The organism is Ruegeria sp. HKCCD7559 (assembly GCF_013110575.1).
In the GTDB taxonomy this organism is placed as follows: Bacteria; Pseudomonadota; Alphaproteobacteria; order Rhodobacterales; family Rhodobacteraceae; genus Ruegeria.
Map to the genome: position 1 here is coordinate 1 of NZ_WVQU01000011.1, position 57671 is coordinate 57671.

Here is a 57671-nt window from a genome sequence, read left to right on the forward strand (position 1 = left end):
ATTCAGTGTGACTTTGTACGATCAGGATAGATTATGAACTACGAAACCTCGCACCATCAATCCCTCAAGCAGCTTATCGCGGCGCGCGATGCGCGGGTTGCCGTGGTCGGGCTGGGCTATGTTGGCCTGCCGCTGGCGCTGACGGCTTATGATGAAGGGTTTGATACCACCGGCGTTGATCTCAACCCCGACCGGGTGGCGCGGATCAATCAGGGGGGTCAGGTCATCTCGTATCTGGCACCGGATCGGATCGCACACGCGGTGGAGAGTGGGCGCTTTCGCGCAACGCAGGACGCCGCAGCACTGGCCGAGGCCGATATCATCCTGATCTGTGTGCCGACCCCGCTGACCGACGCACAAGATCCCGACATGCGTTTTGTCGCCGCCGCCGCGCAGACCATCGCACAGCATCTGCGCCCCGGTCAGATGGTGGTGCTGGAAAGCAGCGTCTGGCCCGGCGCCACGACCACGCTGGTTCAGCCGATCCTCGAAGCGGGCGGTTTGCGGGCAGGTTCCGATTTCTTTTTGGCCTTCTCGCCCGAGCGCGAAGACCCCGGCAATGACAAGTTCGACACGCACAGTATCCCCAAGGTGGTCGGCGCCGACGATCCGCTGTCGCGGCAACTGGTCGAGGATTTCTATCGCGCCATCGTCACCAGCGCCGTACCGGTCAGTTCGGCCGCCACGGCCGAAGCGGTGAAGCTGGTCGAAAACAGCTTTCGCACCGTCAATATCGCGCTGGTCAATGAATTGAAGACCGCGCTTGAAGCAATGGACGTGGATGTCTGGGAAGTGATCGAGGCTGCGGCGACCAAGCCGTTCGGCTTTATGCCCTTCTATCCCGGTCCTGGAATTGGTGGGGCCTGCATCCCGGTGTCTCCGGCCTATCTGGCCTGGCGCGCCGCGGATGCAGGATCTGATACGCCGCTGATCAATCTGGCCCGCTCCAGCAATGACGCCGTTCCGTCGATGCTGGCGGCACGGATGGCGGCGGAACTGGCCGCGCGCAACGGGTCTGCATTGGCGGAAACCGGGCACCCCCTGACCGGACAGCGCATTCTGCTGATGGGCATCGCCTATAAGCGCGATGTCGAGGATACCCGCCGCAGCCCGGCGCTGGTGCTGCTGGACGAGCTGGAAAAGCTTGGGGCCGAGGTCGAGTATCACGACCCGTATTTCCCCCGCCTGCCCGAAGGCGGCGAATACCCGCAGCTTGCGGGCCGGACATCCCAGCCACTGACGGCGGACAACCTGAAACGCTATGCGGCGGTGGCCGTAATCACCGATCACAGCGCCCCGGATTATGGTCTGGTCGCGCGCGAGGCCGCGCTGGTCTTTGACACGCGCAACGTCTTTGAAAAGCAGGGGATCAGGGTGGCAGACGGGCGCTTGGTCAAGATGTGACCCCCAAAAATCTCTGATCATTCCATGGCCGAAGCGCACGCGAGTCTGCCATTCCATCCAAATGATCGCGGATTGACAGAACTGTGTCATAGGCGGACCTTTGCACATTTTCTGGGATCGTCGGCGTTCTATATTGCTGTCACAAAAGTTTTAAGGAACTATCTGTTCAGACATATTCATGTCTCAATAAATTATAAGCAGTGTTGCGCGAGTAGTGGAGCAAAGCTCCTTCCGGTAAAAATAACCAAATTTTAACCTCTGGTGGTTCAAAGTTTTGCCATGATTTCATCGCGGAATCATTTTGGGCATCTGCTCAATGGCATGACGGCGCCCACCTGGGTTTGACCAGACCAAGACCATAGCCGGAGGACTTGGAGAAGATGATTGGAATTATCGGGATAGCCATTCTAGTTGGCCTGTGCGCCGGCGGGTTTGCTTTGATTTCCGGTGCGTCCATCCTGATGGCTCTGGGCAGCTACATCCTCTTTGGCTGGCTGTTCATCATTGCAGCCCTCATTGTTATCGGCGCTGTCAAAATCGTGAAGACACGCGTGCAGAAACAAAACCCCGCCTATTCCAGCTAAGCGCCTAGTCCCGTCCGGCGACCCTTTTGGCCACATAGCCCAGAAACGCCCGCTGCGGATTTCTGATCTGTGGGCGGCCTGACGCGGCCCAATAAGCCAGCCAATCCGCTTCCAGCGCATAGACATCGTGGCCAGGCGCCATCGCCCTGGCCTCCTCCAGCGCCTGCGGCGGCAGGATCGGCTTGTCCGGCCCCTCGACCACCTGACCCCGGCGCGAGAACCGGATCAGGTCGCCCGGCTCTTCGGTCATCTCATAATCGGGCAGGTGATCGGCTGCGATCATGTCACGGATCATCTTGCGGAACACCCGCCGGGGTGAGGCCGAGCCGGACTTTTTCAACAGCACCTCGACCGAGATCCGCCACTCGGGCTGACGCCCGCAATGTTTGCGTGCCAGCTCATAAATCCGCCGCTCCAGCGGTTTGCGCAGGCGGAAGTAATCGCGGCTGAGGGTTAGCACCGATTTCGCCAGCACCGCGCGGAACAGCCAGTCCGACAGTTTCACGCTGACGCTGGCCATCCGCCCCGCCCTTGTGTGACGCACGATTTCCCAGCTTTCGATCAGGCCGAACCCCGTGGTGGTTTCCGTTTCACCGGTCACAATGTTCGTGGTGATCCTTGTGCCGGCCAGCCGCTCGAACGCTTCGCGCAGACGCTTGTAACCGTCACCGCTGGTTTCGCGGTTGGTGGCCACCAGCAGATCATGCGCCTTCAGATGCAACACCCGGCTGACAGTCCGGCCCGCATTGATCGCCGCCATCAGCTGGCTGATGCAAAAGATCAGGATGTCCTTGTCGTGGATCGTCGCCAGACCGCGCACCGAAGGCGTCACCGTGATCTCGACCCCATTATGTTCGTAATTGAGGATGCGCCGGTCCGGCCGGGTCGAGAGCGAAAACATAGGATGCTCCATCGAACCCATATCTGTCTTGGGCAGCGCATCGAAGATATCGCATACAAAAAAATCGCCCGTTGGGTGCCGGTCAGGCAACAACGCCCCTGACCCGCTCATACTGCCCTGCCCATATGTCCTGCCCGAATCTTTGTTCGTGGTTTTATTGACGCTCACCGTAGAGTTATCCACAGGATGCGTAAAGCCGCCGGAACGTGGGTTCAGAGTCACTGCAACGTGGGATCAGAGTCACCCTATCGTGGGATCAGATTCAGTATGATCTACAAGAAATACAAAAACCGCTTTTTTTTCTTACACTTAATAGAATTCAGATTCAGCCGTAACTAATAAGATAACAGGATTCTAACTGAACATTTTTTTGCTATAGGCCCAAAAGCAGCGTCTCGAAGGCTTTCTACCCCTTAATTTTGCTTAGAAAATCCGGTTTTGTACTCATAATGCTTTCACATGCTTTCTTTTGTGGTATATTGGCTAAAACATAGCACATGGGCAGTATTTCAATGCGAGCAGCAACGTCCGAGGGGCTTCCCCCGTATTTCAATATCGACCCGGATCTGGCCTATGCTGAACTGGGCGACCCAACCGGAACACATGAGTTCTCGCAAATCGCGGATGCCTGTGCGCGGGGGCGTAGCGACCTGGCGAACCGGGGGCTGGAAGAAAACGGTCAGAAAAAGCTGCGCCTGTTTTCAACCTGGGAAATCACCAAATATCTGATCCCTGTCGCGCCTGCTCATTTTCGCCGGGTCCTGAAGGGCAACCCGGATCTGCCGCAGGGACAGTCCGAAACCGAAGGCGGTGCCAAGTGGTTTACGCTGGATGAGGTTCTGCGGCTGCGGGCGCATTTCGCCTCGGAAGGATCCAAAGCGAAAGAATACCGCCCCTACCGCCCCGAGGGTCTGCCCGCCAAGATCGTGTCCGTGGCCAATTTCAAGGGCGGTGTTGGCAAAACCTCGACCTGCGCGCATCTGGCCATGTCGGCAGCTCTGGACGGTTACAAGGTGCTGGTCATCGACCTGGACAGCCAGGGTTCGATGACGTCGATCTTTGGCGGCAAGGTCAGCGATGAATGGCAGACGGTGTTCCCCTTGCTTGCCCGCCACTACGCCACCCATCTGCGCCGGGACAATCAGGGACGTCTTGACCGGGGTGAGGCCCCGCATCCGATCGACGATACCCTGTCCGAGGCGCTGAAGACCCGCAGCAGCGATCTGATCCAAACCACCCACTGGCCGAATATCGATCTGATCGGAGCGCAGCTGAACCTCTATTGGGCGGAATTCCAGATCCCCGTCTGGCGAATGCAGGGCCGCAGCTGGAAGCTGTGGGATGCGCTGACGGATACGCTGGACGAAGATGGGGTGCTGGACGATTACGATATCATTTTCATCGATACCCCTCCCGCCCTTGGCTATCTGACGATCAACGGGCTGGCCGCCTCGGATATCCTTCTGGTGCCCATGGGGGCCTCGTTCCTGGAGTTCGACTCCACGGGTCGCTTCTTTGACATGCTGCATTCCACCTTCCAGTCCATCGAGGATGGCGAGAACATGGCCGCCCGCGCCCTGGGGCGGCCCGAGATGGCGTTTCAGTGGGATGCGGTGCGCACGATCATCACCCGCTATGACGGCAGCCAGCAGGCGGAACTGGCCGGGCTGATGCAGGCCTATCTGGGCCGGACCCTGTCGCCGCACTGGCAGGGCTACACGGCGCTGATCGGTCAGGCGGGGGAACAGGTCAACGGTATCTACGAGGCCGATTACCGCGATTTCAACCGCGAGACCTATGTGCGCGGGCGGGAAACCTTTGATGCCACCTATGCCTCGTTCAAGAAGCTGCTGATCGGCGTCTGGCGGGGCGAAGAACGGGCCCGGCAGGCCGAAGAGGCGGGAACACCGGAATTGTCGCTCTGAGCGCGATGTTTCGCGCGCGAAACACGCCTGCCACGTCCCGAAACAGAGTCTGATCCGCGCAGGAAAAGGAGAAACCAATGGCAAAACGTAAACGACTGACCCCTGCCCGACCGGATTATCTGGAAGACAACCGCCCTGCCCCCGGGCTGAATCCCATGTTCCCCACAGACGCCCCCCGGACCACGCCGCCGGTTGCGCAGGTGGCCGGGGCCACGGCGGCTCAGGCGGCGCTGGAAGAGCTGTCCGGAGAATTGCGTGCCGCGCGGGCCGAAGGGCGCTTGGTGCAGGATCTGCCATTGGACGCCATCGAGGAAGCCTATCTGGTCCGTGACCGTATGGCGGCCGATGACGCGGATATGGAGGCGCTGAAGGAAAGCCTGAAGGCCCGTGGCCAGCAAACCCCGATCGAGGTCGTGGAACTGGAGGGCGGGCGGTACGGGTTGATCTCGGGCTGGCGGCGTCTGACAGCGCTGCGAGCTTTGGCGCAGCAAACGGGCGAGGCCCGCTTTGAGACCGTGCGTGCGTTCCTGAGGCAGCCGCAGAGCGCATCTGATGCCTATGTGGCCATGGTCGAGGAAAATGAAATCCGCGTCGGGCTGAGCTATTATGAGCGCGCCCGGATCGTGGCGCGCGCGGCAGAGCAGGGCGTTTACCCGGATGAGACTGCGGCCCTGCGCGGGTTATTCGCCTCGGCCAGCCGGGCGAAGCGATCCAAGATCGGGTCTTTCATCGCGATCTATCACGCGCTGGATGACCATCTGCGCTTTGCGTCAGCTATTCCTGAACGGTTGGGGTTGTCGATTGCGAAAGTTCTGAAAGAGGAGGCAAAAGCAGCTTCCTTGATCACCACCGCTCTGCGGAAGGCCGCGCCTCAGAGCGTGGAAGCCGAGATTTCAGCTCTGACCCGTGCAGTGAACGGCCTGGGGTCGAATGGGGAAAACCCACCTGCTGCCAAGCCCCCCCTGAAAGAGACATTCGGCGGCATTCAGTTGAAACAGAGTCGAAACGGTGCACAGGTCACCCTGTCCGGCGAGGGAATGTCCGAGACATTTCTTGCGGAGCTGAAAGCCTGGCTGCACGCGCGCGGCACATGATGTTTCGCGCGCGAAACAGATCCTCTCATCACCCCAACAGATCCGTCGCCGGGTTTTCGGCGATATCGACGTCGTCATAGTATTTCTGCGCCTGCGCCACAGAGCGGTGCAGCGACAGCCGCATGGCGGCCTGGATCGGCGCACCGTCCAACGCGGCTTGGGTCAGAAAGCCAGACCGCAATCCATGCGGCGAGGCGAAATCCTCGGGCAATCCGGCCAGCCTGAGACGATGTTTGACAATCTGATAGATCGCATCCGGGGTCAGGCGGCGGTTCAGCACCCGGTCCGCCTTGGAGATCGGGCGAAAGAGCGGTCCGTCGGCAATCTCACCGACCTCGATCCAATGCACCAGCGCCTGCGCGGCGCGGCCTTTCAGGATCAGGCGCGGCGTCTCTCCCTTGGCCGTGGTCTTGGTTTCCAGCAGCGACAGCCAGGCGACGCCGGATGTGTCGAACTCCTTCAGCGAGACATCTTCGCGCATCAACCCGGTGATCTCGGACCGGCGGCGCCCGCCGCTGGCCCAGCCCAGCATCAGGATCGCCCGGTCGCGGCAATCGCGCCGCGAGCCGCGGCAGGTGGCCAGCAACTGTTCCAGCACTCCGCGGGTGATCGGATGCTGCGACTTTGGGGCAGGGGGGCGGGCGGCCGCCCGGCGCGCCTTGGCCCGGGCCTGTTTCACCTGCGGCGCATCAAACGGGCTGGTCAGGTTCTTCATCCGGTGAAAGGCCAGCCAGGAGGCAATGCGCCGGTCCAGCGTCGACGGCGCCGGGCAGGCCAGCGATTTGCGCAGCCCCCGCGCAATCAGCACCTCCGCGGTTTGACGCGCAATATCTTCATCGGGCGCATCACCCAGATCGCGCGCATGATCAAGGATGAAGGCCAGCGCCGTGGCCTCACTTTCGGGCCAGTCCAGCGCCACCCCGAAGCGCGCCATTTTCCACGCCGTCACATAGATCAGATCGCGTTCATAAGCCCGCAGCGTATTGGCGGGGGTGCCGCGGATATAAAGATCACTCAGCGCGTCCTGATCTGCCTGCGACAGGGCAGGGGCGGCGGCGGGGAGATATGGGGCAGGGGGCTTCATGGCGGCCACTCTGCGCGCAAATCGGCGGGAAATCAATCACATCTGATAAGGGGTACTTATCAGGCACAATTGAGACCTACGAACCCATTTAAAGTAATGAGCGAAACGTCCTACTTTTGCGCATAAGGGTGAAATTTTGTTATAAACCTAAACCCTTGGTTACGCTCTCTTAACGAGGGTCTCTGAGATGACCGTTGGCTGGGCCGGTTGTATAAGTTTCAAGTTTTTACCCCTACACCCGTTTTAAAGTGATTAGTGGCTGCGATAAATGTGGGGTGCGCTATATGCGGTAATCCTCCAAGTGGGACTTTGAAGCGCGGCTGTTCAAGTGATCGCGCTTTATAGAGTGTGGTGTAAGATTATTAGCTTGACGATGTCCCCCGCAAACTTCTCATGAGGATAGCTTGGCGAATGCCCATCGGCGAGATGCCAGATATGTAGTTGCCGGAACCGTTAAGATAATCACGTTGAGAGCTATAAAATAGTTCAACCCCCATAAATTGACTATCAGATAGACAATCACCTGGTTGAGAAGCAGCCCAAAACCCGCAACCGCTAGGAATCGTGGCATAGCCCGCCTGTGACCAGCCTCGGATTGAAAGCTGAATCGGTGATGACCAAAGTAAGACACTATGAACCCTGTTCCAAATCCAAATGCGTTGGCTGAGAATGGATGCAGGTCGGAGATTTCAATCAATGTAACCGCAAGAAGAGCATGAGTGACTGTAGCGAGGATACCAACAACCCCGAAGGACAGAATACTTTTAAGATCAAAGGGCCTCATGAGTGCTCGTCCGGACTTGAAACGATGCGCTCCACCACAAAGTGGGGGCGTCGTTTGCTTTGCAGATAGAGTCTCCCAATATACTCACCAAGAATACCAATTGTCAGAAGCTGAACCGAGCTTACCAACAGCACCACCACCATCACCGAGGACCAGCCCGAAACGACATCCCCGGTAAACCATTGGAATAGGACCCAGACAATTAATGCCAGCCCTAGTACGGTGGTCAAAAGTGCCAGCAGTGTTGCTAAGCGCAGTGGAACAATGGAAAACCCGGTGATAGCATCAACGGCCAAGCGTAGCATCTTTTTAAACGGGTACTTAGTTTCCCCAGCAAAGCGTTCTGCCCGGTCATATGGCAAGGGTACTTGCCGAAACCCCAGCCAGCTGACCATTCCGCGAATAAAACGGTCTTCTTCTGGCATAGTGTTCAGGTAATCGACTACAGTGCGGGACATCAGGCGGAAATCTCCGGTATCAAGCGGAATTTCGACATCGGTCAGTTGATCTAACAGGCGATAAAACGCGGCTGCGGTTGTGCGCTTGGCTACTGTTTCACCCGCCCGCTGCTGACGTTGCCCATAAACGACATCAGCTCCGTTCTGCATCAACTCAAGCATCTCGGGCAAAAGCTCGGGGGGGTCTTGCAGGTCTGCATCCAACACAAGAATATTTGCACCGCGTACATATGCCAGCCCAGCTGAAAGCGCTTTCTGATGCCCGTGGTTTCGAGACAGGATAATTGCACGGATATTGGGCTTGGTTTCCGCAAGCTCTATGATCATGTCCCGTGTGCGGTCGCTGGATCCATCGTCGACCAAGATGAGTTCCCAGGATGATCCAACGCATGTTTCGGCCACGGCGCTGACCCGGCGAACGAGTTCCGGTAGGACCGCTTCTTCGTTGAAACAAGGAACTACGATTGACAAGCTGACGATGGCCTGTTCCATCTGTTCTTCCGTATCCGATTTTTGTACTTTGTTCATCGTTACAATAACTCTTTCCGGTCTGCGCGCGGATTAGACTTTTAGACCCCAATTGTTTTATAAAACAGAAATTTCGAAGTAATAACGCGAATTTCGGAAACAGTTCTTTCCCTTCTTGCTCGTCCTCAGAGCGTCGGATGACAAAAGGTGGGAGATTTACTAATAACAGAGGCGGATTTCGAAGAAAGGTCTTGTCGGGTGGTATTGGTTTGTGTGGTTCATAATTGGACTTTGCCATGACCGATGCAAGGATACCAGCACGGCTTCTGTTTGTATCAGCTGTCATTGCTGCCGTTTTGTTTCTGCCTACTGCCGGGATCGGTATCGCACGATCTGGATACAATCCGGATGAATGGCGGTTTGCGGCTGGCCTTGAACGAGGGTTTGCTGAAGTTCACGGTCGCTGGGCGACGCATTGGGCTCACGAGGTTCTTTTTGAACAGGGTGCGTCGATTGCAATCCTAGTCTCCATCATTTTTGCGGCTTTATTTGGGGTTGCTGCTCTGATTGCACGTGAGGCTATTGCGACGACGGGGCCAGCCATGGTCGTAGCTTCCATCCTAACAGTTTTTCTGGCCGGGTCTTCGCATGTTTATCTGACCGAGCTTTTGCACTATCAGACGCTGGCACCGTGGTTTTGTCTTGGTCTTCTTGCGTCTGTCGGGGCCATGGTACTGATTGAGCCCACGGGCATGCGGTCGCGTTCTGGGCTGATCCTGCGAATGGCCGTCGCCGCAGAATTGATGGCCATATCCATTGGCTTTTATCAAAGTTATGTTTTGCTGGGGTTTATTATTCCGGCTCTGGTTCTGATCCGGGTTGATCGGTTTAACCACAGGCAATGCCTGTTCTGTCTGTTGAGGGTCCTAATCGTCTCAGGTGCAGCTCTGGTCCTGTATCAACTGCAGCGTGACATTACGATTTACGCCCTGAACCTCGATGCAAATTTTCGTTTCTCGGGTGGCATAGATGCTGCGGTATTTGCCGATAAGCTGTCGGCTTTCTACCGGATTGAGAAGCTCATACATAGCGGTGGGCTTCTGGGGGTGCCGTCCTTTTATCGCCGCCTGTTCCTGTTGACTTCAGCCATAGCCTGCATCTTGGTTTTTATAGCGGCGGCGGTAGCTGTCTTTGCTGCGCGCAGGCTTGTCGGAGGAGGGTGGATGGGCGGATTGCGCGTGCTCGTCGGGGGATTGGGCGCGTTTTTCATCTTGCCGGTTCTGATCTGGTTTCTTTATCCGGAACCCTATCTGATCGGGCGTAGCATAGGGTTTGTTGGGTTTATCTTTGCGGGCATTGTTTTGGCTTCGGGCACGGTTATCGTGCAGGCGGCCGATGGGGTGTCTGTATCACGCCTGGTACGGGCCGGAGTGATGAGTTTGTGCTTGGTTTATGGCGTCGGTCAGGCAGTTGCCTCATCACATATCTGGCCCCTGTTTAACCAAATGGCGGAGCGGGACATTGAATTGGCGGACGCTATTGTAGAACGAGCCCGGACACTGGATGCATTCGATGTCAGATTTACACCGATCCGATCAGTCGGTGAGCCTTGGTCTCCGTCTCTGAAATTCGGCGATTTTCAAACCCAAAGCACGTTTCATCGCGGTGTGGATATGAACTCCATTTTTCAGGTTCGCTATGGTGCGGCAGACTACGCTGGGTCGGTGTTGACCCCGCCGCAGGCATGCACGGGGTTTCCGGCAGATGGATCGGTTTTTATGGTCGACGATACACTGTTTGTCTGTTTCGAAAATCTGAACCCCTTGTCAGTTCAATTCACCTGCTTCCCACTGGGCGGTAATGCGCGCGGTGCGATTTGTTATTCTGATGGGATGGCGGTTTTGATCGGTCAGACCTGCGCCGATATTGATCCCGGTACTGGTCAGATTGTTGCAACACAGCTGGATGAAGCCGGGCGATGGATCAGGTCGAATCAGTTTTACTGGCAAGCTAAAGATACCGAGATGAACGGCCTTTGTTATCGGTTTGTCGAGACGGCTAACCTCCCGTTCTCGACTTTGCGGATTGAGCATAAGTTGGCAGCGTCCGAAACGGCGTGGATGATCGAATATGACGTGAAGGATGCACGCCCTCTGAAGGAAATATTCGATACAGTTAATTAATGGGAGTATGTCGCAATGGGGAGCAGGAATGCATTTGGGCTTGTTATTTTTCTGGCAAGCGGCGCGCTACTCGCTTTTCTTGCGGGCGTTTCGGCTGCGGTGCTGAACCTGCCGCCGACGGCCTTAATCCGCGAGGCAAAGGATACAGCAGAGGAACTGATCAGGGGTCCGTGGTACCGTGATCCCCGGTGGATGCCGCGCCGGTATGAAGGCGTTGGTTTGGTAAAGCATGACACTGAACGCAGTTGGTCCGGGCTTACGGTTATTCAGGGCATGTTCGACGAAGGCATACAGGCACGGGTCTACGATGCAGATGGTACGCTTCTGCGTGAGTGGCCGCTGGATTTTCACGCCATCTGGCCTGATCCGACCCATATCGTGCCTGCCAGCGCAATCCCCCAAGGATCAGGGGGATATCACACGCAAGGAATTGCTCTGCAGGAAGACGGGTCTGTCTTAATCAATTTCGCAGAACGTGGCACGGTACGTCTTGGCCCTTGTGGTGATGTCGTCTGGACCGTTGATCAGATGACCCACCACTCGATCACGGAAAACCCGGACGGGAGCTACTGGATTCCAAATAAGCGTGATCCTTCAACGGTGGCTCCGGAATACATGCTTCCGGGCGCCTCAGTCGAGGCTATCCTGAATTCCGACAATTATTATGCCGATTCAGCCCTACGGATTGACCCGGAGGGGCGTGTTGTCGAAGATATCCCGATCCTTGAGCCGACAATCGACTGGTTGGCCGAGCACCAAGAGTTTGAAATCATCCACGGGCTCAATCCGGAAGATCTAGATCCCGTACATCTCAATGATATCGAAGTTGTCACTCCTGAATTGAGTGCGCGCATTCCTGGTGCGGAAGCCGGTGACTTACTGCTGTCCATGCGCAATCTCAACGCGCTGGCTGTGCTTAACAAAGCCAGTGGCAAGATCGTCTGGATGCAGCACGGGCCATGGGTACAGCAGCATGATCCGGACATAGCGCCGGACGGGACCATCACGGTTTTTGATAATGGCGGTGGTGCTATGGTGCCCGGGCGCGATTTCGCCGGGGCACGTATTCTTCGCTTTGATCCTGCCACCAGTCTGACCGAGACGATTTATCCGTCAACAGAGGATCATTTGTTTTTCAGCTTCATAATGGGCACGCACCAGACTTTGCCTAATGGGAATATCCTTGTGACCGAAAGCATGTCTGGCCGTGTTTTCGAAATCACCCCAGACGGAGAGCTTGTCTGGTCTATGGTGTTTGTGGCCGGAACCAGCTCGGCTGCGCTCGTAGAAGAGGCGCGGCGCTATCCCTTGGATTATGTTGATCGGTCCGTCTGGGTCTGTTCCTGATCAGCATGCGCGTGCGGGTAGCCGGAGCGCGTGGAAAGTGTGGCATAGATCGCCTCCGCCTCTGCGACCAGCGCCGGTGAAAACTGCCCGGGATCGGTTTTGCGTGTCAGTGGGCGGATCAGATCGGTCGCTCCGGATAATTCACCCGGATCCAGATCCAGCGTCAGACACAATTGTTGCAGGACCGGTCCGGGATCAGAACAAAGCGCCTCATAGGGCAATATCTGTACGTGTTCGTACCGTTCTTCGACATGTTGGAAAGCAGCGATCCAATAGGCCAACCAATAATCATGCGCGTCTGGTGTTGCGCGTTCTGACAGCCCGGGAAATCCGAATGGGCGGTGCAGTTCTCCAAACTCGAAATGGCCGATATCTGCCATATACCGTGTGACGAACGAATCTGCGGCCTGTTGCATCGCAAAATTTCTATGTTGACGCAAAAGCGAGGCCGCGTGTTCCAGCGGATGACGCAAGACAACCAGAATATGAGCATCGGGCAACATTTCCTTCAAAAGGTCGATACGTGCGATGTTAGCGTTATTCTTTGAGACATAGCGCGCCACAGCGCTGTTCTCGGGCCGCCTGAGGGACACGATCTTTTGCATGTGTTTGCGAAAAAATGCCGTCGCTTCTGTATGGAGATGACGTGGTTTCCAAAGCGGAATCCGCTGCGCGTGTCGATAATGATCGGGCCAATGCGCCTTCCAGAATACCTCTTCAAAGCTTTCGGGGCTGTCGAACCCAATTTGTACCCCATCGCCATGAGCGCGTTCGCGGGCTTCGCCCTCCCGACGGAAGCGCCCAAAGAACCGGTCCCAAAAAATCGGCGCCAGAACAAACGGCATGTCGCGATATGTATGAGAGGCCAAATCTGGATGTTGGGACAAAAGCTCCAATACCAGTGTTGTTCCGGCACGGGCCAACGATGTAATAAACACTGGGTTACGATCATTGGCGCCCGTAAATTGCCGGGCCAATGTGCTATTTTCTATATCAGCTGCGACCATTTGGACGGACGGGCCCGCAAAAGCCAGCCGGTGAAATATCCGCTCAGACCGGTTGTATCTTACTTCAAAGTCCACACCCGCCCCTTCAAATACCAAAGTGCGATCAGAGAGACAGACAGGATGATGATCACATCCCAGCGCAGAAGCCAGGCAGTGACGGCCTCGGTCTCGGCAAGCCCTAGAGCGTTCGCTGTCAGGATTGGGGCCGCGCTGATGGCAAGGATTGTCAGAAAGCGCCAGAGTATTTGTCCGAAATAACCGAATAGGCGCAGCGATGCACGTTGTACGGCAGTTTCGCGTGCCTCTTCGTTCAGGCTAGGGTCGCGCATAGCCGCAACAGCAGCAGAAGCAATATTGATCGCTGATATTGCTGTCGGTATGAGGCGCAACGCGACTAGAGCCAGCACAAACGCGACTACTGCGGTCAATCCGACGGCTACGATCACGTATTTGATTTCGGGTCGTCTCCGGATACCCCGTCCACAGGTTTCCGCCGCCGCATCATGCGTTTGACCGGGTACCACACGAACCCGATAATCGCGAGCAGCACGGCTCCGACCAGTGCGACAAGCGTGCCGATTGCGCCCAGCCCAGCCCCGGGTCCGATATACGCCAGTGCGGTCGTTGGGATGATAAGTAACCCGGATAAAAGAATTAACATACGCATTGTGGTTATCACCTCAATCTTCAACTCACATAAGTACGGTACAGCGGGGCAGCAGTCATGCAATCGTCAAGAAGGTTAGCACTTTAGCTCTCAGGTACAAAGGCTCCAAACTTCCTGCGTGCCCTAGTTGCCTGTTTCCCTGCGATGATGTGTACGGAGCGCCCGATTTGCAAACAGGACAATACGGGTTAGTGTCGGATTATATACCCCATTATCCCATTATCCCATTATATTGTGTAAGGAGCGTCAAAGGTAGCTTGGCTGATATCGAATGTTTTCAAAACGTGGGCGCTTGGGTTTATTAACATTCCGGGTTTGATCGGCTGAGTGTTTCTTGTTTAAGCGCAAAGGTTCCGACAAGACACTGTTTAAAGCCGAGTATTTAGTTAAGATTTTATTTTGTAACACAACCACCTTATCCTGTCATACGCTCCAAGTTCTAAGCGAGAGAGACTTGAGCGGTACGTATTTCTCAAATTACCATCGGAGTAACTTTGCTCTTGAGGACCATTTTAACAGGAAGCATTTTGACACTTTATCTCGGACCGACGGCAATTCCAAAGCTTCAAAACCATGATCTCAGAGCTCAAAGATAAGCGCCTGCTCCTCAGGTTTCTCAGTATCAGCGTTCTGGGTACGATTGCGGATTACCTGTTGGCGCTTTTGCTCGTTCTGACTATTGCAGCCCCTTATGTTTTTGCTTCGATATGCGGCTTTGTGCTGGGCTCATTTGTCAATTACTGCGGGCATAATATCTTCAGCTATGAGCATACCGACAAAGGCACAATCTCGCTCCAGGGATATGGCAAATACCTGATGGCGGTTCTGTCATCTTTGCTGGCCCGCCTCGCTGTAGTGGCGGCTCTGGGATATGTGACAACCTTGCCGTTTTGGGTCATCCTTCTGATTGCGATCGGGGCATCTTTTGTTACCAGCTATGTGATTTCGACACTCTGGGTGTTTCGCAAACCGGATTAGGCATCGATGTAAAGCTCGTACCACATCATGTAGTTCAAAAGACCCCAGAGCGGGCGGCCATTGTCTCGTTTCCCGCTCACATGGTCGTTGATCAGTGTCTGCACCGCCTGAACCCGAAACAGGCCTGTGCGCCGAATATTCTCGGGCCCGAGATAGCGCATCATCAGATCTTTCAGCTCGATCTTGAGCCAGCGGGAATAGGGCATTTCAAGCCCGACCTTCTTTTTGTTGAGAATGCTGTCGGGCAGATCGTTTTCCATTGCCCGCCGCATGAGATGTTTCTTACGCCGGTTCTTCATTTTCAGATGTGGGGGGACCGTGGCCATGAACCCGGTCAGCTCTGGGTCGGTAAAGGGCACCCGGGCCTCAAGAGAATGCGCCATGGTCATCCGGTCATTCTTGATCATCAGGTCGTCGGGCAGGAAGATGGTTGAATCGATATACATCAGACGTGACAGTGTCTCTTCCGCACCGCAATGTGCGTAGGCCGCCTGAAAATGACGCACCGAAGGCTGCAAGGACCCGGTGTCTGCAACCCCATCAGCGTAAAGGTCCAGTTTTTCAGCTTCGCCCAGGACAATCCGCCACCACAGATGTGCTTCTTCCGGTGGTAGATCCAGCCCGCCTAAAAAACGCTTGGCCTTGAATTCAAAGCTGAGTTTCTTGTCCGACACAGGCAGGCAGTTCACCAAAGGCTTCATCACGCCGTTCCGAATGAAACTGGGTATCTTCCGGGCTTGTTTATACATGTTGTAGGCTGCGTGTGTATCATAGCCGGCGAACGCCTCGTCGCCGCCTTCGCCCGACAGAACGACAACCACTTCGTCCTTGGCCAGTTCACTGATGAAATATGTTGGTATTGCAGATCCGTCCCCATATGGTTCGTCGGTGAAGGTCAGGTATTTCGGTAACATATCACGCACCATATCGGCGGTGACGGTCACCTCACGATGCTTGGTGCTGAACTTCTCGGCCACAATTCGGGCATAGGGCAGCTCATTGAAACTTTGATCTTCGAAGCCGACAGAATAGGTGTGGATCGGTTCATCCACATGTTTGTGCATGAGTGCGACCAGCGTACTGGAATCCAGCCCCCCCGACAGGAACACGCCAATCGGCACATCCGCAACTAGGCGCCGCTGCAAAGCCTTATCCATCAGGTCATAAGACCTTTGAATCGCCTCTTCTTCGGTTATGCCGGGATCAACGTGGAAGTTCAGATCCCAATACCGCTGCGTCGTCACTGTGCCGTCGCAGGTGACAGTCATGTGATGCCCCGGCGGCATTTCGGAAATACCGTCAAAGGCGGTCTGGGTTCCCGGGATGTAGTTGAAGGTCAGAAAATCATGCAGGGCCTGCATCGATGGTTTCCGCATAACCCGGCTATCGGCGATGATCGCCTTGATCTCGGAGCCAAACCGGAAATAGTCATTATCTTTCTGGTAGAAGAAGGGTTTGATCCCATAGCGGTCGCGCGCCAGATGCAATGACCTGCTGCGGGCATCCCAGATCGCAAATGCAAACATCCCGTTGAGTTCCGGGATCATGTCGAGGCCAATTTCCTCGTAAAGGTGAATCAGGACCTCGGTATCCGTGCGGGACTTGAAGACATGGCCGCGCTCTTCAAGGCGGTATTTCTCTTTCAGTTCCTGAAAGTTGTAGATTTCGCCATTGAAGACAATCACTACAGTGCCGTCCTCGTTTGTCATTGGCTGATGACCTGCATAAGACAGGTCAATCACCGAAAGACGCCGAAAACCCAGCGCAACGTCCTCGTCCAGCCAGACGCCATCATCATTTGGTCCGCGATGGGCCAATGTTGCTGCCATTGCCGTGATCAGCTCTTTTTCGGGGCGATCAGCCGCCGGGTCGACCTGCAGGATTCCGCATATTCCGCACATATCAATCGTTATCCTTTACAGTACTTGTACTCTTTCCTGTGGCTTGGGCCTTGGTCGGATCTGCGAGGTTGACCACCACGTCTCCCCCGCCCAGAGAACCCCGGAACCGCGCAACGGTAGCGTATTCCTTTTTGATCCTCTCCAGTATTCCCGGATATGTGGTCCGGGCATGCACCGGCATCGTATAGACCAACCAGGTTCTGCCTGACTGTGAGGCCAGGCGATCCAGATCATCGGTCGTTTCGATGACATCCCACCCCTTGTCATAGTATGCATTGAACGGAAATCCTGCGATCCCGACAGCAAGAACCGTGTCCCCGGGTTGCAGGTCGCTTTCAATCAGATTGATGGCACCATTGAAATCCTGTTTTGGCAGATACACGTGCCGGAGGGATAAAAGAGATACCGCCACAATGCCTGCGCATATCAGTCTGGGCAGCCATTTCGTGGCTGCGGCGGGCAACCGTGCCAGGTGCGCAGTCAACTGGCCGGCAACAAAGGCACCGCGGATCACGATAAGTATCGCAAATCCGAAGGTGAAAAAGAAAAACCTTGGGAACAGGGTATACCCGATACTGGTCATTGCTATGAAACCGACTCCAACCGGGATCAGAAACAACGCCACAACAACCGGTCGCGTTCGGGCAAAGCTGATGACACCAATCGCAAAGACAAGGCCGGCGGCTATCACAACACCCGCACTGGCCAACCCGATTTGCAGACTGCTGAACAGTTCTGCCAATGCCCAAAAAGGGTTGGTCCACTCGTTGTCTTCGCCCTTCAGTCCGGAATTCAATAGCGCCCCGCCGACCATACTGGGCAAGACCAGAGCATAGACCTGAAACGTAAACAGACCCACCGGGATGAAGCCACAAAACAACCCGTTCCAGCGATAGCGCTTGTATTGCTTGTTTTGCTGGACCCAGGCTGTGCTCCAGATTGCAAAATGCGCAAGCACCATCAGCCCCATAGTAGGGTGCGCATACGCCCCCAGGACGACGGCAAGGCAATACAGCCCCCATTTGCGGGGGCTCCCCTGGCGCATGGCGTCCAGAAACCAGGTGCTGGAAAGCAGGGCAAAGAACAGTAATGCGGTGTAACCACGTGCATTCTGGCTGAACCAGATGTGGTGATAGGAAAACGCCAATAGTGCCGCCGCAAACAGAGCCTCACGAGTCGGGCCGACGCGTCGGGCAAAAAAGTAAATAGCGGCAATGCCGGCAATGCCAAAACCGACCGCAGGCAATCTCAAGGCCCAGACACTGTCATCGAAGACCGACAAAGACAGTCGCGCCAGCACCGAAAACAGGACATGGTTGTTGGCATCGTGATAGGTGCTGACGATCTGCCCGATTGTGAGGGGCATGTAATTTACGGATGTCAGAATTTCATCATACCAGATGCCGGTATCAAGTCGGTAAAACCGTAAAGCCGCGGCGCAAATCAGTAGTAGGCCAAAGATCAGTGTCTGGACCGGGCTAGCGGGAGAAACCTCGGGGTGCTGTGGAGATAGCGGACGGCCAATCGGCAGAAGCCGCAGTAAAAGAAGATATGCCCCTATGATGATGAGACCGGCCTTGAACAGCCAAATCCCCTGGGTAAAGGCCGGATCGGCCGCCGCATCGGCGCCGCGCACCACCCGGGTGAACAGACCGACTGGCAAAAGCAGCCCTAAAGTAGCACTCGTCACTCCCGCCAAAGCGCCAAAAGAAAGCCTGCTCATCCAACTATGTACTCAATACCATTAACGTTTGTGTCCTATGCGCCCTGCGGAATTTTGCAAAACTGGCTCTACCTGTGCCGAGAATACGACAGAGATTACATTTCTTATCACTCATATCAATTTTTGGATCATCAGGAACTTATTCTGCTGATGATCGCGGTTTAACGAAACAATTTCCAGCTATGTGTAATAATGTTTCAATCCGGTGCAAATACATCTCGGTCGAGAGAGCTGTGAAACAGACTTAGCCCGAATTGACTGTTTTGGTCGCATCGTGGTGAACTAAAAGCTGGTTTATTCCGTGACGAGACCCGGACGGTTTCTACCGGGACGATTGTGTTCCTCCCGCGGTCATAACGCGCAGTAAGAGACAAGAATCCCATGACGACATCCGAAAAAGGTTCTGTTTTTCCCAACAGACGCGAGTATCGCACAGGCGCCGTCCTGTTTGCCTTGATGGTCGCAGTTTCGCTGACGCTGATACTGCGGCTCTGGGGAATTGATCTGCGCAGTATGTCCCATCCGGAAATCTATGTCCCTGGCATCGACCTGGTTTCCGGTATATCCGAACCGCCGCCGCGTCATAACCTGGCTGAAACCATCTGGTGGCATTTCCACGATGAACCGCATCCCATGGGCTGGTATGTGTCCATGCTGGGCTGGACCAAAGCCTTTGGGACATCCCATTTTGCCCTGCGATTCCCCAGCGTTTTGTTTGCCGTCGGCTCGATTCCACTGGTTTTCCTGATCGCCCGCAGCATATTCGGATCGACCGTGGGGTGTCTGGCCGCGTTGTTGCTGTCTCTTCATGGTTTTCATGTGTTCTGGAGCCAGATGGCGCGCATGTACGTCGCTGGGGCCTTCCTGTCGTTGCTGGCGACTTGGCTCCTTCTTTGTCTCGTCAGAACACGCGAGCCGCGCCCGGGTTTTGAGATTGCTTATGTCGCCTCGGTTATCGCAGGGGTTCTGACGGTTGAGCTATTCTGGCCCCTGATCATGATCCACGCGTTCTGGGCTGCTCTGGTTTTGCCCCGACTAAAAGTGGATGGTCTACGGTTTCATCAACGTATCGGTCTGCGGCAAGCCCCACGGTTGCTGCAGGTGCAAGCGTTTGCCTTTATCCTGTCTGCCCCTGCCCTGACACATGCGGTTTATCGTGCGCGTAAAGGAGCGGCCCCTGATCCTTCTTTTGACTTTCTGGTCGAGTATTTCTCTTTTGGGTTCCTGTTTGCGAAAGACGATTTTGCAGTCCCGCTGCTTCAAATCGAGCCGATCTGGACCTGGCTGGTTCTGGGCTTCGCCCTGTTGCTCCTAGCGGCCAGCCTGAAAGCTCCAAAACGCGAAGCGCCAGTGATGCGCGCGCAGCAGAAGATCCCGGTATGGGTTTTGGTGTCGGCGGCGGTCTGCCTGGCCTGTTTCATGTTTTGGCTGGGTTCGATTGCCCATCGCAGAAACGAAGCGCTGATGGCGATGTCTGTTTTACCCTTTCTGGCGCTGCTCATCCCCGTTCTGGGCAATATATGGGGAGACGTTGTACCTAGACTGCCCTCGAACACGCTGCACTATCCTCAGGAGCGGACACTGCTTTTATGGCTGATCGCAGTTGTCTCTCCGCTGATCTTATTTGCAGCGTCCTACAAAGCTTCTATCCTTGCCCCCAGAGCTTTTCTTCTTTTCGTGCCGTTTCTGCTGATCCTGTGCGCGGCGGGTGCAGTGTGGCTGTCCCAGCGCCACCGTGTCAGGGTGGCTTTGATCTGCCTGTGCATGGTGGTGTTTGCCGCCAGTATACCTTACACCGCTGGTAAACCGGGCTCTCCCAATGACTATCAGGGTATTGCAGAGGCCGTACGGCCGGAAATGAAAGACGGTGATCTCGTTTTCTTGCGGGACCGCAATTGGGTTGATACGCCGCTATTCTATTACATTAATGATGCACAATTCATCGTCGCGGATTATGGCGCGGCTTTGCGACGTAATCCCGATGCTCGGGTCTGGTTACTCACGTGGCCCGATGTGGGACAATCCGCTATCAACGATGTACGGCGTGAAGCTCTTCAGAATTATGAACTCACTCTGAAACTTGAACGTTTGCGGGCCAGCGCCGAGCTTTTCGAGCCCGACACCGGGCATTAATTACCCGAGTGGTCCTTCTGGTGGCGCTGTTACGAAGGATGGCCGTGTCTGGCAGACAAATGCTGGTCTGCGGGCTGGGTGGCTTGTCCGCAGGCGGGTCAAAGGGCCTGATCATTCAGCCCCAGGCTGCTTTCGACAATGTAAAGCGGGCGTTTCTGAGCCTCTGCATAAAGCCGCCCCAGATATTCCCCGATGACGCCCAGCACGACAAGTTGCAGGCCACCGATCAACAGCACTGCAACCATCAATGAGGCATAGCCGGGTACATCCACCCCGTAGACAAGGGTGCGTGAGATCAGGAAAACACCATAGATGATCGCGGCCAACGCAGTCAGCATGCCGACATAGCCCGCAATCCTGAGAGGTACGGTGCTGAACCCGGTAATACCGTCCAGCGCAAAGTTCCAAAGGCGCCAGTAGTTGAATTTGGTCTGCCCCGCCGCACGCTCGGGGCGGTCATACGCCACCTCGGTGTGCCGAAACCCGACCCAGGCAAAAAGGCCCTTCATAAAGCGGTTGTGCTCGCGCAGTTGGACAACAGCCTGAACCACGCGCCGGTCCATAAGGCGGAAATCGCCGGTATTGGCGGGTATCGGTACGCCTGAGAGCCGGTTGATGACCTTATAGAACTTCCGCGCTGTCCAGCGTTTCATCGCGGTATCGCTGTCGCGGTGGCGCCGGACGGCATAGACGACATCGAATCCTTCGCGCCATTTCTCCAGAAATGTCTCGATCAGTTCGGGCGGATCCTGCAAATCCGCGTCTATCGGAACAACGGCTTCACCCGCAGCTGCATCAAGCCCCGCCGTCAATGCGATTTCCTTGCCGAAGTTACGCGAAAAATTCAGTACCTTGATACGATCATCGCGCTCATGCGCGGCAGCCAGAAGCTTGGCAGTTGCGTCTGTGCTGCCGTCGTTCACGCAGATGATCTCGTAGCTTTCCCCAAGCTGATCAAGGAATTGCCCCAAACGTTCGAACAGGGCCGGCAGAACCTCTTCTTCATTGAACATGGGCACGATGATGCTGAGCGTCGGAGCGCTTTGGTCCAGGGCTATTTCCCGGGACGGAGATGTGGGGGTACTAATGTTTAACGGCGTCATAACGCGTATCTTTTCCCGTTCGTCTGGACACAGGTGATCATGGATTTGACTTCGGTTCAAAAGGTTCTGTATGGGCACGCAAAATTTCGATTTTTAGTACCTTTTCACCGCCAATAAGTAATTCATGGTGCGCATCGGGAATAGCGGCTTTTTTAGCGTGATCAATGTGAGTAGCCAAGCGCGCGCTTTTGGGGCTCGAAAAAATAAAACCGAATGCTCATCAAGATGAAGATAGTGAGTGCTATACATCTCAAACTGATTGAGGAAGGTTTGTGCAGAAGTAAAAGGGCGATGCATGACATTCGAAATTCGAAAAAGAGTGAAAGCATCTTGCGTGAAGGCAAAGCACAAGTGCTTTGATACTTTCAGGCCGGGTCCAGAAATTGACCCGGAAACGTCTGGTTTCGGAAGAGCCAGCCTCTTTGTCGCATCTGCCAAATTAACCCCCATAACGCCGGAAAACGAATTCTTATCAACCTGTTCACAGGTGTTGGAGCGTATTTTCTTAGCTACCGCACCTTCCGAAAGATCGCAGGGGATGCGGCCTGTGTTTCTTGAAGTCGAACGAAATGCCGGTTCTGTTGCCGTCCGGATGGCAAAACCAGGCAGGGGCGTTTGATGGCATCTTTCCACCGACTCAATCTTGTCTTGCGGTCCTTTCGCCGGGGGGGGGGTGTTGGCGGATTGAAGACAATATGGATGCTTTTCAGGGATCGTGTCGTCGGACAGCATAGGTTGCTCTTTGCCATGAGTGGCGGCAAGGCCCGGCAGATCGACAGCATGTCAAACACGTTGATCGTACAGTGCTTTCGCAGTTGGTCCGATCTTGATGATCAAAGCAAAGACTTTCTGAAGCGCAATCAGGACAAGATCCACTGGGATGTTCAAGGCGATCTGAACGCGGGCATGTCCGTCTGGATCGGGTTTTCCGGCGGGGTTCCGGCAACCATTGCGCAAACCCGCTCCGGGCAAAACGTGAACGTATATTTCTTTCCGATGACCGAGCACTGTGCTCTGATCTCTCACTGCTTTACCGTTCCTGATATGCGGGGCCGGGGGTATTATGTGGAAATTCTGAAACATGTGTGCCGTACGCTGGCAGAAGAGGGGACCACGCGTATTTATATTGATTGCAGTGACAGTAATTTGTCGTCAGAACGCGGCATTCTTTCAGCGGGGTTCTTGCCCATTGGACAGGGGGTCCACCGCCGAAATGGGACCGTTCATTGGCGACAGGATGCGCCGCCATCGATTTGTCGGCTGGAGGAAAGATAACTCTTGAATCAGTGAATGCTGAGGGGCGAGGCAGTCACAGCATTTCAATCCGTGACGTGCCAGTTCGGTCAGAATTTTATCCGGGAAATAAACTCGAAACAGATGATCAATAATATTCAAGCCTTACGAGCCTTTGCTGCCATAAATGTGGTTTTCCTCCATGTCATCAAGACGGCATCAACATATGGACAAAGCACCGATTATTTATCCTTCCTGGCCGGGTGGGGTGCAAATGGGGTCGATATTTTTTTCGTGATATCCGGCTTTGTCATGCTGCACACACAAATGCAGAAAAAGCGGCACACAGGCGCTTTCTTGAAGTCGAGAATTATAAGGATCGTGCCAATTTACTGGCTGATCACACTTTTTGTTGTGGCGGTTTATTACGCTGTTCCCGGGATCTTCAGGTCCATGGAGCTTTCAGGAACCATCATATTGTCATCGCTTCTGTTTTCTTCGCTTCTGGTGCTTGGTGAGCCGCCGATTGTTTATGTTGGGTGGACCCTGGAATGGGAGATGCTCTTTTACTTTGTTTTTGGACTGTCTCTCTTCCTGAGGTCGTGGGTCCATGTTTTCCTAGTTGTCAGCCTGGTTCTGGCCGGGGTGTCCCTGGCGTCCGGTGATTTTATATCGCTTGAGTTCCTGTTTGGGATGGCTGTTGCGTATTTTTACAACAAGGGGTTTGAAATCAGGGAAAAGACAGGGGTCTTGATATTTGTTTTCGGGATGCTTCTTTTATGTGTCTCCCTGTCGAGTGAACTTGAGGTCGACCCAACAAACCGTGTCATTGTCTGGGGTGTACCGTCGTTTTTTATCGTTTTTGGGCTGCTGTTTGCGACGCAGATTTCAAATCGGTTTTTGGTTTATCTCGGGGATGCATCCTACAGCATCTACCTTGTCCAGATACTCACCATTCCCGCCTTTTATAAAGTGTCTTCGATTGTCCTCAGGCCCGTAAATGGTGACGTTCTGTCCATCTTGTGCCTGATAAGCAGCGTAGCCGCAGGGTGTCTGGTTTTTTCCTTGATCGAAAAACCCATGACCAAAAAGATGAAGCGGGCATTCTCCTGACCATTGCGGTGTATAACTCTGTCGGGGACAAGCTCGGTATGCTCGAACAGTCTTGTAGCGCATCGACCTGACGACCCCAGGGATGTTGACGATCTGAAACCGGCAATGCGTTCAGCCGAAAAGGCGGTGGAAATTCAGAAAAACTCTTTCAGTTTCCGCGCATGCTTCAGGTTTGATGGCAGCGATATCACATGTCGAGCCAGCTTGGCCAAGGATCGCGTACCTGGGATGACCTTGAGGGCCGACAGGCTTTTAGACGCCTTCAGGAAATTTTCATAGGTCTGGTTGTCCGCGTGGCGGAAGTCTTTTGCGTTCAGGTCCTCCCCGCCATTGTCGGTTGGTACGGACACGATAGAGGTCGCCTTGCGGTTCACATCGAATATAACAAAAGATTCATAGAAACGGATGCCCCAAACCCGCTTTTCCGCAGCATCCGAGAGGAGTTTGGAAAAGCGCTGGTTTACGCGATCTACCATGCTCATGGCGTATTTTACGAAGGAACGGTGCTTGGGACCGAAGCCTTCCATATAGGATGTATGTGTGTCTTCCACGACCAGCATGCCTCCATCGCGGATATGCGGCAGCAGGCACTCTGTTGTGATAATCTGTTGTTCATAGGTGTGGCCGCCATCGTCCAGGACAATGTCGATTTCACCGATCTCGTTTGCAAGTTTTTCAAGAAAGGCAGGATCGCTCTGGCTGCCTATGAAAATTTCAAAGCCTTCCTGCTCCCAACGCTTTGCGCCGGGGTTCAGTTCAACGCCGATGATGCGTGCCTGTGGTCCAAAGAATTCGCGCCACATGAACAGAGAGCCGCCGCTCAGAACCCCGATTTCGACGAAGGTAATCGGCTTGCCGACATAAGGAGAGAAAAGCTTGTCATACACATCGAAGTAAGTCGAATGCTTGCTGCTTTTGTACGGGCTGTTCAGATAAGCTTGGTAGCTTGCTGCGGTCACCGGCATTTTCTCAGGTTTCATTTCGTGGTCCCGTAATTGAATAAGTTCACTCGTAAGCAAGGTCATGGCCCGTATGTCTGCCATATATGATGCCGATGCAGGATCATGTGTCGAGACAAATACTCTTCACCCCGGAAGGCCAAACTGCCGCAACCCCGTTAAGGAACCGATCCGTTTGGACAGCCGGGTCTTGAAAAGGGGGTGCGATATGGGGCGCAAAGTTTCTGAATGTGGCCAAAACCCTTTTTTGCATGTTTCGTAATCAATTTGGCCTTGCTGGCAATCAGCTTTAAGTCAACAGGGATGCCGCATAAAGGGCGCATCGGCGCAGTTTCACATGTTCCACAGCGCGCCAGCCCGGAGAAGACACGGGCGAGGCTCAAATCTGAGCCCCGCCCGTGGTTTGATCGACAATTGTTCTAGTCAGAGGGGGTTGTTGCCGTCAGGCAAACAAATCCGAGTATGGATTCGATGATGTGTCCAGGAAATCGGCATCATCTCCGATGCCAAAGGTTTCCACGCTGTCACCAACGTACCAGTCGCGTTCCCGGCCGCCTGCAAAGTCGAAATCCGTTTCGGTTTCGTCCAGGACAACAGCACCGTCTACCAGAACCTGAAGGCGATCGGTGTTCTGATCGACCATCATGGTCACCTGGTGCGTCTCTCCGTCATTCAGATCAAGATTCTTGATCTTATAACCGTCACGGAAACCGCCATCATTGTTGTCGACTTTCGCGACCAGATGTCCCTTTTTGGTCAGTTTCAGGCCGAAGTTCGAGTGGTTCCAGATAAGTCGCTCGGCACCGGTATCCTCTTCATCTCGGGTCATCTCGACCGAGAAAGCAATTTCTTCGGCGTCAGAGTAACCCAGCACTTTGCCAATGTTTCCTCGGCTGTCCTGATTGCTTATGTCGATCATCAGTTCGCCTTCAGGTTCGGCAATGTTGACGGGTTCTTCGACTTCGGTTTCTGCCTCAGTCTGAGGCAGCTCTGTGGCGGGAGGTGTCGCTTCTGCCTCGGTCTGAGGCTGTTCTGTAGCGGGAGGTGTCGCCTCTGCCTCGGTTTGAGGCTGCTCTGTGGCCGGAGGGGACGTCTCTGTCCCGGTTTGTGTTTCTCCGGTATCGGGCTGGCTCGTCCCAGTGTCAGGCTGGCTTGTCCCGGTATCAGGTGGGTTCACCCCGATATTGGGTTGGCTCGTTCCAGTATTGGGCTGGGATGGAGCGCTGATCACAGTATACCCGTTGTTTTTGAGCCAATCGATGTAAGGGCCCGTAATGCTGTTTGCGAGGTCCGAACCCGCATTTGCCAAGTCCGCCGGGCTTCCTGGTATGACGACGTACTGATTGTAGCCATCCGTCTGCGCCGTGGCCTGATAGGTAAAGTGCTGGTCGTACTCTGTGGGCTTGATTAGGACATTGTTGCCGACGTTCCAGTCCGGCTGACCATTATGCCCCAGAACCTGCGACGTGATGTTTTGGGTGATCGTGACGTTTTTGGAGCCGTTCGAGACAAAGATGAGCGGAATTTCAATGCCGCCTGTCTGGGTTTTCTCGTCTACGTGCAGAACCGAGTTCTTGGTGATGGTAATTCCGTCGACGCCGTAAACCGAAATGCCGTGCAGGTGGCCGTTGTAAATCACGTTCCCTTCGATCAGGACGTTGTGGTGCAGCACATTTGGGTCGCTGAGATCCTTGCCGTCACCGCCAAACCAGATGGTCTGGGTGTAGTCTCCCTGTCCCATGTCAAAGACGTTGTTGCGGATGGTGATGTTGTCACTGCCGCTGCCGTTTGCGCGCTGGATCTGGATCATGTCACGGTGATCGCCTGCGCCTGCAGCGCCGCCGAAATCGTGAATATAGTTATTCTCGACCAGGATATTGTCTACATTGTCGAACACCAGACCATCTGAGCGGATCGAATGAACGTCGTTCCCGGTAAAGCTCACCCCATCGGAATTAAGAGCGATGGCGCCCTTCCACCATTTCGAGAATTCGGTATTGATGACGTCGATATTGTTGGAACCGGAGATCATCAGACCGGTGCCATATCCAGTGCCATCTGCAGATGTTCCGGTGCCGCTGGCAAAATCACCGTCGAAGTTCGAATTCTGGAATGTGATGTTCGAACTGTTGGTGACGCTGAATTTATTCTGGAAGTGATAGTCTCCAGAGCTGTACGTGTAATCGAATTTGATCGTGTCGAACGTTACATTCGACGCCCCATTGAGATGCACTTCAGAGAAGCTTGCGCTCGCATTCGGATCAGCGGATTTAATCGTTACGTTAGATGAAAACTGTTTACCATTCAGGCTGAGCTTGCCGTAATTGCCGGCCGCAAGCAGTATTGTTTCCCCACCTGTCACCTGTGACAAGGCCTGGTTCAGCTCTGCCGCAGAGGTTACCGTAATTGTCGTCGACATATTTCACCTTCTGTTTCATAGGCGCTGTGAGTGGCAGCGCACGAGTTCCCGCACACCCAGGACAAATGGAACAGCTGCCCGAGGGCAGTAGAGTGGCCTAAATATGGCTATGTTTGGAAATTGTTGCCTGTATTGGGACAATGGCGTCCCTTTGCCTTCATTTCCGAGTGAACTCGATACTCGATACTGGGAATTGTTCCATTTCCCTTGGCGGTTGGCGTCTGTTTGGATAATTGATTCCCGTTAAGCAACAATGAACACATAATTGCCACTATTCCGGCGCGTCCTTGCGTATCTCTGGTAGGTGTCGGCAATGAATTGCCCGGTGCCCCTACGGCAACTTACAGATTTAATTGAGACCACCCCGGAAAAGCACCGCTGAGTGTCTCGGAAATGTCATGCGATCCGAGGGGCACCACAATAGACAGTATGCGGGGGTTCGACTAAGCTTTCGAACGGTCGCAGATCAGAAAGGTACGTCATGTCCAGATCACGTATTCTTGCGCTGGCAGGTGCGATCCTGCTGTTCTTTAGCCCTGCCTTGCATGCAAAGACCCCTTGCGACAGGCAGCAATTCAAACCCAGATTCACGGCCCAAACCCAAGGTCAGGCTATTTCCGACGCAGCAACGCTGGCAAGTGCTTTGCAGAATGCCCGTGGCGGTGAGGTCTATCTGCTTGCACCCGGAAACTATGGTACTCTGAAACTGGGCAAGGCTTTCCCGTCACCGGTGGTGATCAGATCGGCTGATCCTGCCAGCCTCGCGTGTTTCAGTGTCGCCATTCTTGACGGGGCCGAGAATGTCCATCTGGATGGCATCAGGTTCGACTATACCTTCAAGAACGCTGACCCGTATCACCTGGCCAACTTTGTTGTTCGCAACAGCCGGAACATCACTATCTCCAACTCCGTGTTCAGCGGGGATGTCGCACGCGGCACCGGAACGCCAGAAGACGGGGCGGGGTTTGGTACAGGTCTGTTGGTGTTCCACGCCGCCAATGTCGATATTTCAAATTCCGAGTTTCTCACATGGTGGAAGGCGATCATCGCTATTAATACAGACGGCATAAAGATCACTGACAGCGACGTGCATTCGATCCGCTCGGATGGTCTGGTGTTCGACAATGTCGACGACATCCTGGTGCAGAACAATTACATCCATAACTTTGGCGGGGCCGATGGCGTTGGCGATCACCGCGATATGATCCAGATCCAGCGGGCCAATAACAGCGGAAGCGCCAATATCACGATCCGGGACAATGTCTTCGATGTAGGTGCCGGCGACTTTGCCCAGACGATCTGGGCTGGCGGAGATGGAAAGAACATCGGAGACCCCGAGGTGCGGCATCGGAACGTGCTGATCGAAAACAACATGATTTACAACGGCCATGTCCACGGCATTTCCATCTACGGTTCCGACAACATTTCGGTCAGAAAGAACTCTCTGATCAATGTGCCCGGTGGCCATTCTGTGCCGGTAATCAATATCTCACCGGACTCGACATCCGTTGTCATCGAACAGAACGCCGCGGCAAACATCATGGGGTATGAAAACCAGCGCGATTGGGTGCTTCTTAACAATGCCATGATTCAGGATCAAAACCCGTCTCAGGAAGGGTATTATGATCAGCAATTCATCTACCATGCGTTGGGGCGGGAAAAGGGGTACAATGAGTTTGGCGTGCGTCCCGGCAGTCTCATGGATCGCCTGAATGCCGGATCAACGCTGGCAAAGAACTATCCCACTCAATGAAGACTGACATGGATGATTTTCGCTGGCGTGTTTAATGGCAAGGGCGTGGCTATGAAAGCCACCAGTTTTTTTGGTTTTTGAAGAGTTACTTGAGTTAAGGGCAGGAAATTCGAATGATTGCTGTGTCATCAGCCAAAACGAGAGAACAGGTGACAAAACCGCTTGTCCTGATGTTGCTCGTCATATCTTTTGCGATGCCATTCTATTTCTTTCTTGGCGGGCTGAAACTCAACGGCTATCGCGTGATCCTGCTTCTTTACATGTTCCCTGCTGTTTTTGGATGGCTGAGCGGTAAGGCAGGTAGAATCAGGGCGGTCGATTTCCTGGTGATCGGCTTTGCGTTCTGGGCCAGCCTGACTTTGGCCGTCAATCACGGCATTCAGGAACTGTGGCAGTTCATCGGAATGTTCATGATAGAAACGCTAACCCCCTATTTTATTGCCCGAACTTATATTCGCAATTTGGATGCGTTCCGGTTTTTTGTGAAATGCCTCTTCATTCTGATCATGGTTCTCTTACCGTTTGCGGCTTATGAAGCTGTCACGGGTAAGATGCCGCTCCTGAATCTGTTTGGGAAGGTGATGAGTGTTTATCAAAAGTGGTATTTTCCACCGAGACTGGGATTGCTGCGCGCTCAGACAACGATGCCGCATCCGATTTTGTTTGGAGTGTTCTGTGCACCGGCTTTTGCACTTACCTGGTATGTGTTGGGATGGAATAAATCCTTTAACAAAAAGGTTGGTCTCGTTTCCATCGTTGGGGGCACCGTCTTCTGTTCCTTGTCCTCGGGTGCTTTCATGAATGTCATCCTTCAGATGATGCTGATGGCGTGGAACAGGATATTTTGGTTCCTGAAGAATAGGTGGAAAATTCTTCTCTATATTTTCTCCTTTTTGTACTTCGTCGGCGAAGTCAGTTCCAATCGGACTATGTTTCAGATCTTCGCAACACACTTCACTTTGACACCGGGCACCGCATTTACGCGGATCAATATTTTCACCTTCGCCTCTGACGATGTTCTGCAGAACCCGTTGTTTGGAATCGGGTTGAATGACTATACGCGACCCCACTGGATGGCCATGTTGACCACGGTGGACAATTTCTGGCTGGTGATAGCATTGCGGCATGGGTTCCCGGGGCTATTTCTGCTGTTGGGTGCGGTGTTGGTTGTCTTTTTCCAAGCCGGCAACAGGAATTTGACCGGCGCCGTCGCAGACGCCCGTCTTGGGTATTTGATTGCGTTGCTGGGCCTATGTGTTTCCGCGATCACGGTGCATTTGTGGGACTCTACCTTCTGTTTCTTCATGTTTCTTTTGGGGGCGGGGGTTTGGCTTTTTGATGCTGATGATCAGGAAAGCCAGGGCGGCGACAGTGTACAGACACCGACTGAAGGCAGGAAATTGCGTTATACGCGGTTTCCACAGATTGTTCCGGCCGAGCTACCAGCAAGGCGGGCTGTCAGAACCGGTTCAGCCGGTCGTCATCCAGCGCCGCCGAGACATTCCCAAAGCCCGCCGCAAACGGCGCAGGGGCGGCATTTGACCGGATAAAGTGGCACCCATCTCGTGCGTGGACATGTCACCACGCAACGAAGTCCGTGGCCGCAGAAAACTGTTTGCGCGCCAATTGCCGCCATCGCTGGACCAGGCGGCGGTGTACCCCGCATCGCGCAAGGCCCTAAGGACCCTTGCGTCATAGCGCCCGAAGGGGATGCCCGCCTCTGTCACCGGATGTCCGCAGATTTTTTCAAGCTGCGCCCGTGATGCGCACAGCTCTTCGGTCAGTGCAGCATCATCCAGGGTGGGCCACATCGTGTGACCGATGCCATGACTTCCAATTGTCATGCCTGCGTCGCGCAGGGTATGAAGATGTTCGACATCCAGCGAGCCCACCTGCCCGATCCGATCGGTGAGTACGAAAAATCGCCCCCGGAGGTTGCGGGCCGCAAGGGCGGGCAGGGCGATACTGTAATCTGACAGATTGCCATCATCGAAAGTGATCGTGAAATGGTCCGGATCGGGGGCATGGGCGATCCGGTCGAGCGCATATTCGAATTGACTGACTGACAGCCAGTAAGGGGCCTCACCCGGTTCCAGGGCACGTTCCGGTGTGCCGATGCCGTGAAAAATGATACTCGTTCCAGTGGTCATTAGCGTGCTGTTTTCAAGCGGGAATGAAGCGTTTCGGCGGTGCCTATCAAAGCCGAACCCAATCCGGCGGGTCGGTACTCATAAGGTCCGGCCGCCAACAAGTCCGTTCCACCGGTCCGTTGTTTGAATTCTGTGACGGTCGGATTGATATTAGGGTCGATACCGTCCAGATCGTACCATTTTATGCCCTGTGTCCGATGCCTCAGGATGGATTCCCACATCAGATAATGGCCGGCATTGCAGCGGCGCCCCACATCCGTTGTCGCGCCAAACAGATAGACTGCGAAATTCCCTGTCCGGCCGATTGTCATGCCGGCTATGTCGACACCATCTTTTTGGGCAAACAGAACCTCGTGGGAAAAATCAGCGCCCTGAAGTGGATAGTAGAATTCGGGGGGGATATCAGGTTGCTCGAACCCTTTGGTGGCCTGTACCTGCTGGTAGAGTTCATGAAATCTGCCTGAGGCTTCGGAGATCGGGGCGCTTTCCAGCGACAGATCGCTTTTCAACGATTTGCGCAGATGGTTGCGCCATTTGCCATGTTGCGCCTTGAGCAATGTTTCTTCGTCCTGTTCGCAGTCGATGACGACTGTCCGATAAAGCCGAGAGCGATCGGTGGTGCAAAAACCCGCTGCTGCGGCAGACTGATCTATTGCTGGTACGTCGTAAAAGGGCAGTGCGGGAAGCCGCAGCCGAAGGATATGCCCGGTTTTCTGGGCATAGGCGCGCAGTGCCGCAAATGTTGCATCCAGCCGGTCCTGGTCGATTTCGGGCTGCTCGCGGTGATGCATCATGGGGCCTGCTGCGATCCAGGCGATACCGCGCCCCAGGCCGGGCACGCGCTTTACGCGCAGGCAGGCGGCAGCGGTCAGCTGACCTGCCTGATCTGACAGGGTGATAAAATCAGTCGTGGCGCCGATCCGTTGTGCTGCGGCCTGCGCATACGTCAGGGTCTGTTCGTATGTCAGATCGTGAAAACCGGCGCTGATCCGGGGCCAGTCTTCCGCGGTGACTTTCTGAAACGAGAGGGTCGTGTTCATAATTGCATCCGTATCCAGCTGCTCCAGAGGCTGTTCGGCCGGATTCCCAGCCGCGGGCGGACTTTCAGGAACCAGACACGGTAGTAAAAGAAATGCAGTGCATCCGCCCACAAAAGCAATAGGCGGGCTCGTAATCGCGCTGAAGCCCGATCAGGTGCCAGAACGATATTGTAAAGCGGCACCAAATCTCCTCCGTAGCTCAGCTTGTATTCATACTCGCCGGCGCCGGCTTCAATCAGGTGCGCATCCTGATCGATCAACTCTTCAACACGCGTGACCAGACCGACGCGGCCCAGGCCTGCCTTTGCAAATTCGGCATCGACTTCCCGTGCATTCAGCCACCAAAGCACCTTGCCGTTCAGGGTGTAACGCAACTGGCTGGACAGCAGCGTTTCATCCCGCCATTGTTCATCGATTGCCGCATGGCCTTTCGGGCTCAGGCCTTGCATCAGGCTGCGATAGAACGCTGCCGCAACCGGCCAGTCGGAAAAATGCCCCCCTTTTCCGGCGGCCTCCCATTGTCGCGTATGCAATGCGATGAACCGATCCATCATTGCATCGACGGTTTCCGGCGTGGAACTAACAGTGCGCAAGACCTCACCTGCCGGGGTCAGGCGTTTGATGTCCCGCCGGACCTCACGGCGGCGGCTTTTCGAAAGCGAGGCCATAAACGCATCAAAGGTATCAGGCAGAGTCATCAGTGTATGCCCGCGGGTGCTGATGTCGCGCAAAACGGATAGGCCACGCCCATTCAGGGCACGCAGGTTTTCCAATTGCCCTGCGCGTTCTGACAAGGGCGACAGGCTTACGACGCTACATTTCAAATGATCGGTCAGGTGTTCAATGACAGCCCCGAGAACTGTGTTTTCGTAACCGGCGGCAATGGGCAGTTCCATGACCGCGAAATTAGGATCCACGCCCGCCAGCCGGGCGACGCGCACCGGAATGGGGCCGGCCCAAAGCGTTTCAACGCAAAAGGGCAGAACGCCAACAATCTCTGAACCGTTCCGCAGAATATAGCTGACGGGATGCCGGCTGGCGGCAAACGTTTTGCCGTAATGGTCCCACCACGCAGATTGCCAGTCGGACAGGAAATATATCTCGGCACCCAACGCTGAGACAAAACTGTCCCAGCTAGCTTGTATGCTCAGCTTGTGTGCAGGTATTTCGACACACTCAAGCTCGATATCTGCATTGTTGGAAATGGCGTCCCTCATGCCATCGGTTCCTGACCGAAAAGATGATACCGGATTGCCGCTCCGGACAGGCGCAGCCTGGCCTTGTGATCGGGCGTGGTGCGTAGAAGCCCGATCAAGCCAAAGGCAATCCCGCGTAACATTGCACTGCTGAGGAAGATCGCGCGCGTTATCAGTTCACCGCTTCGGCCGTAGTGCTTTCTGGCGTAGATCGTCTTGCTTTTTTGCTTTTGCACATACATGCGCGATTTGATCTGAGCGGTGCTTTTCGAGCCGCCTTCAAGATGCAGAATCCGTGCCTCGGGCGCGAAGACGCAGCGTTTGCCAACATTGCGGATACGTCGGCACCAGTCAGCTTCTTCCGAATAGATAAAGAACGCGTCATCCAGCGAACCGACTTCTTCGAAGACCGGGCGTGGTACCAGCATGAACATGCCCGACACCACATCCACGTCGCGCTGCGTTGTCCGGTCCCAGCCCCCATATTCCGGCCAGCTAAACAGCCGTTTCAGTCCGAATTCGATCACTGCCAAGCTGAGCGGTCCGGGATCGGCAAAACAGGTTAACTGGATGGTTTCAGGGCCTTCGAAGACCTGACAGCCGACGCATCCGACATCCGGATGCGCGTCGAGCCAGGCGCTCATAACATCGATAGCATGATCTAGGATGATCGTATCGGGATTGAGCAGCAGCAGCTTGGCGCCTGTAGCAATCTCGAGCCCTTGATTGTTGGCAGCGGCAAAGCCCAGATTTTTGGTATTCGCGATCAACCGGACCTGAGGAAATTCATCGGCCACCATTTCAGGTGAGCCATCGCTGGAGGCGTTGTCGACAACGATGATTTCGTGCGGCAGCCGGGTCTCATGCGCAATGGACGCCAAGCAGTCCCGAAGAATGTCCCGGGTGTTCCAGTTCACGATAATGATAGATACAGCGTATTCGCTACTCGTGCCGGGCGGCGATGAAACCATGATGCTTCGCTCTCGTTAACCACTTACATTCCAAATTTTTAACACTGCCACATTCTGTGAACACTTAAAACGTGACCGTACCGGGACCGTTGTTGTCGAAAAGTAGCTATAAAAGTCAAATCATTTAGATCAGTATATTGAGGTAATATTTTGACGGTGCGAAACCTTGAAAGACAAGACTGTATTAAGATCGGGTGCGGGTAAATTTTGGCCTCTGAGTTTGGCATCGAATGACTGACCGTGGGAACGCACTTTATTGCGGCGATCCTGTCATGCGGTTGTCCGATCTGTTTCGCCGGGATTCTGCTGGCGGGTACACAGCCCTGTTCCAGGACCGGTCGGTGTTTTGGAGCTATAATACCCGCGTGGCAATCCGGGCGTCCTGTGACCTTTTGGGGTTGCAACCCGGGGATGAAGTTCTGGCCCCCGCCTATAATTGCGGTTCCGAGGTCGACCCGCTGATTGATGCGGGCCTTTCGGTTCGGTTGTATCCGGTTTCCGAAAACCTGCGTGCCGATCCCGCACGGATTGCGCCACTTATTACCGGGCGGACGAAGGCGATATATGTGATCCACTATTTTGGTGTGCTGCAGCCATACCTGGAGGACCTGCGGGCCTTGTGCGATCAGCATGGGCTGCGGATGATCGAAGATTGTGCATTGAGCCTTCTCAGCGGTGCTTCGCCGGCAGAAGGCCGCACCGGAGACGTATCGGTTTTCTGCTTCTACAAGTTTGTGCCTGTTCCGGGTGGTGGGGCCATGGTCATCAATGCGCCGGACCTGAGCGCTAGGCATCCGTTTCCGCGGCCTGCCCCGGGCAAGGACGTGGCCAAAACACTTTTGCGCGCTGGTTTGGCAACCGTATTGGGGCTGTCTCGTATGCAGGCCATGCTTCAGAAGGCACGCGGCCGACAAGAACCGCTGCCCCACAGTGACGGGGATCAACCGGAAGACATTCCGGGGCACTATTATTTCGACCCGGCGCTGCGCTGCGCACAGATGAGTGTCTTCACATCCCGTCCATTGCGGGCCTATTCCGTAGCAGAAACCATTGCGGTCCGACGGGCAAACTGGCAGCGGTACCGGGATGCTTTCAACGAGTTTCCCGAGATACGCATGCTTGTTCCGGAGCTTCCGGTCGATGCCTGTCCGCTGAATATGCCGATCATAGTCGCGGGGCGTGACCGGGTCGTGCGGGCGCTGAAAAAAAGCGGGATTGGTGCCACTGCCTGGTGGGCGGGCTTCAACCGCAATCTCGACTGGTCAGGGCAGGCCGAGGCTATGACCCTGAAAGACAATGTCGTATCTTTGCCAGTGCACCAGTACCTTTCGGCTGCGCATATCGATCACATAATAGCGCAACTCAAAAGTGAAGTTGTGGCCTGATCAGGCGGGCGGTTTATGCAGAGTGAGGTCAGCGTAACCGGGGCCATCACGCTGCCTTGGACAGCTTGCGTTTGAGTTTTGCGGCAAGCTCCAGCGCCAGGCTCTCGAACCCTTTTGGCTTCCCGGCAAGGCGCCAGAGCAGCAGATGTGTGCCAACATAGACAAAAACTCCGACGAGAACTTTGACCGAGAACCGGATACGTAGCAGCGGCAGGTCTTCCGCTGTCTCGTAAGCCCATCCCACTGCGTCGCCACTGCCATAGGCACTGCTGACAAATAGAACGGCAAGCAACATGGCAAAGGTCGACGCAAATGTACGCCAGGCCATCAGGATCGGTGCCAAAAACCCACCGGTTCCGAAATCCTTGGCCATGATCAGCGCCAGACCGATCGCAAACAGGCTGGCGGCTCCGGAGCCGAGGATCGCGCCGGTAAAGCCGTAGTTCGATCCCAGCACCGTCAGCGCAGTTGTGGCGATCAGCAGGATTGTGTTGCGGAGAAACAGGCGCTTTGTAGAGCCTTCGACGTAGCTTGCAGACCGAACATTGGCCTGCAATGTCTCGATCGCTTTCAAAGGGGCAAGCACCCAGATGACCTGTGCAGCGGCCAGCCACTGATAACCGGCCACGACAACGATCAGGTGATTGGCAACCAGGGCCATGCCGACGCTGGCTGGAACGATGATCCCCAGAAGGATGGCGTTGGCCCGTTCGAAGGCTTCCTGGCTGGAGCCTTGGGTCCGGGAGGCATTGGCAAGGCTTGGGTAAACCACCCGTTCCAACGGGCCGATGATCTGGCTGGTGAACAGGACCACAAGACGATAGCCGACCCTGAAAATCCCTGCATCGGCCAGACCCAGCATGCTTCCGATGACAATCTGGGGCATGTTGTTGATCAGAAACTGGGTGATCTGGGCCCCCAGTGACCATGATGACACATCAATGCAGTCATGCCAGCATCGGAGCGTTAACCTGGGCCGCATCGGGGCAACGGAAAAGGACCAGATGACCCGGATGACCTGAGTGATGACGCTGGCGACCACGATGGCCCAGTAATCACGCCAGATCCATGTGAGGCTGATGGCCATCAATGTATATGCAATTCGGCTGGTCGTTTCTTCCCCTGCGATGAAACCGAACCGGAGATCTCTTTCCAAAAGTGGGAAGCGTGTGCTCTTGATGGAACTTGCGATAGCGATGAAGCAGAGCGCGGGGATAAGCGATGTCAGTTCCGCAAGCCCAAAAAATGTCATCAGAGGGGCGCTGGCCCAGATCAGGAGTGCCGAAAAGACGCCCAACAGCACCTGCATCGTGAACACGGTGTTCAGGTGATCGTCGGTGATCTCGGGCTGGCGGATCAGGATCATGGAAACGGCCCGCTGGACGATTTCCAGAAACGCGGCCGCGATTATGAAATAGGCAATGATCCCGAAATCCGTCGGCGTCAGAAGACGGGCCGTCACCACCAATGTCAAAACGCCCAGAAACTGGCTGAAAACACCCGACGCAAACAATGTTGCGGCCCCCCTGGTAAGGGTCGCGCTGTGATCGGGTGTGCCCGGGGCGATAGTCGCGCCTGGTTCAACTGGAGGCTTCAAAAGGTTTGCCTTTCCATACTCGGAACAAAAAACTTATCAACGTGCCAATGTTTCTAATCTGGCTACCCTCAACGTCGCTTCAAAAAACCCGCACTTGCTGTTCTAGGAATTTAGTCGGCTGGCTGCTAGTCAAACCTGTAAGTATATTTTTGTGTTGAAATCGCATGTTTTTCCAGTTTCAGAGAGGTACACCATGTTTCAATCAGTACCGACGCGGCGAGTCGGCGCAGAATATCACATAGAAAAATGAAGTTTCGCCTCAGTGTCTCAGATTGGATTCTGACTGCGCAAGGGTAACAAGTAGAAGAGCCCGGAGTTTTCTGGACCCGGCGCCTGTTTTCAAGATGGTATAACAGTATGAAGATTGCGATTTTTGGTCTGGGATATGTGGGGTTCACGGCAGCGTGCTGTCTGACCCGTGAGGGGCATGAGGTGATCGGCGTCGATGTGAATGCCGACAAGGTCTCGGAAATCAATGCCGGGCAGCCTCCGATCAAGGAACCCAAGGTGGCCGAACTGCTGACCGAGGCGCTTGCAAAGAACCTGATCCGCGCCACGGTTGAAATCCCCGACCTGTCGGATGTGGATCTGGCCATCGTTTGCGTCGGCACGCCCAGTTCCACTGACGGGTCGCACAACATGAATTTCGTGGCCGAGGTGACGCGGCAGATTGCCAAGGCCGTTTCGCCCGACCGCGCGCGACCGCTGACCGTGGCGTACCGATCCACCTTCCGGCCGGGCACGGTGCGGCAGCTGATCGAGCCGATCTTCCAAAGCTATCTGGGCGATCGGACGGGACAGGCGATCGAGATTGTCTATAACCCCGAATTCCTGCGCGAGGCTTCGGCGGTGGATGATTTCTTCAACCCGCCCAAGATCGTTGTGGGCACCGCCGATGGCAACCGCTCGGCCGTGATGGACGAAATGCACGAAGGCCTGGATGCGCCGGTGTTCTATACCGCTTTTGAAGAGGCCGAGATCACCAAATTCGTCGACAACACCTGGCACGCCACCAAGGTGGCCTTTGCCAATGAGGTGGGCCGCATCTGTCACAGCATGGGCGTGTCGGCAAAAACCATGCACGAGATTTTCGTCTCGGACACCAAGCTGAACATCTCGGCCTATTACACCCGTCCGGGGGGCGCGTTCGGGGGGTCCTGCCTGCCCAAGGATGTGCGTGCGTTGCAACATATCGCCGGTGAGGTGGGGGCGCATACGCATCTGATCGACAGCCTGTTGCAGACCAATCAGGCGCATAAAACCTATCAGGCGCAGGATATCATGGCGCGGCTGCCTGATGGGGGCCGGGTGCTGATGGCCGGGCTGGCCTTCAAGGCCGGAACCGATGATCTGCGCGAAAGCCCCAATGTCGATATCGCCCGGCGCCTGTTGCAGGCGGGCTATCAGCTGTCGATCTATGATCCGGCCATCAAACCGGCCGATCTGCGGGGGCAGAACCTTGGTTATGCCTTTACCCACCTGCCCAACGTGGGCAGCCTGCTGGTGGACCGCGCCACGGCCGAGGCCGGGCCTTGGGATCTGGTGGTCGGTTCAAACCGGATCGTGAATGATCTGAACCTGGGTGATGCAGAGGTGGTAAGAACCTATGAATATGACTAGCCCTGTGCCCGCCGTTCAGCCGATCTCGTTCGAAGAGCTGCGCCAGAGCCAGCCCCTGAAGGGCCTCAAGGTTCTGATCGTGGTGGAAAACCTGCCCGTCCCCTTTGACCGCCGCGTCTGGATGGAGGCGCGCACGCTGGCCGCCGCAGGCGCGCTGGTCTCGGTCATCTGCCCCACCGGCAAGGGCCATGAGGAACGCGTGTGGGAAGACGAGGGCATCAAGGTCTATCGCCACCCGCTGCCGCTGGATGCCAGCGGGGCGCTGGGGTATCTGCTGGAATATGGCGCGGCGCTGTTCTGGGAAAGCTGGCTGTCGCTGAAGATCAAATTCACCCGCGGCTTTCACGTCATCCATGGCTGCAACCCGCCCGATCTGATCTTTCTGGTGGCGCTGCCCTTCAAGCTGTTTGGCGTGCGCTATCTGTTCGATCACCACGACATCAACCCCGAGCTTTACGAGGCCAAGTTCAACAAGCGCGGTTTCTTCTGGAAACTGATGAAGACGTTCGAGCGGCTGACCTTTGCCTCGGCCCGTGTGTCGATTGCCACCAATGAAAGCTATCGCAAGATCGCCATCGAACGCGGCGGCATGGCGCCCGAGGATGTGTTTGTCGTCCGGTCCGGTCCTGACCTTAGCCGGTTGCAGCATCTGCCGCCGAACCCGGCCTGGCGCAACGGGCGGAAATACATGGTGGGTTATGTCGGCGTCATGGGTGATCAGGAAGGGATCGACCTGCTGCTGGAATCCGTGGCGCATCTGGTCAAGGTTCAGGGCCGCGACGATATCCAGTTCTGCCTTGTGGGCGGGGGGCCCAGCCTGGACAAGCTGCGCGAACAATCTGCTGAAATGGGCCTGTCAGAGTATGTCACTTTCACTGGCCGCGCCCCCGATCATGATCTGTTCGAGATCCTGTCAACCGCCGATGTCTGCGTGAACCCGGACCGGGTGAACGAGATGAACGACAAATCCACCATGAACAAGATCCTCGAATACATGGCCTTCGAGAAACCCATCGTTCAGTTCGACGTGACCGAAGGGCGGTTCTCGGCGCAGGAAGCCTCGCTTTACGCCAAGGCCAACGATCCGGTGGATATGGCCGACAAGATCACCGAATTGCTGGCCGATGACGAACGTCGTGCCGCCATGGGCCGCTATGGCCGCGCCCGGGTCGAGTCCGAAATGGCCTGGCCGCATCAGGTGCCCGCGCTGATCGCGGCGTATCAGCGGATCTGGAAGGGGTAATCGGCCAGAGCGCTACTTTGCTACTTGTTTTGTTCCTGCCTGCCCATGCGCTTTCCTCGGAAACCGAAGCTTCATGGCCGGAGCCTCAATGAAGTGCCATGACAGGACCGCGCATAACAGGGAGAGGGGGAAAGACATCGCCATGTTGATGACTGGCGTCACGACGCCAGACTGCGCCACCAGTTGCTGGATCGGGAACGCGTAGATGTAGACCCCGTAGGAATAATCGCCCAGCTTGTTGTAGCGCAAGAGAAGCGGGATTTTGACATAGCCGGCAAAAATCACGGCATAAGACAGGCTGATCGCAAAGACAGGTAGAAACAGTGGTGTGAACCAGGCCATAAAGGACAACGCGGCGGACAGGGCCAGCAGCGACCAGGACAATGGTACGTGCCGGCGCCAGATGTAAAAAACCATTCCCGATAGAAAAGGCAGACCAAGCCTTGTGAGGACCTCGATCCTTGGATTAACGTCAATGAATACGACGATGACTGTATAGAAACACAGGAATAACAGCGTTAGACTGGCAAAAATCTTTTTGTTTCCCAAAAATCCAAGCAAGCCACATAAGAGGACGCCCACATAGCAGGTGACCTCGTACGAAAGAGACCAGAGCGAGCCATTGATCGCAGCACCATAGGGGTTGGATTCGAACACGCCCGGCAATGTGTATTGCAGTTTGAACAACAGCATGTTGCGGATGAAGTAGCTGCCGGCTTCGCCCCAAAAAACAGAAGGGGGCGCTTGTGTTAACAGAAGCCCGGCAACCAGAATGGTGATCACGGTTACCACGGCAAGCGCTGGGAACAGCCTCAGGGCTCTGGCTATCAGGAATGATGCTGCAGACGGGTTCCGGTCGAAACTGCGTGTAATGAAAAAACCCGAAATTGCAAAGAAAGCCCATACGCACATCAGACCAAGCGACAGCCCATGCAGTGTGGATTCAAACGGCTGCCCGAACTCGGCGCCTAAACTCAGAGGATAGGCATGTGACACCAGCACAAGACTGGCCGCGATGATCCGGATCAGATTGAAATTGTTATCCCGCCCGTCTGATCGATCTGCGATAAACAGCGCAGGCTTCCCCGAAATCACATGCACATTATACTCACTCATTTGCGGTTCTCTAGGTCACTGGCACTATCATGGGATACACAATTATTTGGAAGCTGATCTTTGATACAATATCCATGGTGCGGTTGTCGCAAGAATATTGAATCCCTGGATCTTTGGCGGAAACGATTCCGTCGAGCAAACGACAATTGTGTCAGCTTTGGCGTTTGACAATGTGGCTATTGCGGATGGCACTGTATGATGTGCGTCCGAGGCAACGCTCTGAACCACGTTTTGCACCTGGGCCAGCGGCCCGATGATGTGCAGCGGGTGCTGGGTGGGATCGGCGAAGGTGGGGATCGCGGTGCCGTTAAAAATCATGAGAAAGGACAGGGGTCGACAATTGGGCCGAAAAAAGCGTGGATTCCTGGCGTCTTCGACATAGGCACCCGCGCCCAGGCTACGCGTATCATGGCTGTTCAGTGCTTCAAGATACGAGACGTAACTTCTGCTGTCCTGATACCATCCGATGCTCAGCATCAGGTTTCGTGCCAGAAACAGCCCTGCGATCATCACAACGACAATTTCGCGGGACGGTGATTTTACATCGGGAGCCAGAGACAGGCTTGCGGCCAGAAGCGCCAGAAGTAAAAGCGGGATGCGTTCGCCCAAATGCCCGACACCGAACAGGGTCGGGGGTACGATCAGGATCAGCAGAACGCACAGGGCCACTGCAAGCTTCATGCGTCTGTCGATCTGCAAGATCCCGGTCACGAGCCCGCCGATCAGTACGCCCCACAATACGATGCCAAAGCCCCAGTCGATCGATTGCCATGTGGTTTCGGCCACGCGAAGGAAGCCATCAACTCTCAGATAGGCTTCGGTGCTCAGCCGAACCCATAATGTTCCCTGTTCGGCATGGGCGAGAATACTTTCTATCGGTATGGTGCTTCCCGCACCTATGGTTTTCGTTTGGGTAAACAACAGGGTTGGTATGACGGCGACCAGCGCAAGCCTTGAAGCTTTGTAAAAAAGCGTACGCCCCCCCGGGTGGCCGGGTCCAAGAGCAAGTGACAGCTCGACCGCACCCAACAGTAACCCCCACAGCGCAAAGGCCAGCCCATGAATGAAAAACAGGAGCACACCTATGCACATAGTCACAGTCAATTGCCGGACAGGCCGGTCCTGTGTCGCAATCCAGTATCCGATTGCGCCCAGCAGAACCCCCAATCCAAGCAGGAAATTCGAAAAACCCCAGATCAGAATATGGTTATACGCCACCAGACCGGCCAAAAAAACGGTCAGTACCGAGAGTTGGCCGTGCAAAACACGTGACAGATACAGAATACCCGCGAACGGGGCCGCAATGATCAACCCCGCTATCAGCTTAGCCCCCAAAAGCGGGGGCAGTACATGCATGATACCTGTGCCCAGAATGTCCAGCCCGAGATTGGGCAGCAGTTGCCAGGCGGCTTCGTAGTTCTGTTGCAACATGACCGAGTCCGGCAACTTGGCCAGAATATAATAGCGGGCAATATGGGCGTAGAAATCTGTCAGCGGTAGAACAGGGGTTACGCACAGGGGAACGAGGCAGGCAAACAGAGTCAGTGCCAGAACCGGGCGCAGTGAACGGCGTCGAAGTGTCGTAATCGTTTCTGCCGCAGGCACATTTCCACCCACATACCAAGAACTAAAAAACCTGATCCCTCAGATATCAGTAACAGATCATTGTGCAATCTATAGTGCTTAATGCCATCTGACACCCGGGATGCAATGACTTCAGGGGAAAGATCTGGTGGGCAGGGCGCTGCGATCACATCGAGCTTGCCGTCTTTCTAAAACGGTACAAAGCGGGGCAGGCGGTTCAGGCTTGGCTCCATGAAACGTTGCAACCTTGCATCCGCATCCGCTTCGGTTTCACCGGGCAGGATGGGGGTCACAAACCGGACCAGAGCGCCATCGGTGCGCCCCATGGTGAAGCCGTCCTGAATAACGCTCATCTTGGCGCGGAAATCATTGACCATACGCTTGCCGCGCTGTTCGAACCAGTAATAGACCAGCTGTTTTGACAGCTCTTTCTGGATCACGGCGCGGTTGACCGTAAAGCGGCCATAAGGCGTGTTGCCCGGGTTGATCTCATACGGTTCAAGGCTGAAGATTTCCCAACCGCCCACCGGCAGGCACACTTCGGGCGAATGGATGCCGTCGCCGTCGGTCTGCTTGTCGTAAAAGGCCACGAACATGTTCACGAAATCGCCCGATCCGGTGTTGATATAGGTGGCATTGAGGTAATCGCTGGCACCCAGAACCTGTTCAACCTGTGGATCCAACGTGGTGGGCGACCCGGACCAGGGGCCAAGCTGCCGTGGATAGAGAACAAACGGGTCACGTTCCACAGGCCGCACTTCGGAAGCGGGCCGCAGGGTCCAGGCGGTTGAAACCGCCAGCGTCAGAAGGGCCGCAACCGCCAGCGCCACCGATGCGCGAATGCCAAAGATACGCAAGGCAACAGAACCCAGCCCCTGGGTATCCAGATCAATGGTCTCGGCAAAGGGTTGCGGATTCGGCGCCAGGCGCTGCAAGCCGATGGCCATCAGGAACAGAATGGCGACGCAGAGCAGGAAGATGATCCAGCCTTCAAAGAAATGCATGAAGCCTTCAGCCTGCTCGATGCCGTGCTGATTGACCAGCACGCCGATCACGCCAATGCGGATCGAGTTCATCAGCACGGTCAGAGGGGCCGCCGAAACCAGCAAAACCACCTTGTGCCAGATCGGGCCACGGTAAAGCAGGGCAAAGAGATACGAGAAGCTCAGGATCGGGAACAGATAGCGCAGCCCGGAACAGGCCTCGGCCACCTGCAGTTTGTAGACCCCCAGATCGATGATGTTGCCTTCGATGAAAACCGAAACACCGGCCATCTGCACGAACCAGACGCCCAGTTCGGACGAAATCCATTGCAGGAAGATCGTGAGCTTCCAATAGACGAACTGCGGCAGCGGCAGCATGAACACCAGATGCAGCACGGGCAGCTGGTGGTATTTGCCCCGCTGCCAGCCGAACACGGTCAGCATGACGCCGCCCACCCAGATGATCATGGCATAGGTGACGATATCGGGAATACGGGCCAGGTTGCCCAGAATGGCGATGATCAGGGCCACGGCAATCACCGCCACACCTGGCCAGCGATCATGCACAACCGGGTTGGGTGGCGGCATATCCCGCAATTCACGCAGGAACAGATACAGTGAGATGATCGGGATCAGCGGGCCATGGCTGTATTCGGGGGTGCTCCAGGCGGCGCCCAGAGACACGATCCCGATCCAGAAGACGGGTACCGATCCAAGCAGCAGCAGGACAAACCAGAACAGCCCGACGGTGTTCAGGACCGGCAAGTCTCTTCTGGCCGCTTCAAGGATATTACTGCGGCTGTTTTTCGAATCGAGGTGATGCATCACGGTCCATCATGCACAATAAGGTGTGGCCTGAAATTATGACGGCTCAAGTTCCCGCTATTTTGATCCGTTTTCGGGACATTGGGCGCGGGATGTCCTGATTGTCGATATCATGAACCGCGTGAATGAACGTCAGGGTTTGAGAGAAAAGCGTCGGCCCAAAGTCAGAAAGACCGAGTTTGAAGTTGCCTTAAAGCCGTTCTGATCGTCCATTTCATATTGGTACCCCACGTTTACAGCCCAGTCTTTCGTGACCGCCCGTGTATAGGACGCACTGAACGTACCGCGCTGGCGCGGGTTGGGTTGACCGGTTCCCTCGTCTTCCTGGTCGATGTAATCGACGCTGAAAGACAGACCCGATACCGGGTTGATGAAATAGTCATATGTCAGAAACACCAGTGTTTCACGTGTTTCTATGCTCTGCGTACTGGTGCCGACCCGGCGTTGCACCGTTGCTCCGATCCGGGAACTGGCCAGCTGATAGCTGTAGTCGAGCTGCCCGATCGGTGTGACTTCGTCGAATGGTCCTCTGGTCAGGCCCAGGTTGAAGCTGAATAGTCCGTTGGCGCGCTGAAAACTGCGGCCGGCCGTTGCGTTTATCCGTGACCCATTGACCCCGAATGTCTGGTCAATCTGAAAATCCGCCGAACCATCTGGCAGGGTTTTGTTCCATGCGAAATCCCAGACGAAATCCTCGGTCACGGTGTTGGTATTGGTTGTGCGCTGCGTGTCATCCACCTGACTGTAACCGATATTCGCACTGACGGTGGTGACAGGGGATATGTCATAGGTCCCCCCTACTGTCACAACCGTTGTTTGCTCATCGGTTCGCACGTTGTCTTCTGCCGAGAAATCAGTGTAGCCGAGACGCAAGTTGGCTTGGAAAACCGGTGACACCCGCAATGTTGTGATCGCCGTGTAATCGCTTGATTTGTTGTCGAACAGGTTCGGATCGATCGTGTTTGTATAAGTGCGTTCGCTATAGCTGTAGATGAATTGGAACCCGATTGGATCATTCAGGCCGGTTTGCCAATTCAGGTTGCCCAAGGAGTTGACCTGATCCCCGATGGTTCCGGTCACATCGGCGGCATCGATTCTGCCATCCAGATTGGTGTCGGTCAGTGAACGATTAAAAGCCAGATCCTGTTCGCGGTAATCCAATAGCAGGTCAAGCTGGCTGTTCTGGCGCGACCGCTGATACGACAGGCGGGCAGACGGGTCCGCAAAGCTGGAATCCGTCCCGATAATCGGCTCATTGGCGATCCGGTACAGTCCGGAAAGGTCAAGAGCCAATCTCGAATCCGAGGTCTGCTTCAGAATACCCAATGCCAGCGTATTCTCCCACCAGGTCGTGGACCCAAGCGAAGGATCGGTCAGGCGAAGATTGCTGTCATGTCTGAGCGACGAGAGATAATCCAGGGTCACACTCAGGCCGGTCCCGGTCCCAATCTGCTGACCGGTCGGCAGGCCGACCCTTCGGGCCGGGTTTCGCTGTGCCCGTTGTGTGATCAATTGCTGGCTGGGTGTCTGCTGCACAACTGTCGGTGCGACGGTTGTCTGCTGCACGGATGTTTGCTGTGTCGAGGTTTGTGTTTGCTGCGCAGTCGTTTGCTGTGTCGAGGCCTGCTGCCCGACAGCTGGTGTAAACGAACTTATGACAGCGATCCCGCCCCCCAGAATGGTGGACAGCCTGCTCCTGGATTTCCCCACCTGTATCAGCCCCTATTCGAACAAGCGGCGTGCTGGTACGACAACCACGTCTCCGGGTCTAAGCACTGTATTGCCTTGGATGCCACCGCCCGAGCCTTTGTAGTTATAGGTGTATTTTCTCATCACGCCTGTTTTACTGTCAGCCCGGCGCAATTCGATGCGCTTGCGAGCCGCGAAATTGGTCAGACCACCGGCCTGAGCCAAAACCTGAAGAATTGTCGTGCCTTCGGTTGCCAGATGCTTGCCGGGCACATTGACCTCACCCATGATGAAAACATCGATGGTTGGTCCGGATGCGGCCTGTCCGCCCAGAAGCGGCGGCGGAGCCAGCGACGCCACTGAAATAAAGACTGTCGGCGGCGTATTGAAATTCGAGGCCAACGCCGATGAGAGCGACGCGCTTAATCCGCTGGTCGACTGACCGGCCGCACGGATCGAGCCGGCAAGCGGAAAGTTGATGGACCCGTCCGGCAGAACCAGAATGGTCCGATTCAGGGTGGGGTCTTCGAGAACTTCAACCTGCAGCGCATCACCCGGTTGGATTTGATAGGATTGCGCCCATGATGCGGTGGCCGCGATCATGGTAAGGGCAAGAGCGATTAATGACCCGATGACTGTACGCATATTCAAATCTCTCACTTTTTCCTACTTATGCCTTCCCACAAGCTGCAAAACAATCAGCAGGGAGTCTGATACATACAAGATGCGGCAGAAATGCAGCGGCGTCATTAGCTCTGCGTTAGTGGCTGTTGGTGGGTACAGCGTTCAGCTGTTCAATCTCAGCCTCTACCAATGACGCGACTTCCGTAGAAACCCCGCTGAAAGCCCTGGCTTTATGGAGAAGACGCAGCGCATCTTCGTTCCGCTCCAAAGCCGCATATGTTTTCCCCAGATGATATAGTACCAGGGGATGCTCAGGGAACGCCGCTGCCGCAGGTTCAAGATAGGCGACCGCCTCTTCATAATTTCCCACCCGGTAGGCGACCCAGCCATATGTTTCTTGAAAGACCGGTTCCTGTGTGCCGCGCAAACGTTGCGCCAAAACTTGCGCGCGCCGCAGGCTCTCCTCATCGTTACGATGTGTTGTCAGCAGGCTTGCAAGATTGTTGGCTACAATCAGAGAGCGATTGGTGATCGGATAGAGCTTTTCGTATGTTGCGATTGCCTGGTCCAGATCCCCGCTGCGTTCGTACTCCGTCGCCTGCAGCATGAGCAAGGCCGGGTTTTCAGGCAGATTGGTCAATGCCTCGGTCAGAATTTCCCTAGCCTGATCGGGAGCGTTCCGTTCCGTTGCCAATCCGTGCAACGCAATCCATGCCCGCGTCGTAGTCGGATATTCCTCAAGAATGACACGGTAGAGCTGCTCAGCCTCACCGCGGTCGCCTTCACTGATCAACGCGCGGGCTTTGATCAGGCGGATTGGCAAAGAATCCGGGTCTTCTGCAAGCAACTGGTCAAGATGGGCGAAGGCTTCGGCCGTCTGCCCCTTTGTAAGCATCAGGCGAACAAGCGCGATATCGGCGGGCAGGCCAAATTCGGGATCATCCGCCAGCTCGTTCAGGAAAGAGGTCAGCTCATGTGTGCGTTGCTGTGCGGCCAGCATGTGCGCCCTGAGCTCATTCGCGGAGCGCCGTGTTCCCGGGCTGTCCAGATCCCTGATGGCATGAAGGACGGTTTCCAGGCGGTCCCAATCCTGCATGCTCAGATATACTTCTCCCAACAAAAGCAGAAGCTCGGAATGTTCCGGAGTCTGGCGCAGGGCTTGGGCCAAAACACGTTCGGCGATCACCAGATCACCTTCCGCGATCAGAAATCGGACATAGCGCAGCGTTTCGTCCGGTGCGTTCCCCGAAATTTCCGTCGCCAGCGCCAGCATCTCGCCCATCAGTTCTCTGTCTCCGTTGCGCTCATGCGCCTGGGCCATCAGGGTCATCAATTGCGGGTCACGGGGCGCCTGACCGAGCGCTTCGCGCAAAAGCACAATCGCATCGCCGGTCTTGTCCTCGTCAATCAGCCAGGACGCCTTGAACTTGAGAGCGCTGACCTGGGCTGCATCCTCGGACAGGACTTTTTCAACCAAAGCGCGGGCTTCATCGGGCTGGCTGACCTGGAACAGCATGAGGGCAAATTCTACCTCACTAGCGCGGGTCTGTATGTTTCTTTCCGCGCCTTCCAGAAGTGTCTGCATCTCGGCGATCGCGGCTTGTTCATCACCCGATCGGAATTTCAGCGCTGCACGCACCGTCTTGAATTGGAACGTGTTCGGGCCGTTCTGAGCGATGATCGTATCCAGCTCGGCAATTGCCGCTGCAGAGTCGCGGTTATCGTTCAGAAAGGCGATCAACCGCTGTGTCGGCATGTGATCTTCAGCGAGCGGATCCACCTCGGCCCGCAGCATCTGTTCTGCCGCATCCAGATTCCCCTGATCGATATAATGTTCCACAAGCAACTGCTCGACGCCCTCATCGTCAGGGAATGTCACGGCCATCTGCCGAAGAAACGCCTCGATTTCTGCGGGCATATCCAGTTCCTGAAGTGCGCGGAGCCGGATTCCATAAAGGCTTTCTTCCATTGGATCGGTGGCTATGGCCACCTCTGTTTCCTGCAGAACACCCGGCCAGTCCTCATCGCGGATCAGATGGTCAATTACGATCTGGCGCGCGGTCATCAGTTCCGGATGGCTTTTGATCATCTCGCGGGCTCTATAGACGGCGACGTCCACACTTGCGAAATCCCCATCCCTGACCGCGTCGGTATAAGCCAGCATATTATTGATGGATTTGATTTCGATATCATCCGGAGCCAGAGCACTTGCCAATGCGCCGTGACGCCTGACATCTTCCCAATTCCCCACTTCCAGAGCCATCTCGGCAAGGTTCCGATGGCCCTCAAGGTTGTCTGGGTACTGCTCTATCAGCCGCAGATACTGACCATATGCAACCGGGATGTTGCCGCGCTCGCGCTCCACCCTGGCAAAGGTCAGTCGCGCTTCTTTATGCTGGCCGTTGAGGTTGAAAACATTTCTGAACTCAACAAGTGCGCGTTCGACATCACCGGCTTCCAGATGGGCCAACCCGGCCTGGAAATGCGCTTCGGCCCGCTCCTCGGCCGAGTCGCACGCGCTCAGCAGGAGCGTCGCCGCAAAAAGAGCTGCGATCAGCCGTGCGCCAATAGGAGGTACGATCCAGTTCATTGCTGTTCTCCTGCAAAACTTAAGGAAAAAGCATACAACCAATCAACCTGTTCGGCTGCATGGCCCGTTCTCAGCAACCCGTGCCGCGCAGGACCACAAAAATGGTCCGGAACACGATTGAAACATCTGTACTGAACGACATGCTTTTCCAATACTCGGTATCGTGAAACGCACGCTCAGCAAATGTGGACTGATTGCGTTTCGAAACCTGCCAGGGTCCCGAAAGGCCGGGACGCATGGCGGTATAGAATTTTCCTGGATAAAGCTCTTTCTGGTTCACCATCATCGGGCGGGGACCGACCACGGACATTTCACCTACAAAAACGTTCCAGAACTGCGGCAGCTCATCCATCGAGGATTTGCGCAGGAAAGTTCCGAATTTGATGATACGCGGGTCATTGCGCAGCTTCTGATCGCGGTCCCATTCTTCCTGGGCTTCGGGGTTCTTCGCCAGATGCTCCTGCAGCACGGTTTCAGCATCATGCACCATGGTGCGCAATTTAAGCATCTTGAAGGCTTTGCCATTCTTGCCGACACGTTCCTGCCGATAAAACGGGGTCACGCCCTGACACGCAAGAAACGCGGCCAGCAACAGCACCACCGGCACGACAAAAGGCGCTGCAAGCACTGCGAACGCTATGTCAAAAAGACGCTTGCCTCCGCTTCTGTATATCCCTGGATATGACACTGTGGCAGGCACAACAGAAATACCGGAGTAGCCCGCGCCAGCGTTGGCCACTTCTTTCGAATGACTTGTCACTATTTAAACCCCCAACACACACAATTACTCACGAACCACTCACCAAACTTACGAACCGAACACGCTCGACCTCAACCACACATATTTAAAATCTTATATTTTTATACCACTTCGACCCTGCACTTACTCACTTGCGAGGCCGCTTTCCCGTATCCAACTGTTAACAAATTCCACCTGCCTTGCAAAACATTAATGCTGGCGAACGTGTTCTCTGGTCGCTGAATGCAGGTGCTTTTTTACGGTATCATGAAGCTGCGACCAATTGATCGGCCGCAAATTCATGAACTTTCGTTTCCCTGCGGGACACAATGGGCAAGAATTTAGCTCTTTAGGTTTGATTCCCGCCCCTAGAATCTCTTTTAATGTGTGATCACAGCAGGTTCTGATTGCCTCTTTCTCGGTCAACTCAATAAGGGCGCAACGGAAACAATCGCGCCGATCACCTCAGATTGAGAAAGCGGAAAGGTCAATTCACCGCGTGTGCAGTTTAGTGGTGCCTGCTATCTTGATTTTGTGACAAACTAGTACCCAAGTACTTTTTGTTTATGTGATGTGTTCTTTGTGTAAGGGATTTCTGGTGGTTCAGAGCATGAGTTTGGATAATCTCCGGGGGGCCAGTACGAGGTTTGACAAGGCAGAAGGCAACCGAGGTGCAATGGCGTCCAGCGACGGGTTTTATCTAGATTATTTCGGGCTTGACCGACGGCCCTTCACGCTGCTTCCGGATCCCGGATTCATGTACTGGTCGCCGCTGCACAAGCGCGGTTACTCGGTCCTGCAATTCGGCATCATGAGCTGTGCGCCCATCACCGTACTGACCGGGGAAATCGGGGCCGGAAAAACCACCCTGGTACAGCATCTTCTCAGCGAGATGGAGCAGTCGATCACCGTAGGGCTGATCTCGAATGCCCAAGGCGGCCGAGGAGAGCTGCTGCAATGGGTCCTGCATGCCTTAGGCCTGCCAATCGACAACGACGCCCCCTATGTACAGCTGTTCCGGGAACTACAGGATTTCCTGGTCGCGGAATATGCAGAAGGGCGGCGTGTGGTTCTGATCTTTGACGAAGCGCAGAACCTGACCGTCGAAGGGTTGGAAGAAATCCGGATGCTGACCAATATCAACTCGAACACGGATGAGCTGATCCAGCTTGTTCTGGTTGGTCAGCCTGAATTGCGCGACATGGTTCTTGATCCCAAGATGCGCCAGCTGACACAGCGCGTGGCCGCAAGTTTTCATCTTGAACGGATGGATGAGTCTTCGGTCAAAGCCTATATCAGACATAGGATGAAAACGGCTGGCGGTTCAGGCGATGAGTTCACCGAAGAGGCCTGCAAGCAAATTTTCAAGCAAACGCGCGGTGTTCCGCGACTTGTGAATCAGTTCTGCGACTTTGCCCTGCTTTATGCCTGGACGAATGAGGCCGAGAAGGTGGATGAAGAGGTTGTGGAGCAAGTGGTCAAAGATGGCGTGTTCTTTGGCGGAAACTCACTCGAGAAGGAGCTGACAGTCTGATATGGGCCCGGTTCGCTATTACTTTTCCATTTTCCTGAGGCGGTTTCCGTATTTCCTGATCGTCGCCCTGATCGTGTCTGTAGCGTCATTCATTGTCGCTAGAGCATTGCCCGCCACGTATGTCTCGACGATGCGCCTTATTGTTGAATCGCCTCAGATTCCGGGCAATTTGGCTGCCAGCACCGTCACGACACCTGCAGCGGAACAGCTTCAGATCATCGAACAGCGCCTGCTGACCCGTCCGATCCTTCTGGAAATCGCGCGCGAGTTTCAGGTTCTGCCCGACCAGGATGAAGCAAGCCCCGATCAGGTTGTCAAAGCCATGCGCAAGAACACCTCGATCTGGATTTCCAGCGGTCTCAATCAGGCCAATCTGATGACAATCAGTTTCGAGGCGCGAACCGGTCCGATCGCAGCTGGTGTGTTGAACGCGTATCTGACGGAAATCCAAAAGCTGGACGTCTCGTATCGCAAGGAGCGCGCGACCGACACGCTGGCCTTTTTCCAGCTGGAAGTTGATCGCCTGAGCAACGAACTAAGCAGGCGCAGCGCCCGCATTCTCGAGTTCAAGAATGATAATTCCGATGCGCTCCCCGACAGTCTGCAGTTCAGGTTGGCTCAGCAAGGGGCATTGCAAACCAATCTTGAACAAACGGATCAGCAGATATTTTCCCTCCAGGCGCAGCGGGAAAACCTCATAAGCATCTTCAGCTCGACGGGTCAGGTTGTCGGGGTTTCGCCGCAAAACCAGACCCAGGCACAGCAGCAACTAAGTCTGTTGCAGACTCAGCTCGACAGTCAACTCGTGGTCTATTCCGAGAGCAGCCCGCAGATCAAATTGCTTCGCGCAAGAATCGAAAAGCTTGAGCAGGTTGTCGCTGCCGAACAAGCAACAGCCCCGACGCAACCTGACGTACAGACGGGCAATTCGTCCCTTGACCTGCAGCTGGCGCAGGTCGACTCACAGATTGTTGCACTCGAAGACCAACGCCGCGTGCTTCAGGACCGGCTCGACGCACTCACCCTGACGATTGATCAGACCCCGGCCAATGCCATCACGCTTGCAGAATTGCAGCGCGAACACGACAATATTCAAACCCAATATAATGTCGCGGTCAGCCGGTTGGCCGAGGCCTCGACCGGAGAACGAATCGAGGTCACGTCCCAGGGGCAGCGTATTTCCGTCATTGAACACCCGTCCACGCCAACCGAGCCGTCCAAGCCAAACCGATTGATGATCGCCGGAGGGGGCGCTGCCTTTGGCATCGCACTGGGGCTGGGGCTTGTGGTTCTGCTGGAGATCCTAAATCGGTCCGTACGTCGCCCCGAAGATCTGATCAGCAAGCTTGATGTCTGGCCGATCGCCACGATCCCCTATGCCCCCTCACGTGGCGAAGTGATCATGCAGCGAACCGTATGGGGGGGGGTCATATTGGCCATTCTGATCGGGGTTCCCGCAGCGGTCTGGGCGGTGCACATCTATTATCTGCCCCTCGATCTTATTGCCGAGAGGGTCATGGATAAACTGGAGACATTCTGGTGAGTATTGTCTCGATTGATTTGGTGGAATTGTAATGGACCGTCTTCAGCAAGCGATTCAGAAAGCGCGTGAAGAACGCAACAGCCGGCAGCAGCCTCAGCCTGCGCCGTCCGCTGAGGTACAGCAGCCCCCGGCACCGCAAGACCGCGGCGATGAAGATGTTTGGCTGGCTGTGCCAGAGATAAAGATCGATCAGCGCCACATCTCTCGCAACCGTTTATTGTCATTTCATGGGGGCGCGGACGCCACCCCCTACGACATGTTGCGGACCAAGATGCTGCAGCAGATCTTGTCCAACAAATGGCGCAGGGTGGCATTGACCTCCCCGTACAGCGGGTGCGGCAAAAGCACGACGACGGCCAACCTGGCGTTCAGCCTGGGGCGGCAGGAAGATCTGCGGACGATCGTGATCGATTTCGACATGCGGCGCAGGGGGCTGGCCGAGATTCTGAAGCAAACCGGCAACCACAGTATGGCCGACGTCATTCAGGGGGTGGTGCCGTTTCATGAACATGCGCTGCGGTATGGCAAGAACGTGATCTTCGGGCTGAATTACACGCCCACGCGCAACCCGGCGGAGATCTTGCAAAGCCGACGGGCAATCGAATTCCTCGAACAGCTTGAGGCGGATTACAAACCCGACGTCATTCTGTTCGACACGCCCCCCCTGATGATGAGCGATGACAGCCACGGGTTTCTCAGGAATGTCGATTGTGCCCTGCTTCTGGCGGCCGCCGAAGAAACCAGCATTGACCATATTGACGTTGCCGAACAGCAACTGGCGGAACTGACCAGCGTCATGGGGATCGTGCTGAACAAATGCCGATACATCAGCGGGACGTTTGGCAATGAGTACGGATCCTACTGATACGGCTCCGGCCGATGCGGTGATCATTCCCCATTACAACGATTTGCCCCGGCTGGAACGATGTCTTCTTGCCCTGAGAGAGAACGATCTGACGGCGACCGAAATCGTTGTCGTTGACAATAACTCTCCGGTGTCGCTGGACACGATGCGCCAGGCCTTTCCCGAGGTGCGTTTTGTGGTGGAAACCCAAAAGGGCGCGGCCCATGCCCGCAATCGCGGGGTTGCAGAAACCAGAGCGCCCCGGCTGTTTTTCATCGATGCCGATTGCGTACCCGCGCCGGACTGGTTGAGCGTCGGGCGTCAGGTCGCGGATCAGGCCGATCTGATTGGTGGCCGGGTAGATGTCTTTGACGAAACCCCGCCCCCGCGCAGCGGCGCAGAAGCGTTCGAGGCCGTTTTTGCATTCAACTTCCGCAGGTATATCGAGGTTCAGGGGTTTTCCGGCGCCGGCAACCTGCTGACCCGACGCGATGTGTTCGATGCGATCGGCGGATTCATCAACGGTGTCTCGGAAGATCGGGAATGGACCATGCGCGCGGTCGCGCGCGGGTATAGCCTGATCTACCGGGATGACTTGCGTGTCAGCCATCCATCCCGGCAGAACTGGCCCGCCCTCAAGGCCAAGTGGCGGCGCACGACCCAAGAGGCATATCTGCTGCATGGCACCAACGCCGCCGCGCGCATGCGGTGGGCGATCCGTGGATTGGCCATGCCGGCCAGTGCAATTGTGCACACCCCGAAAATCCTTACCAGCGACAAGCTGGCCTCGGCGGGCGAAACCAGTCGGGCGGTCATCACATTGTTCCGGCTCAGATGTCAGCGGATGATCTGGATGTTGCGCCAGGCGGCAGGTGGCAACATCTGATCAAAAGAAAAGGGACCGCGAAACGGCCCCTTGTCCTGTTTGTCAGGTTTGTGTGTCGCTCAGGCGGCCCTGCGGCGACGCGTCAGAGCCAAACCACCAAGCGCGGTCAGAAGCAGCAGACCACCGGCGGGCAGCGGAACTGCAGCCACGTCAAAGTCAAACGTAACCGGCACCGGATTGCCATTGGCATCGGTCGCCCCTTGAGAGTTGGCCCAGCTAAACACCAAATTCTGGCTCAAGGTGTTCGGGCTGACGCTGCTGAACAGCGTGCTGAGTGTCGTCTGAACACCACCCAGAACCGACGTCGATGCCAGCACGTTGGCCGGGTTCAAGGCGTCGACCCAGCTCACCGTCAGACCTGTGAACGTGTTCAGCAGATTGATGGTGATCGAAGCGTTCGCAACACCAAAAAGAGGATCAATGGGCGACTGGAAGTTGATCATGTAAACCCCGGGTCCACCCATCGTGGAAACCGTACCGGAGAAGAGCGTGTCGGAGGTGATGTCATATCCACCCCCTGGCAGAGGACCACCACCCGCTGACACCGAGGTCAGAGCGCTGGCCGATCCGGCCATCATCACAGCAGTAGCAAGCCCCGCCGCCATCATCTTAAAAGTTCTAAACATACAAAGTCCCACCTTTGATTTTTATACACACAACCCGCTCGAAATCTCGGCAGGGCACCTACTGCATTTATTAATAATTCATTTCTATTTGATTGCGAAGGATTTTTCTCGGAATTGTGGCTTTTTTTGGGCGCAAAGGCCGATTGCTCGGCACAATGGGCGCTCGAATTATAGTTTGTTTCCCCATCGTGAACCAGAATCACCCGAATAAGGCGAATCTGCGTCTGGAGAACATGCCAACTTTCCGGCGATTCCGAGCGTTTTCACACTGCACCAAACATAATCCAAACCGGTTCAGGCAATGCAGAACCAACCCCGATCACTCTGTCATGAAATGCAACCGGCACGCCTTTTCACATGACGGGCGCCCCCGTTCTGCGCAAGGCGAGAAACAATACAAACCATTTCAGCGCACTGTCTACTTTCGGACCGCCGCAAGGACCCTGCGGATCACAACAGAAGGGAAAAAGGCCACAAACCCGGGTTCCACCATATTTATTCTTCGACGGTCCGAAAGTTTCGTGTAGCTTTGGATTGTTATTGTACCAAGTTCAGGCACGCATTTTCAATCGGAAGCCCTTGTTTAGCCGTTTGTCCATTGTGCCTGCCTATTTAGCGAGGAGACATTGCGCATGGGCGTTGGCCAGAACATAGCCGCTGAGAATGCGAACTGGACCTTTGGGGGCAGTGTTCCCGATACGTTTGTCGACCACATCAAATTGTCTGTTCCTCTTTATGAAATGGGTCACGGCCTGATCTGTCAGGTTTCCGATTTCTTCGTCCGCAATGACAGTCTCTGCTATGAAATCGGCACATCGACCGGAGAGTTGATCCGCAAGCTGGCAGAACATAATGCGGGAAAGCCTGACGCACGCTGGATCGGCATCGATGTCGAACCTGAAATGGTGAAAGTCGCCGAAGCTCATTGCGCGGATGTCCCGAACATTTCCATTCTTCATGACGATGCCCGTCATATGGAGATGGAAAAGGCGGACATGATCGTCAGCTATTATACAATGCAGTTCATCCCGCCCCGGTACCGGCAGGAACTGTTCACCAAGATCTACAACACCCTGAACTGGGGCGGTGCGTTTGTCATGTTCGAAAAGGTCCGGGGGCCGGATGCGCGGTTTCAGGATCTTGTGACCCAGCTCTACAACGAATTCAAAATCGGCAACGGATTCTCAAGCGAGGAAATCGTCGAAAAGGCGCGCAGCCTGAAAAGCGTGCTGGAGCCGTTTTCCACCCAGGGCAATCTGGATCTGCTGGGCCGGGCCGGTTTCAAGGATGTGATGAGTATTCAGAAGTATATTTGTTTCGAAGGTTTTCTTGCTATCAAATGATTGCTTAACGCGATTTTGGGCGGTGGCCACAGTGGAATTCGGCCCCACAGCCCGCTGGACAGAGGCATCCAGGAACGCTGATGAACACGTCTGTTTCAAATCTCAATGACACGCGCCCGGACATCGAGCCCGGTCCAGGTGTGGCTGCATCCCGCGAGACCAGACCAAATGCTGCGGAAATGACATGAGCGTATCGGCACCTTCGGACAAACTGGCCTTGCAGACCCGGTCGGCCCTGCTGGCTACGCTGGCGGTTCTTGCCTGCCTGTCCGTGTTTCTGGTCAACGGCGGTCCGCTCTATTATTTTGACACAGGCAGTTAC

Annotated in this window: 47 protein-coding genes (1 of these 47 running past the window's edge); 21 read left to right on the forward strand and 26 right to left on the reverse strand. The window is 55.2% G+C overall.

Features of this window, described 5'->3' with window-relative positions; all coding sequences use genetic code 11:
* The first annotated feature begins 33 nt into the window (after window positions 1-33).
* Together GS605_RS19165 and GS605_RS19170 are read left to right on the forward strand one after the other, a co-directional pair.
* Window positions 34-1404, forward strand: coding sequence for a nucleotide sugar dehydrogenase (locus GS605_RS19165; RefSeq protein WP_171724990.1), 1371 nt, complete (start codon window positions 34-36; stop codon window positions 1402-1404).
* A 380-nt stretch (window positions 1405-1784) separates the two neighbouring features.
* On the forward strand, window positions 1785-1988 hold the full coding sequence (locus GS605_RS19170) for a hypothetical protein (RefSeq protein WP_171120538.1): 204 nt from the start codon (window positions 1785-1787) through the stop codon (window positions 1986-1988).
* A 4-nt stretch (window positions 1989-1992) separates the two neighbouring features.
* On the opposite strand, the gene GS605_RS19175 is transcribed toward GS605_RS19170, so the two are convergent.
* Window positions 1993-3000: a replication initiator protein A gene (locus GS605_RS19175; protein WP_171637961.1), complete on the reverse strand. Its 1008-nt coding sequence runs from the start codon at window positions 2998-3000 to the stop codon at window positions 1993-1995.
* A 401-nt stretch (window positions 3001-3401) separates the two neighbouring features.
* Between GS605_RS19175 and GS605_RS19180 the strand changes: the two genes are divergently transcribed.
* The gene (locus tag GS605_RS19180; RefSeq protein ID WP_245223642.1) at window positions 3402-4814 is read left to right on the forward strand and encodes an AAA family ATPase; all 1413 of its coding nucleotides are present in this window, start codon (window positions 3402-3404) and stop codon (window positions 4812-4814) included.
* A 77-nt stretch (window positions 4815-4891) separates the two neighbouring features.
* Complete coding sequence (locus GS605_RS19185) at window positions 4892-5908, forward strand: ParB N-terminal domain-containing protein (RefSeq protein ID WP_171637959.1); 1017 nt, start codon at window positions 4892-4894, stop codon at window positions 5906-5908.
* 28 nt (window positions 5909-5936) lie between these two features.
* Here GS605_RS19185 and GS605_RS19190 read toward each other — a convergent pair whose 3' ends face one another.
* The 3 genes from GS605_RS19190 to GS605_RS19200 form a co-directional block, all read right to left on the reverse strand.
* Complete coding sequence (locus tag GS605_RS19190) at window positions 5937-6992, reverse strand: tyrosine-type recombinase/integrase (protein ID WP_171724991.1); 1056 nt, start codon at window positions 6990-6992, stop codon at window positions 5937-5939.
* A gap of 391 nt (window positions 6993-7383) precedes the next feature.
* Window positions 7384-7776 (reverse strand): GtrA family protein, encoded by a 393-nt coding sequence (locus GS605_RS21295; RefSeq protein WP_171724992.1) that lies wholly within the window; start codon window positions 7774-7776, stop codon window positions 7384-7386.
* The gene (locus GS605_RS19200) at window positions 7773-8762 is read right to left on the reverse strand and encodes a glycosyltransferase family 2 protein (RefSeq protein WP_171724993.1); all 990 of its coding nucleotides are present in this window, start codon (window positions 8760-8762) and stop codon (window positions 7773-7775) included. The genes GS605_RS21295 and GS605_RS19200 overlap by 4 nt, the downstream gene beginning before the upstream one ends.
* 236 nt (window positions 8763-8998) lie before the next feature.
* On the opposite strand from GS605_RS19200, the gene GS605_RS19205 reads away from it, so the two are divergent.
* Both GS605_RS19205 and GS605_RS19215 read left to right on the forward strand, forming a co-directional pair.
* On the forward strand, window positions 8999-10885 hold the full coding sequence (locus tag GS605_RS19205) for a hypothetical protein (RefSeq protein WP_171724994.1): 1887 nt from the start codon (window positions 8999-9001) through the stop codon (window positions 10883-10885).
* A 15-nt stretch (window positions 10886-10900) separates the two neighbouring features.
* Window positions 10901-12232, forward strand: coding sequence for an arylsulfotransferase family protein (locus tag GS605_RS19215; protein WP_253283356.1), 1332 nt, complete (start codon window positions 10901-10903; stop codon window positions 12230-12232).
* On the opposite strand, the gene GS605_RS19220 is transcribed toward GS605_RS19215, so the two are convergent.
* From GS605_RS19220 to GS605_RS19230, 3 genes are all read right to left on the reverse strand, one after another.
* Complete coding sequence (locus tag GS605_RS19220) at window positions 12199-13170, reverse strand: sulfotransferase (RefSeq protein WP_171724997.1); 972 nt, start codon at window positions 13168-13170, stop codon at window positions 12199-12201. The two genes, GS605_RS19215 and GS605_RS19220, sit on opposite strands and share 34 nt — an antisense overlap.
* A gap of 128 nt (window positions 13171-13298) precedes the next feature.
* Entirely contained in the window at window positions 13299-13568 is a 270-nt protein-coding gene (locus tag GS605_RS19225) for a hypothetical protein (protein ID WP_171724998.1), read from the reverse strand.
* Between the two features lie 113 nt (window positions 13569-13681).
* Entirely contained in the window at window positions 13682-13906 is a 225-nt protein-coding gene (locus GS605_RS19230) for a hypothetical protein (protein WP_171724999.1), read from the reverse strand.
* A gap of 573 nt (window positions 13907-14479) precedes the next feature.
* Between GS605_RS19230 and GS605_RS19235 the strand changes: the two genes are divergently transcribed.
* Entirely contained in the window at window positions 14480-14884 is a 405-nt protein-coding gene (locus GS605_RS19235) for a GtrA family protein (RefSeq protein WP_171725000.1), read from the forward strand.
* Here the strand turns inward: GS605_RS19235 and asnB are convergent.
* Entirely contained in the window at window positions 14881-16785 is a 1905-nt protein-coding gene (gene asnB / locus GS605_RS19240; RefSeq protein ID WP_171725001.1) for an asparagine synthase (glutamine-hydrolyzing), read from the reverse strand. The genes GS605_RS19235 and asnB overlap by 4 nt on opposite strands.
* 1 nt (window position 16786) lies before the next feature.
* Entirely contained in the window at window positions 16787-18508 is a 1722-nt protein-coding gene (locus tag GS605_RS19245; RefSeq protein WP_171725002.1) for a glycosyltransferase family 39 protein, read from the reverse strand.
* Window positions 18509-18889: 381 nt separating this feature from the next.
* On the opposite strand from GS605_RS19245, the gene GS605_RS19250 reads away from it, so the two are divergent.
* Window positions 18890-20641, forward strand: coding sequence for a glycosyltransferase family 39 protein (locus tag GS605_RS19250; protein ID WP_171725003.1), 1752 nt, complete (start codon window positions 18890-18892; stop codon window positions 20639-20641).
* Between the two features lie 98 nt (window positions 20642-20739).
* On the opposite strand, the gene GS605_RS19255 is transcribed toward GS605_RS19250, so the two are convergent.
* Together GS605_RS19255 and GS605_RS19260 are read right to left on the reverse strand one after the other, a co-directional pair.
* Window positions 20740-21744 (reverse strand): glycosyltransferase family 2 protein, encoded by a 1005-nt coding sequence (locus GS605_RS19255; protein WP_171725004.1) that lies wholly within the window; start codon window positions 21742-21744, stop codon window positions 20740-20742.
* A gap of 93 nt (window positions 21745-21837) precedes the next feature.
* On the reverse strand, window positions 21838-22476 hold the full coding sequence (locus GS605_RS19260; RefSeq protein ID WP_171725005.1) for a hypothetical protein: 639 nt from the start codon (window positions 22474-22476) through the stop codon (window positions 21838-21840).
* 15 nt (window positions 22477-22491) lie between these two features.
* Between GS605_RS19260 and GS605_RS19265 the strand changes: the two genes are divergently transcribed.
* Both GS605_RS19265 and GS605_RS19270 read left to right on the forward strand, forming a co-directional pair.
* A complete protein-coding gene (locus GS605_RS19265; protein WP_171725006.1) occupies window positions 22492-23019 on the forward strand; it encodes a GNAT family N-acetyltransferase in 528 nt (175 codons plus the stop codon).
* 102 nt (window positions 23020-23121) lie between these two features.
* A complete protein-coding gene (locus GS605_RS19270; protein WP_171725007.1) occupies window positions 23122-24090 on the forward strand; it encodes an acyltransferase in 969 nt (322 codons plus the stop codon).
* Window positions 24091-24224: 134 nt separating this feature from the next.
* Here GS605_RS19270 and GS605_RS19275 read toward each other — a convergent pair whose 3' ends face one another.
* Complete coding sequence (locus tag GS605_RS19275) at window positions 24225-25115, reverse strand: class I SAM-dependent methyltransferase (RefSeq protein ID WP_253283357.1); 891 nt, start codon at window positions 25113-25115, stop codon at window positions 24225-24227.
* 376 nt (window positions 25116-25491) lie between these two features.
* Window positions 25492-27468: a right-handed parallel beta-helix repeat-containing protein gene (locus GS605_RS19280; RefSeq protein WP_171725008.1), complete on the reverse strand. Its 1977-nt coding sequence runs from the start codon at window positions 27466-27468 to the stop codon at window positions 25492-25494.
* Between the two features lie 481 nt (window positions 27469-27949).
* Between GS605_RS19280 and GS605_RS19285 the strand changes: the two genes are divergently transcribed.
* Together GS605_RS19285 and GS605_RS19290 are read left to right on the forward strand one after the other, a co-directional pair.
* On the forward strand, window positions 27950-29221 hold the full coding sequence (locus tag GS605_RS19285; RefSeq protein WP_171725009.1) for a right-handed parallel beta-helix repeat-containing protein: 1272 nt from the start codon (window positions 27950-27952) through the stop codon (window positions 29219-29221).
* A gap of 113 nt (window positions 29222-29334) precedes the next feature.
* Window positions 29335-30771: an O-antigen ligase gene (locus tag GS605_RS19290; protein ID WP_171725010.1), complete on the forward strand. Its 1437-nt coding sequence runs from the start codon at window positions 29335-29337 to the stop codon at window positions 30769-30771.
* Here the strand turns inward: GS605_RS19290 and GS605_RS19295 are convergent.
* From GS605_RS19295 to GS605_RS19310, 4 genes are read right to left on the reverse strand one after another with little or no spacing between them, the layout of a single operon-like run.
* The gene (locus GS605_RS19295; protein WP_171725011.1) at window positions 30691-31371 is read right to left on the reverse strand and encodes a polysaccharide deacetylase family protein; all 681 of its coding nucleotides are present in this window, start codon (window positions 31369-31371) and stop codon (window positions 30691-30693) included. The two genes, GS605_RS19290 and GS605_RS19295, sit on opposite strands and share 81 nt — an antisense overlap.
* Window positions 31371-32411, reverse strand: a complete 1041-nt coding sequence (locus GS605_RS19300; protein WP_171725012.1) for a peptidoglycan bridge formation glycyltransferase FemA/FemB family protein — start codon at window positions 32409-32411, stop codon at window positions 31371-31373. The genes GS605_RS19295 and GS605_RS19300 overlap by 1 nt, the downstream gene beginning before the upstream one ends.
* Window positions 32408-33628: a GNAT family N-acetyltransferase gene (locus tag GS605_RS19305; RefSeq protein WP_171725013.1), complete on the reverse strand. Its 1221-nt coding sequence runs from the start codon at window positions 33626-33628 to the stop codon at window positions 32408-32410. The genes GS605_RS19300 and GS605_RS19305 overlap by 4 nt, the downstream gene beginning before the upstream one ends.
* Window positions 33625-34578, reverse strand: a complete 954-nt coding sequence (locus GS605_RS19310) for a glycosyltransferase family 2 protein (protein ID WP_171725014.1) — start codon at window positions 34576-34578, stop codon at window positions 33625-33627. The genes GS605_RS19305 and GS605_RS19310 overlap by 4 nt, the downstream gene beginning before the upstream one ends.
* 230 nt (window positions 34579-34808) lie before the next feature.
* Between GS605_RS19310 and GS605_RS19315 the strand changes: the two genes are divergently transcribed.
* The gene (locus GS605_RS19315) at window positions 34809-35963 is read left to right on the forward strand and encodes a DegT/DnrJ/EryC1/StrS family aminotransferase (protein ID WP_171725015.1); all 1155 of its coding nucleotides are present in this window, start codon (window positions 34809-34811) and stop codon (window positions 35961-35963) included.
* Between the two features lie 46 nt (window positions 35964-36009).
* Here GS605_RS19315 and GS605_RS19320 read toward each other — a convergent pair whose 3' ends face one another.
* Window positions 36010-37560, reverse strand: coding sequence for an oligosaccharide flippase family protein (locus GS605_RS19320; RefSeq protein ID WP_256369032.1), 1551 nt, complete (start codon window positions 37558-37560; stop codon window positions 36010-36012).
* A gap of 357 nt (window positions 37561-37917) precedes the next feature.
* On the opposite strand from GS605_RS19320, the gene GS605_RS19325 reads away from it, so the two are divergent.
* Entirely contained in the window at window positions 37918-39180 is a 1263-nt protein-coding gene (locus tag GS605_RS19325; protein WP_171725017.1) for a nucleotide sugar dehydrogenase, read from the forward strand.
* Window positions 39167-40423 (forward strand): glycosyltransferase family 4 protein, encoded by a 1257-nt coding sequence (locus GS605_RS19330; RefSeq protein WP_253283358.1) that lies wholly within the window; start codon window positions 39167-39169, stop codon window positions 40421-40423. The genes GS605_RS19325 and GS605_RS19330 overlap by 14 nt, the downstream gene beginning before the upstream one ends.
* 12 nt (window positions 40424-40435) lie before the next feature.
* On the opposite strand, the gene GS605_RS19335 is transcribed toward GS605_RS19330, so the two are convergent.
* The 7 genes from GS605_RS19335 to GS605_RS19365 form a co-directional block, all read right to left on the reverse strand.
* On the reverse strand, window positions 40436-41539 hold the full coding sequence (locus tag GS605_RS19335; RefSeq protein WP_253283359.1) for an acyltransferase: 1104 nt from the start codon (window positions 41537-41539) through the stop codon (window positions 40436-40438).
* 42 nt (window positions 41540-41581) lie between these two features.
* Window positions 41582-43144: a hypothetical protein gene (locus GS605_RS19340; protein WP_171725019.1), complete on the reverse strand. Its 1563-nt coding sequence runs from the start codon at window positions 43142-43144 to the stop codon at window positions 41582-41584.
* Between the two features lie 167 nt (window positions 43145-43311).
* Window positions 43312-44931, reverse strand: coding sequence for a VPLPA-CTERM-specific exosortase XrtD (xrtD, locus tag GS605_RS19345; RefSeq protein ID WP_171725020.1), 1620 nt, complete (start codon window positions 44929-44931; stop codon window positions 43312-43314).
* Between the two features lie 132 nt (window positions 44932-45063).
* Window positions 45064-46497, reverse strand: coding sequence for a hypothetical protein (locus GS605_RS19350; RefSeq protein WP_171725021.1), 1434 nt, complete (start codon window positions 46495-46497; stop codon window positions 45064-45066).
* A gap of 156 nt (window positions 46498-46653) precedes the next feature.
* Window positions 46654-47265 carry a polysaccharide biosynthesis/export family protein gene (locus GS605_RS19355; protein ID WP_171637905.1) on the reverse strand — a complete coding sequence of 204 codons (612 nt, stop codon included), beginning with the start codon at window positions 47263-47265 and terminating at the stop codon, window positions 46654-46656.
* Window positions 47266-47380: 115 nt separating this feature from the next.
* Window positions 47381-49834 (reverse strand): tetratricopeptide repeat protein, encoded by a 2454-nt coding sequence (locus GS605_RS19360; protein WP_171725022.1) that lies wholly within the window; start codon window positions 49832-49834, stop codon window positions 47381-47383.
* A 70-nt stretch (window positions 49835-49904) separates the two neighbouring features.
* Window positions 49905-50594 (reverse strand): sugar transferase, encoded by a 690-nt coding sequence (locus GS605_RS19365; protein ID WP_371807780.1) that lies wholly within the window; start codon window positions 50592-50594, stop codon window positions 49905-49907.
* A 655-nt stretch (window positions 50595-51249) separates the two neighbouring features.
* On the opposite strand from GS605_RS19365, the gene GS605_RS19370 reads away from it, so the two are divergent.
* The 4 genes from GS605_RS19370 to GS605_RS19385 are packed head-to-tail and all read left to right on the forward strand — an operon-like array spanning window position 51250 to window position 55380.
* Complete coding sequence (locus GS605_RS19370) at window positions 51250-52107, forward strand: ExeA family protein (RefSeq protein WP_171725023.1); 858 nt, start codon at window positions 51250-51252, stop codon at window positions 52105-52107.
* 1 nt (window position 52108) lies between these two features.
* Window positions 52109-53650 (forward strand): lipopolysaccharide biosynthesis, encoded by a 1542-nt coding sequence (locus GS605_RS19375; protein WP_171725024.1) that lies wholly within the window; start codon window positions 52109-52111, stop codon window positions 53648-53650.
* 31 nt (window positions 53651-53681) lie between these two features.
* Window positions 53682-54515, forward strand: coding sequence for a CpsD/CapB family tyrosine-protein kinase (locus GS605_RS19380; protein WP_171725025.1), 834 nt, complete (start codon window positions 53682-53684; stop codon window positions 54513-54515).
* A complete protein-coding gene (locus GS605_RS19385; protein ID WP_171725026.1) occupies window positions 54496-55380 on the forward strand; it encodes a glycosyltransferase family 2 protein in 885 nt (294 codons plus the stop codon). Before GS605_RS19380 ends, GS605_RS19385 begins: the two co-directional genes overlap by 20 nt.
* A gap of 59 nt (window positions 55381-55439) precedes the next feature.
* Here GS605_RS19385 and GS605_RS21130 read toward each other — a convergent pair whose 3' ends face one another.
* Window positions 55440-56006 carry a VPLPA-CTERM sorting domain-containing protein gene (locus GS605_RS21130; RefSeq protein ID WP_253283360.1) on the reverse strand — a complete coding sequence of 189 codons (567 nt, stop codon included), beginning with the start codon at window positions 56004-56006 and terminating at the stop codon, window positions 55440-55442.
* A gap of 632 nt (window positions 56007-56638) precedes the next feature.
* Between GS605_RS21130 and GS605_RS19395 the strand changes: the two genes are divergently transcribed.
* Both GS605_RS19395 and GS605_RS19400 read left to right on the forward strand, forming a co-directional pair.
* Window positions 56639-57349, forward strand: coding sequence for a methyltransferase domain-containing protein (locus tag GS605_RS19395; RefSeq protein ID WP_170347013.1), 711 nt, complete (start codon window positions 56639-56641; stop codon window positions 57347-57349).
* Between the two features lie 184 nt (window positions 57350-57533).
* A protein-coding gene (locus tag GS605_RS19400; RefSeq protein ID WP_171725027.1) for a hypothetical protein crosses the window boundary here: on the forward strand, window positions 57534-57671 show its 5' portion. 1356 nt of this gene lie beyond the right edge of the window; the window shows 138 of its 1494 coding nt (coding positions 1-138); the start codon lies at window positions 57534-57536; its stop codon lies off the right edge, out of view.

Coding starts and splice junctions, on each gene's coding strand:
- GS605_RS19180 (WP_245223642.1), top strand. CDS start 3,402: ATGCGAGCAGCAACGTCCGAGGGGCTTCCCCCGTATTTCAATATCGAC.
- GS605_RS19235 (WP_171725000.1), top strand. CDS start 14,480: ATGATCTCAGAGCTCAAAGATAAGCGCCTGCTCCTCAGGTTTCTCAGT.
- GS605_RS19375 (WP_171725024.1), top strand. CDS start 52,109: ATGGGCCCGGTTCGCTATTACTTTTCCATTTTCCTGAGGCGGTTTCCG.
- GS605_RS19205 (WP_171724994.1), top strand. CDS start 8,999: ATGACCGATGCAAGGATACCAGCACGGCTTCTGTTTGTATCAGCTGTC.
- GS605_RS19370 (WP_171725023.1), top strand. CDS start 51,250: ATGGCGTCCAGCGACGGGTTTTATCTAGATTATTTCGGGCTTGACCGA.
- GS605_RS19230 (WP_171724999.1), bottom strand. CDS start 13,906: ATGCGTATGTTAATTCTTTTATCCGGGTTACTTATCATCCCAACGACC.
- GS605_RS19285 (WP_171725009.1), top strand. CDS start 27,950: ATGTCCAGATCACGTATTCTTGCGCTGGCAGGTGCGATCCTGCTGTTC.
- GS605_RS19175 (WP_171637961.1), bottom strand. CDS start 3,000: ATGAGCGGGTCAGGGGCGTTGTTGCCTGACCGGCACCCAACGGGCGAT.
- GS605_RS19200 (WP_171724993.1), bottom strand. CDS start 8,762: ATGAACAAAGTACAAAAATCGGATACGGAAGAACAGATGGAACAGGCC.
- GS605_RS19360 (WP_171725022.1), bottom strand. CDS start 49,834: ATGAACTGGATCGTACCTCCTATTGGCGCACGGCTGATCGCAGCTCTT.
- GS605_RS19170 (WP_171120538.1), top strand. CDS start 1,785: ATGATTGGAATTATCGGGATAGCCATTCTAGTTGGCCTGTGCGCCGGC.
- xrtD (WP_171725020.1), bottom strand. CDS start 44,931: ATGCATCACCTCGATTCGAAAAACAGCCGCAGTAATATCCTTGAAGCG.
- GS605_RS19330 (WP_253283358.1), top strand. CDS start 39,167: ATGAATATGACTAGCCCTGTGCCCGCCGTTCAGCCGATCTCGTTCGAA.
- GS605_RS19270 (WP_171725007.1), top strand. CDS start 23,122: ATGATCAATAATATTCAAGCCTTACGAGCCTTTGCTGCCATAAATGTG.
- GS605_RS21295 (WP_171724992.1), bottom strand. CDS start 7,776: ATGAGGCCCTTTGATCTTAAAAGTATTCTGTCCTTCGGGGTTGTTGGT.
- GS605_RS19300 (WP_171725012.1), bottom strand. CDS start 32,411: ATGAACACGACCCTCTCGTTTCAGAAAGTCACCGCGGAAGACTGGCCC.
- GS605_RS19385 (WP_171725026.1), top strand. CDS start 54,496: ATGAGTACGGATCCTACTGATACGGCTCCGGCCGATGCGGTGATCATT.
- GS605_RS19335 (WP_253283359.1), bottom strand. CDS start 41,539: ATGAGTGAGTATAATGTGCATGTGATTTCGGGGAAGCCTGCGCTGTTT.
- GS605_RS19255 (WP_171725004.1), bottom strand. CDS start 21,744: ATGACGCCGTTAAACATTAGTACCCCCACATCTCCGTCCCGGGAAATA.
- asnB (WP_171725001.1), bottom strand. CDS start 16,785: ATGTGCGGAATATGCGGAATCCTGCAGGTCGACCCGGCGGCTGATCGC.
- GS605_RS19185 (WP_171637959.1), top strand. CDS start 4,892: ATGGCAAAACGTAAACGACTGACCCCTGCCCGACCGGATTATCTGGAA.
- GS605_RS19225 (WP_171724998.1), bottom strand. CDS start 13,568: ATGCGCGACCCTAGCCTGAACGAAGAGGCACGCGAAACTGCCGTACAA.
- GS605_RS19325 (WP_171725017.1), top strand. CDS start 37,918: ATGAAGATTGCGATTTTTGGTCTGGGATATGTGGGGTTCACGGCAGCG.
- GS605_RS19280 (WP_171725008.1), bottom strand. CDS start 27,468: ATGTCGACGACAATTACGGTAACCTCTGCGGCAGAGCTGAACCAGGCC.
- GS605_RS19290 (WP_171725010.1), top strand. CDS start 29,335: ATGATTGCTGTGTCATCAGCCAAAACGAGAGAACAGGTGACAAAACCG.
- GS605_RS19380 (WP_171725025.1), top strand. CDS start 53,682: ATGGACCGTCTTCAGCAAGCGATTCAGAAAGCGCGTGAAGAACGCAAC.
- GS605_RS19190 (WP_171724991.1), bottom strand. CDS start 6,992: ATGAAGCCCCCTGCCCCATATCTCCCCGCCGCCGCCCCTGCCCTGTCG.
- GS605_RS19355 (WP_171637905.1), bottom strand. CDS start 47,265: ATGCGTACAGTCATCGGGTCATTAATCGCTCTTGCCCTTACCATGATC.
- GS605_RS19295 (WP_171725011.1), bottom strand. CDS start 31,371: ATGACCACTGGAACGAGTATCATTTTTCACGGCATCGGCACACCGGAA.
- GS605_RS19315 (WP_171725015.1), top strand. CDS start 34,809: ATGACTGACCGTGGGAACGCACTTTATTGCGGCGATCCTGTCATGCGG.
- GS605_RS19165 (WP_171724990.1), top strand. CDS start 34: ATGAACTACGAAACCTCGCACCATCAATCCCTCAAGCAGCTTATCGCG.
- GS605_RS19265 (WP_171725006.1), top strand. CDS start 22,492: ATGAGTGGCGGCAAGGCCCGGCAGATCGACAGCATGTCAAACACGTTG.
- GS605_RS19215 (WP_253283356.1), top strand. CDS start 10,901: ATGGGGAGCAGGAATGCATTTGGGCTTGTTATTTTTCTGGCAAGCGGC.
- GS605_RS19275 (WP_253283357.1), bottom strand. CDS start 25,115: ATGACCTTGCTTACGAGTGAACTTATTCAATTACGGGACCACGAAATG.
- GS605_RS21130 (WP_253283360.1), bottom strand. CDS start 56,006: ATGTTTAGAACTTTTAAGATGATGGCGGCGGGGCTTGCTACTGCTGTG.
- GS605_RS19310 (WP_171725014.1), bottom strand. CDS start 34,578: ATGGTTTCATCGCCGCCCGGCACGAGTAGCGAATACGCTGTATCTATC.
- GS605_RS19305 (WP_171725013.1), bottom strand. CDS start 33,628: ATGAGGGACGCCATTTCCAACAATGCAGATATCGAGCTTGAGTGTGTC.
- GS605_RS19245 (WP_171725002.1), bottom strand. CDS start 18,508: ATGAGCAGGCTTTCTTTTGGCGCTTTGGCGGGAGTGACGAGTGCTACT.
- GS605_RS19250 (WP_171725003.1), top strand. CDS start 18,890: ATGACGACATCCGAAAAAGGTTCTGTTTTTCCCAACAGACGCGAGTAT.
- GS605_RS19260 (WP_171725005.1), bottom strand. CDS start 22,476: ATGCTGTCCGACGACACGATCCCTGAAAAGCATCCATATTGTCTTCAA.
- GS605_RS19395 (WP_170347013.1), top strand. CDS start 56,639: ATGGGCGTTGGCCAGAACATAGCCGCTGAGAATGCGAACTGGACCTTT.